This window comes from Streptomyces sp. B93 (assembly GCF_018070565.1).
GTDB lineage: Bacteria > Actinomycetota > Actinomycetes > Streptomycetales > Streptomycetaceae > Streptomyces.
In genome coordinates this window covers 57672-115342 of record NZ_JAGPXL010000011.1, presented here as the reverse complement: position 1 = coordinate 115342, position 57671 = coordinate 57672, and the positions used below count along the sequence as shown (strand labels likewise).

The 57671-nt window shown below is 72.8% G+C and carries 44 protein-coding genes and 1 riboswitch (2 of these 45 cut by a window edge); of the genes, 17 read left to right on the top strand and 27 right to left on the bottom strand.

The genetic code is table 11. The features are described from left to right. The 4 genes from KBY47_RS13760 to KBY47_RS13745 form a co-directional block, all read right to left on the bottom strand. Window positions 1-172 carry the beginning of a hypothetical protein gene (locus KBY47_RS13760; RefSeq protein WP_210921359.1) on the bottom strand. Its footprint begins 656 nt before the window's first position, so only the first 172 of its 828 coding nucleotides appear in the window; it begins with the start codon at window positions 170-172; the stop codon falls past the left edge of the window. 115 nt (window positions 173-287) lie between these two features. After that, the gene (locus tag KBY47_RS13755; RefSeq protein WP_210921358.1) at window positions 288-1466 is read right to left on the bottom strand and encodes a VWA domain-containing protein; all 1179 of its coding nucleotides are present in this window, start codon (window positions 1464-1466) and stop codon (window positions 288-290) included. Continuing rightward, window positions 1463-3964: a DUF5682 family protein gene (locus tag KBY47_RS13750; protein ID WP_374103075.1), complete on the bottom strand. Its 2502-nt coding sequence runs from the start codon at window positions 3962-3964 to the stop codon at window positions 1463-1465. Before KBY47_RS13750 ends, KBY47_RS13755 begins: the two co-directional genes overlap by 4 nt. A 21-nt stretch (window positions 3965-3985) precedes the next feature. After that, complete coding sequence (locus KBY47_RS13745) at window positions 3986-5131, bottom strand: AAA family ATPase (RefSeq protein WP_210921356.1); 1146 nt, start codon at window positions 5129-5131, stop codon at window positions 3986-3988. Window positions 5132-5263: 132 nt separating this feature from the next. On the opposite strand from KBY47_RS13745, the gene KBY47_RS13740 reads away from it, so the two are divergent. Together KBY47_RS13740 and KBY47_RS13735 are read left to right on the top strand one after the other, a co-directional pair. Continuing rightward, on the top strand, window positions 5264-6619 hold the full coding sequence (locus KBY47_RS13740) for an SWIM zinc finger family protein (RefSeq protein ID WP_210921355.1): 1356 nt from the start codon (window positions 5264-5266) through the stop codon (window positions 6617-6619). 261 nt (window positions 6620-6880) lie between these two features. Then, window positions 6881-8497, top strand: coding sequence for a DUF5691 domain-containing protein (locus KBY47_RS13735; protein WP_210921354.1), 1617 nt, complete (start codon window positions 6881-6883; stop codon window positions 8495-8497). Between the two features lie 71 nt (window positions 8498-8568). On the opposite strand, the gene KBY47_RS13730 is transcribed toward KBY47_RS13735, so the two are convergent. Further along, a complete protein-coding gene (locus KBY47_RS13730) occupies window positions 8569-8985 on the bottom strand; it encodes a cobalamin B12-binding domain-containing protein (protein WP_210921353.1) in 417 nt (138 codons plus the stop codon). 388 nt (window positions 8986-9373) lie between these two features. On the opposite strand from KBY47_RS13730, the gene KBY47_RS13725 reads away from it, so the two are divergent. Both KBY47_RS13725 and KBY47_RS13720 read left to right on the top strand, forming a co-directional pair. Next, on the top strand, window positions 9374-10273 hold the full coding sequence (locus KBY47_RS13725) for a triacylglycerol lipase (protein ID WP_210921352.1): 900 nt from the start codon (window positions 9374-9376) through the stop codon (window positions 10271-10273). A gap of 97 nt (window positions 10274-10370) precedes the next feature. Further along, window positions 10371-12074, top strand: a complete 1704-nt coding sequence (locus KBY47_RS13720) for a M23 family metallopeptidase (RefSeq protein WP_210921351.1) — start codon at window positions 10371-10373, stop codon at window positions 12072-12074. A gap of 74 nt (window positions 12075-12148) precedes the next feature. On the opposite strand, the gene pcrA is transcribed toward KBY47_RS13720, so the two are convergent. Then, the gene (pcrA, locus tag KBY47_RS13715) at window positions 12149-14620 is read right to left on the bottom strand and encodes a DNA helicase PcrA (protein ID WP_210921350.1); all 2472 of its coding nucleotides are present in this window, start codon (window positions 14618-14620) and stop codon (window positions 12149-12151) included. Window positions 14621-14934: 314 nt separating this feature from the next. After that, window positions 14935-15110: riboswitch (cyclic di-AMP (ydaO/yuaA leader) on the top strand. A gap of 7 nt (window positions 15111-15117) precedes the next feature. Between pcrA and KBY47_RS13710 the strand changes: the two genes are divergently transcribed. After that, complete coding sequence (locus KBY47_RS13710; RefSeq protein WP_210921349.1) at window positions 15118-16326, top strand: C40 family peptidase; 1209 nt, start codon at window positions 15118-15120, stop codon at window positions 16324-16326. Window positions 16327-16375: 49 nt separating this feature from the next. On the opposite strand, the gene KBY47_RS13705 is transcribed toward KBY47_RS13710, so the two are convergent. Continuing rightward, on the bottom strand, window positions 16376-16729 hold the full coding sequence (locus KBY47_RS13705) for a hypothetical protein (protein ID WP_210921348.1): 354 nt from the start codon (window positions 16727-16729) through the stop codon (window positions 16376-16378). A gap of 415 nt (window positions 16730-17144) precedes the next feature. Between KBY47_RS13705 and KBY47_RS13700 the strand changes: the two genes are divergently transcribed. Then, window positions 17145-18197 carry a C40 family peptidase gene (locus tag KBY47_RS13700; protein ID WP_210921347.1) on the top strand — a complete coding sequence of 351 codons (1053 nt, stop codon included), beginning with the start codon at window positions 17145-17147 and terminating at the stop codon, window positions 18195-18197. Window positions 18198-18225: 28 nt separating this feature from the next. Here the strand turns inward: KBY47_RS13700 and KBY47_RS13695 are convergent, their stop codons facing one another. Then, window positions 18226-18963: a response regulator transcription factor gene (locus tag KBY47_RS13695; protein WP_210921346.1), complete on the bottom strand. Its 738-nt coding sequence runs from the start codon at window positions 18961-18963 to the stop codon at window positions 18226-18228. Further along, window positions 18960-20252: an ATP-binding protein gene (locus tag KBY47_RS13690; protein WP_210921345.1), complete on the bottom strand. Its 1293-nt coding sequence runs from the start codon at window positions 20250-20252 to the stop codon at window positions 18960-18962. The genes KBY47_RS13695 and KBY47_RS13690 overlap by 4 nt, the downstream gene beginning before the upstream one ends. Before the next feature lie 189 nt (window positions 20253-20441). Here KBY47_RS13690 and KBY47_RS13685 point away from each other — a divergent pair, with 189 nt between their 5' ends. Continuing rightward, window positions 20442-21887, top strand: a complete 1446-nt coding sequence (locus KBY47_RS13685; protein ID WP_210921344.1) for a PspC domain-containing protein — start codon at window positions 20442-20444, stop codon at window positions 21885-21887. Continuing rightward, a complete protein-coding gene (locus tag KBY47_RS13680) occupies window positions 21874-22152 on the top strand; it encodes a hypothetical protein (protein ID WP_210921343.1) in 279 nt (92 codons plus the stop codon). The genes KBY47_RS13685 and KBY47_RS13680 overlap by 14 nt, the downstream gene beginning before the upstream one ends. Window positions 22153-22188: 36 nt before the next feature. Here KBY47_RS13680 and KBY47_RS13675 read toward each other — a convergent pair whose 3' ends face one another. Both KBY47_RS13675 and KBY47_RS13670 read right to left on the bottom strand, forming a co-directional pair. Next, a complete protein-coding gene (locus KBY47_RS13675) occupies window positions 22189-22719 on the bottom strand; it encodes a DoxX family membrane protein (RefSeq protein ID WP_210921342.1) in 531 nt (176 codons plus the stop codon). A gap of 139 nt (window positions 22720-22858) precedes the next feature. Beyond that, on the bottom strand, window positions 22859-24148 hold the full coding sequence (locus tag KBY47_RS13670; protein WP_210921341.1) for a hypothetical protein: 1290 nt from the start codon (window positions 24146-24148) through the stop codon (window positions 22859-22861). A gap of 169 nt (window positions 24149-24317) precedes the next feature. Here KBY47_RS13670 and KBY47_RS13665 point away from each other — a divergent pair, with 169 nt between their 5' ends. Beyond that, window positions 24318-25205: a DUF4429 domain-containing protein gene (locus KBY47_RS13665; RefSeq protein WP_210921340.1), complete on the top strand. Its 888-nt coding sequence runs from the start codon at window positions 24318-24320 to the stop codon at window positions 25203-25205. Between the two features lie 17 nt (window positions 25206-25222). Here KBY47_RS13665 and KBY47_RS13660 read toward each other — a convergent pair whose 3' ends face one another. After that, entirely contained in the window at window positions 25223-26017 is a 795-nt protein-coding gene (locus KBY47_RS13660) for a class II aldolase/adducin family protein (protein ID WP_210921440.1), read from the bottom strand. Window positions 26018-26166: 149 nt separating this feature from the next. Here KBY47_RS13660 and KBY47_RS13655 point away from each other — a divergent pair, with 149 nt between their 5' ends. Continuing rightward, window positions 26167-26640 carry a pyridoxamine 5'-phosphate oxidase family protein gene (locus tag KBY47_RS13655; RefSeq protein ID WP_210921339.1) on the top strand — a complete coding sequence of 158 codons (474 nt, stop codon included), beginning with the start codon at window positions 26167-26169 and terminating at the stop codon, window positions 26638-26640. Between the two features lie 3 nt (window positions 26641-26643). On the opposite strand, the gene guaA is transcribed toward KBY47_RS13655, so the two are convergent. After that, window positions 26644-28221, bottom strand: a complete 1578-nt coding sequence (guaA, locus tag KBY47_RS13650) for a glutamine-hydrolyzing GMP synthase (RefSeq protein ID WP_210921338.1) — start codon at window positions 28219-28221, stop codon at window positions 26644-26646. Between the two features lie 469 nt (window positions 28222-28690). Here guaA and KBY47_RS13645 point away from each other — a divergent pair, with 469 nt between their 5' ends. Then, window positions 28691-28981, top strand: a complete 291-nt coding sequence (locus KBY47_RS13645; RefSeq protein WP_210921337.1) for a chorismate mutase — start codon at window positions 28691-28693, stop codon at window positions 28979-28981. Window positions 28982-29627: 646 nt separating this feature from the next. Continuing rightward, window positions 29628-30665, top strand: coding sequence for an LAETG motif-containing sortase-dependent surface protein (locus tag KBY47_RS13640; RefSeq protein WP_210921336.1), 1038 nt, complete (start codon window positions 29628-29630; stop codon window positions 30663-30665). A gap of 137 nt (window positions 30666-30802) precedes the next feature. Here the strand turns inward: KBY47_RS13640 and KBY47_RS13635 are convergent, their stop codons facing one another. The 9 genes from KBY47_RS13635 to KBY47_RS13595 form a co-directional block, all read right to left on the bottom strand. Next, entirely contained in the window at window positions 30803-32593 is a 1791-nt protein-coding gene (locus KBY47_RS13635; protein ID WP_210921335.1) for a GMC family oxidoreductase N-terminal domain-containing protein, read from the bottom strand. 38 nt (window positions 32594-32631) lie between these two features. Further along, window positions 32632-34263, bottom strand: a complete 1632-nt coding sequence (locus KBY47_RS13630; RefSeq protein ID WP_210921334.1) for a succinic semialdehyde dehydrogenase — start codon at window positions 34261-34263, stop codon at window positions 32632-32634. Between the two features lie 137 nt (window positions 34264-34400). Further along, window positions 34401-35912, bottom strand: coding sequence for a serine/threonine-protein kinase (locus KBY47_RS13625; protein WP_210921333.1), 1512 nt, complete (start codon window positions 35910-35912; stop codon window positions 34401-34403). A gap of 3 nt (window positions 35913-35915) precedes the next feature. Continuing rightward, window positions 35916-37634 carry a serine/threonine-protein kinase gene (locus KBY47_RS13620; protein ID WP_210921332.1) on the bottom strand — a complete coding sequence of 573 codons (1719 nt, stop codon included), beginning with the start codon at window positions 37632-37634 and terminating at the stop codon, window positions 35916-35918. A gap of 81 nt (window positions 37635-37715) precedes the next feature. Beyond that, on the bottom strand, window positions 37716-38876 hold the full coding sequence (locus tag KBY47_RS13615; RefSeq protein ID WP_210921331.1) for a serine/threonine-protein kinase: 1161 nt from the start codon (window positions 38874-38876) through the stop codon (window positions 37716-37718). A 93-nt stretch (window positions 38877-38969) separates the two neighbouring features. Continuing rightward, window positions 38970-40661, bottom strand: a complete 1692-nt coding sequence (locus KBY47_RS13610) for a serine/threonine-protein kinase (RefSeq protein WP_210921439.1) — start codon at window positions 40659-40661, stop codon at window positions 38970-38972. A gap of 205 nt (window positions 40662-40866) precedes the next feature. Next, window positions 40867-43620: a protein kinase gene (locus KBY47_RS13605; RefSeq protein WP_210921330.1), complete on the bottom strand. Its 2754-nt coding sequence runs from the start codon at window positions 43618-43620 to the stop codon at window positions 40867-40869. 165 nt (window positions 43621-43785) lie between these two features. Next, window positions 43786-45747, bottom strand: a complete 1962-nt coding sequence (locus KBY47_RS13600; protein WP_210921438.1) for a serine/threonine-protein kinase — start codon at window positions 45745-45747, stop codon at window positions 43786-43788. A gap of 147 nt (window positions 45748-45894) precedes the next feature. Beyond that, entirely contained in the window at window positions 45895-47601 is a 1707-nt protein-coding gene (locus tag KBY47_RS13595) for a glycerol-3-phosphate dehydrogenase/oxidase (protein ID WP_210921329.1), read from the bottom strand. Window positions 47602-47861: 260 nt separating this feature from the next. Between KBY47_RS13595 and KBY47_RS13590 the strand changes: the two genes are divergently transcribed. Further along, complete coding sequence (locus KBY47_RS13590) at window positions 47862-49070, top strand: nucleotide sugar dehydrogenase (RefSeq protein WP_210921328.1); 1209 nt, start codon at window positions 47862-47864, stop codon at window positions 49068-49070. 71 nt (window positions 49071-49141) lie between these two features. Here the strand turns inward: KBY47_RS13590 and KBY47_RS13585 are convergent, their stop codons facing one another. The 4 genes from KBY47_RS13585 to KBY47_RS13570 all read right to left on the bottom strand — a co-directional run bounded on the left by KBY47_RS13585 (window position 49142) and on the right by KBY47_RS13570 (window position 53556). After that, entirely contained in the window at window positions 49142-50266 is a 1125-nt protein-coding gene (locus KBY47_RS13585) for a GuaB3 family IMP dehydrogenase-related protein (RefSeq protein WP_210921327.1), read from the bottom strand. A gap of 107 nt (window positions 50267-50373) precedes the next feature. Further along, the gene (gene guaB / locus KBY47_RS13580) at window positions 50374-51876 is read right to left on the bottom strand and encodes an IMP dehydrogenase (RefSeq protein WP_210921326.1); all 1503 of its coding nucleotides are present in this window, start codon (window positions 51874-51876) and stop codon (window positions 50374-50376) included. 141 nt (window positions 51877-52017) lie between these two features. After that, window positions 52018-52605: a sigma-70 family RNA polymerase sigma factor gene (locus tag KBY47_RS13575; RefSeq protein ID WP_210921325.1), complete on the bottom strand. Its 588-nt coding sequence runs from the start codon at window positions 52603-52605 to the stop codon at window positions 52018-52020. 339 nt (window positions 52606-52944) lie between these two features. Then, the gene (locus tag KBY47_RS13570) at window positions 52945-53556 is read right to left on the bottom strand and encodes a response regulator transcription factor (protein WP_003948568.1); all 612 of its coding nucleotides are present in this window, start codon (window positions 53554-53556) and stop codon (window positions 52945-52947) included. A gap of 379 nt (window positions 53557-53935) precedes the next feature. Between KBY47_RS13570 and KBY47_RS13565 the strand changes: the two genes are divergently transcribed. Then, complete coding sequence (locus tag KBY47_RS13565; RefSeq protein WP_210921324.1) at window positions 53936-54268, top strand: WhiB family transcriptional regulator; 333 nt, start codon at window positions 53936-53938, stop codon at window positions 54266-54268. Window positions 54269-54418: 150 nt separating this feature from the next. On the opposite strand, the gene KBY47_RS13560 is transcribed toward KBY47_RS13565, so the two are convergent. Next, entirely contained in the window at window positions 54419-55315 is an 897-nt protein-coding gene (locus tag KBY47_RS13560) for a LysR family transcriptional regulator (protein ID WP_210921323.1), read from the bottom strand. Between the two features lie 79 nt (window positions 55316-55394). Between KBY47_RS13560 and KBY47_RS13555 the strand changes: the two genes are divergently transcribed. From KBY47_RS13555 to KBY47_RS13545, 3 genes are all read left to right on the top strand, one after another. Then, on the top strand, window positions 55395-56063 hold the full coding sequence (locus KBY47_RS13555; protein WP_210921322.1) for an MOSC domain-containing protein: 669 nt from the start codon (window positions 55395-55397) through the stop codon (window positions 56061-56063). Window positions 56064-56179: 116 nt separating this feature from the next. Further along, entirely contained in the window at window positions 56180-56953 is a 774-nt protein-coding gene (locus KBY47_RS13550) for an SDR family oxidoreductase (protein WP_210921321.1), read from the top strand. Between the two features lie 74 nt (window positions 56954-57027). Continuing rightward, window positions 57028-57671, top strand: the 5' portion of a protein-coding gene (locus KBY47_RS13545; protein WP_210921320.1) for an ester cyclase. It continues 67 nt past the right edge of the window; only the first 644 of its 711 coding nucleotides appear in the window; the start codon lies at window positions 57028-57030; the stop codon falls past the right edge of the window.

Here is a 57671-nt window from a genome sequence, read left to right as displayed (position 1 = left end):
CCTCCGCCGCCCCCACCGCCTCCGCGGCCTTCGGGGCGACCACCGGCGTCCCCTCCGCCGCCTGCGCCTGCTCTCCCCAGAGCACCCCGAGCACGAACAACCCACCCACCAGCAGCGCGACCCGCAGCACGCGCACGGCGGCGGCGCGGGACAGAACTGCCGGACAGATCAAGGGGGAGCTTCCTCCGTGCGGGGAACGTGTCGCGCGCCGGTTCACAGCAAAGCGCGGCGTCGATCCTCGCACGGGACGCCCGAGGTAGCGCAAGCCCCCTGTTACCGATGGGTAGTCATGTGCTGGTTCCCCCGGCCATGTCGGGTATCGGAAGCGGACGCTTCTCGATCGCCGCCGCCATCACCTCCGGGAACAGGTCGGGCGTACAGGCGAAGGCCGGTGCGCCGAGCCCCGCGAGCGCGGCCGCGTGCTCACGGTCGTAGGCGGGCGCCCCCTCGTCGGAGAGCGCGAGCAGCGTCACGAACTGCACCCCGGACGCCTTCATCGCGGCGACCCGCTTCAGCATCTCGTTGCGTATGCCGCCCTCGTAGAGGTCGCTGATCAGCACGACGACCGTCTCGGTGGGGCGGGTGATCTGCGACTGGCAGTAGGCCAGCGCCCGGTTGATGTCCGTACCGCCGCCGAGCTGGGTGCCGAAGAGGACGTCGACCGGGTCGTCGAGCTGGTCGGTGAGGTCGACGACCGCCGTGTCGAAGACGACGAGCCGGGTGTTGATGGACCGCATCGACGTCAGCACCGCCCCGAACACCGACGCGTACACCACCGACGCCGCCATCGACCCCGACTGGTCGATGCAGAGGACGACTTCCTTCTTCACCGACTGGGACGCGCGCCCGTAGCCGATGAGCCGTTCGGGCACGATCGTGCGGTACTCGGGCAGGTAGTGCTTGAGGTTGGCCGCGATCGTGCGGTTCCAGTCGATGTCGTGGTGGCGGGGCCGGTTGACGCGGGCACTGCGGTCGAGGGCGCCGGTGAGCGTGGCCCGGGTGCGGGTGGCGAGCCGCTTCTCCAGGTCCTCGACGACCTTGCGCACCACGGCCCGTGCCGTCTCCTTGGTGGTCTCCGGCATCGCCTTGTTGAGGGAGAGCAGCGTGCCGACGAGGTGCACATCGGCCTCCACCGCCTCCAGCATCTCCGGCTCCAGCAACAGCGTGGACAGCCCGAGCCGGTCGATCGCGTCCCGCTGCATGACCTGTACGACGGACGACGGGAAGTACGTGCGGATGTCGCCGAGCCAGCGCGCCACCGACGGCGCCGACGCCCCCAGCCCCGCCGAACGGTCCTTCCCCGACTGGGCCTTGTCCCCCCTCCCGTACAGCGCGCCCAGCGCACCGTCCATCGCGGCGTCCGTCCCGGTCAGCTTGCAGCCGATGCCGTCCGCCGTGTCGCCCCCGAGCACCATCCGCCAGCGCCGCAGCCGCTCCCGCCCGGCGTCGCTCCCGTCGACCGTCATACCCCCGCCTCCACAAGCCCGTTGTCCTCGGCGCCCGCCGACCGTCCGTCCCCGTCCTCGTCCAGCCCGAGCAGCAGCCGCACCACCGGCAGTACGGCGTCCGCCCGCCCGGCGTCCAGCTCCGCGGCGAACCCGGGCGCCCCGCCGCCGGTGGCCGCGGCCCCCGCCCGCTGCCCCGGCCCGCGCCGCACCAGTTCGCCGAGTGTTCTTCGGACGCCCGGTTCGTACGCCGAGAAGGTGCGCCGCAGCAGCGGCAGCACGTCCGTGAACGCGTCCGCCGACACCCCGGTCAGCCAGCCGTCGATCAGTGCGAGCAGCCGCTCGTCGTGCACGAGCAGCATTCCGCCGCCGCCTCCTCCGACGAACCCCTCGATCCACGCGGCCGCGTCCGGCGGCGGCGTCCCCGGGGACAGCGCGAGCCCCATGAGCCGGGCCGCGTCGCCCTGTTCCAGCTCCCCGTCGTCGAGCAGCAGCCGCACGGCCCGCCCCTGGATCACCCCGGGCACGGTGTCCCGCGTGGACAGTACCCGCAGCACGCTGTGCCACCGTCCGCGCAGGCCCGCGTGGGCCGGCGCGGAGGCCTCGGGGGTGCCGCCCAGCAGCCCCACCGCGCCGTGCACCGCGTCCACATGGCGCCGCATCTCCTGGGCGGCGTCCGCGTCGAGCGCGGCACAGGCCGGGGGCAGCCCGACGAAGACCCGCTCGGCGAGGCCCGCGGCGACCTCAGCCAGCGCACCGGTGTCCGTGCCCCGCACATCGCCGTAGCGCAGGGAGCGCACCAGCGCGGGCAGGGCCTGCGCGAGGTGGGCCACGTCCGCGTCGAGGGCCGCCCGGTCGGCGAGAATCCGCATCACCTCGGGCAGCGCCCGCGCCAGGTCGGCCAGCAGACACAGCTCGGCGAGCGCGGTGACCTCGACGAGGCCCGGTGCCGTGGTGGCGTCGGACTCCACCTTCGCGGTCGCGGCGGCGAGCACGGTCGTCCCCCACACCCCGGCCTCCGCGACCCGCACCGACAGCTCGGGCTCCCAGCGCAGCCGCCAGGTCTCCCGGAACGTGCCCGTGCTGCCGCGCGAGGAGACCGGTTCGCCCCACCCGATGCCGAGCAGCCGCAGCCGGTGGAGCAGTCTGCTGCGCTCGGCGTCGGTCTCCCTGCGCAGGTCCAGCTCCAACTCCCGCTCCAGCGCCTCCGGCTTGAGCCGCAGCCTGCGCTGCCACCGGCTCAGGTCCCGCTGCAACGGCACCGCGGGCGCCGACTCCGGCACCTCCCCCAGCACGTCCCCGACCACCAGCCGGTCGTGCACCAGCGCCAGCGGGACGTCCGAGCCCTCGCACATCACCGCCCGCACGGCGTCCGTGGTCTCGCTCAGACCGGGCAGCGGACGGCCGCGCATCGCGGCGAGCGTCTCGGCCAGCCGCACCGCCTCGATGACATGCGCCGAGGAGACGATCCGGTCCTCCTCCCGGAGCAGCCCCGCCACCTTGGTCAGCCAGCGCTCGACGGGCCGGTCCGGGGCACCGAACAGATGCCCGTACCACCCCGGCGAGTCGATGCCCGCGCCGTAGCCACTGGCCCGCGCCAGCCTGCGGTACGTCCAGGGCACCCAGGTCATGTCCGCCTTGACCTTGGGCAGCCCCTTCAGCAGCGCCCGGTCGGCGCCGACGGTGGCCTTCCGGCGCAGCGCGGGCACATGCCAGGCCCCGCACACCACGGCCACGTCGTCACCGAACTCCCGCTGCGCCGCCCGCATCTGGAGCCGCATGTACGCCTCGCGCACCAGGTCCCGGTCGTCGCCCCCGCTGCCGTACGCCTCCCGCAGCGCCCCCATGGCCTCCTCGAGCGCCGTGAACGGGGCGAAGGCGTCCCCCGCGCCCACGCCCCGGTGCTCCACGACGTCCTCCCACCAGCGCTCCGGGTCGTCGTACCCGGCGGCGTCGGCGAGCACCGCGAGCGGGTCCACCCGGACGTCGGCGCCGGGCGCCCCGGTGTCCACGTCGGTACCTGGAGCGGAGTCGGTACCTGGAGCGGAGTCGGCGGGAGCGAGGTCGGCACCGGCCCCGGGGGTGTCGTCGCCCGTCCCCTCCTCGGGCGCGTCCCCCCTCCGCCAGGCCAGGCCGTGGGTCGCCGGAAGGTCGATGAAGCGGGCCGGGACGTCGTGGTCCAGGGCCCAGCGGATGGCCACCCACTCCGGGGAGAACTCGGCGAGCGGCCAGAAGGCCGAGCGGCCGGGTTCGTCGACGGCGTGGGCGAGCAGCGCGACCGGTGGCCGCATGTCGTCCTCGGCCGCCAGCGGGATCAGCGCGTCGGCCTCGGGCGGTCCCTCGATCAGCACCACCCGGGGCGCCGCCGCGTCCAGCGCGGCCCGCACCGCCCGCGCCGACCCCGGCCCGTGGTGCCGTACGCCGAGCAGCAGCGGCCGCGGCGCGGTGCCCGCGTGCCGGTCAGCTCCGTTCACACCGTCCCCCTCGGGGCTTGGGCCAGCCCAGGTCGTCGTCCTCATGTGCCGTGCGCGGCGCGCGGATCACGCGCTCACCTCCCGGCAGGCCCGGTAGAAGTCCTTCCAGCCGTCGCGCTCCCGGACGACCGCCTCCAGGTACTCCTGCCAGACCACCCGGTCGGCCGCCGGATCGCGGACGACGGCGCCGAGGATGCCCGCGGCCACGTCACCGGCCCGCAGCACGCCGTCCCCGAAGTGCGCGGCCAGCGCCAGTCCGTTGGTGACGACGGAGATGGCCTCGGCGGTGGACAGGGTGCCGCTCGGCGACTTCACCTTCGTACGGCCGTCCGCGGTGACCCCGTCGCGCAGCTCGCGGAAGACGGTGACGACGCGGCGGATCTCGTCGATGCCGTCGGGCACGGCGGGCAGTTCCAGCGAGCGGCCGATCTGGTCGACGCGCCGCGACACGATGTCGACCTCGGCCTCGACGCTCTCCGGCAGCGGCAGCACGACCGTGTTGAAGCGGCGGCGCAGGGCGCTGGACAGGTCGTTGACACCGCGGTCGCGGTCGTTGGCCGTGGCGATCAGGTTGAACCCGCGGACCGCCTGCACCTCCTGGCCCAGCTCCGGTATCGGCAGGGTCTTCTCCGACAGGATCGTGATGAGCGTGTCCTGGACGTCGGCCGGGATCCGGGTCAGCTCCTCGACGCGGGCGGTCATCCCCTGCGCCATGGCCCGCATCACCGGGCTGGGCACGAGGGCGTCCCGGCTGGGGCCGTGGGCCAGCAGCTGCGCGTAGTTCCAGCCGTAGCGGATGGCCTCCTCCGGTGTTCCGGCCGTGCCCTGCACCAGCAGGGTCGAGTCGCCGCTGACCGCTGCCGCCAGGTGCTCGGACACCCAGGTCTTCGCGGTGCCGGGGACGCCGAGCAGGAGCAGGGCGCGGTCGGTGGCGAGCGTGGTGACGGCGACCTCGACGATGCGGCGCGGGCCCACGTACTTCGGTGTGATCACCGTGCCGTCCGGCAGGGTGCCGCCGAGCAGATAGGTGGCCACCGCCCACGGCGACAGCTTCCAGCGGGCCGGGCGCGGACGGTCGTCCTGGGCGGCCAGCGCGGCGAGTTCGGACGCGAAGGCGTCCTCGGCGTGCGGCCGTAGCTCTTCGCCCGGTTCACTCTCCCGCGGTTGCGCGGACGTCGGTTCAGCAGACGTCGGGTCAAGGGTCACGGACATGGCTGACGCCCCCTCCAGCTCGGCCGGTTCGGATCTGGTGTCCACCGTGCACCATCCCACTGACAATTGCTCTGACCTGCGCAAACGCGCTCGCAGACCCGATTGTCAGTGGGGGGATCTACCTTCGATGGCATGACTCAGCAGGGGGTGCGCTGGACTGCGGACCAGGTGCTGGCACTGGCGCCTGACGCCGCGTCACGCAAGGCGGGCGGCAAACTCGGAGCGGCGGGGCCGTGGTCCGGGGCGGGGAGTTCCGACGAGGGGACGGTGTGGGGCCTGTGCAAGGGCAGTGGCAGCAAGCCGTATCAGACGGTCGTCGACATCGCGGACGCCTCCGGGCCCGCGTACAAGTGCAGTTGTCCGAGCCGCAAGTTCCCGTGCAAGCACGCGCTCGGGCTGCTGCTGCTCTGGGCGGGCGGTGATGTCGCGGTTTCCTCCGCCCAGCCGCCGGACTGGGCGGAGGAGTGGATAAAGGGGAGGAGGAAGCGTTCGGAGGAGAAGCGGTCCGCGGGGGCGGGGGGTGCCGCGTCGGGCGGCGGCGATCCGGAGGCGGCGCGGCGGCGTGCGGAGCGCCGGGCGGAGCGGGTCACCGCGGGCGCCACGGAGCTTGAGCAGCGCCTGGCCGACCTGCTGCGCGGCGGCCTGGCCGCGGCGGAGCACGCCGGGTACGGGCTGTGGGAGGAGACCGCCGCCCGCATGGTCGACGCGCAGGCGCCCGGGCTCGCCGCCCGGGTCCGGGAGCTGGGGGCGATACCCGGCTCCGGGGCGGGCTGGCCGGTGCGGCTGCTGGAGGAGTGCGCGCTGCTCCACCTCCTCGACCAGGGCTGGCTGCGCCGGGAGCGGCTGCCCGAGGACCTCGCGGCGACGGTGCGCTCCCGCGTCGGCCTGCCCGCGTCGGCGGACGGTCCGGCGGTACGCGACCGCTGGCTGGTCCTCGCCCAGTACGACACGGCGGACGCCAAGCTCACCACCCGCCGGATCTGGCTGCACGGCGCCGACTCCGGCCGCACCGCGCTGCTGCTCTCCTACGGCGCGGCGGGCCGCGCTCCGGAGCTGGCGCTGCCGGTGGGCCTGGCGCTGGACGCGGAGGTGGCGTCCTTCCCGGGCGCCGGGCAGGTCCGGGCGTCCCTGGGCGAGCAGTTCGCCCCGCCCGCCCCCGCGGCGATCCGGCCTCCGGGCCTTTCGACGTCGGAGGCCGCCGCCCGCTACGGCGAGGCGCTGCGCGGCGACCCCTGGCTGGACTCCGTCCCGGTGACGCTGGACCGCGTCATACCGACCCCGGACGGTGACTCCTGGCAGCTCGCGGACGCCGAAGCGGACACGGCGCTGCCGCTCACCCCCTCCGCGCTTTCCCGACCGGGCCTGTGGCGGCTGGTCGCCCTCTCCGGCGGCGCCCCGGTCAAGGTCTTCGGTGAGTGCGGCCACCGCGGCTTCACCCCACTGACGGCCTGGCCGGAGGGCGAGGGCACGGCGGTCCAGCTGTGCTGAGCGACGGCCGCGAGGTTCGGCCCCGACCGAACGGACCGCCAAGGCCCCACCCCGCCGGTGACCCGTCCGAGGACCAGGGCACGGCGGTCTCACCGCCGTGAACGACGGACACCAACGTCCGAAACCACCGGCCCGACGGACACCACTCGCCGCAGCTGCGGCCCGAGGAACACCACCACGCCGCAGCCACCGGCCCGGCGAACACCTCTACGCCGCAACCGGGCCCGACCGACCGAGCCCAACGGATTGGAAGGAGACCGCGTGACCAGGACCTCCGCCCCCAGGGACACGCCCGTGCCGGGCGCCTGGGAGGAACTCGTCACCACCGCGCTGCTCGGCACCGAGCGGCGTACCCCGCCCGACACCACGCCGGGCCGGGAGGCACCGGTGGCGCTGCTGGACGCGGCGGCCCTGGAGACCGTACGGCGTCGGGCGGGGCTGCGTCCCGCGCGGGCGGCACGGCGCCCCGATCCGGCGCCGGACGACACGCGGCGGGCCCTGCCCGACGCCGCGGCCCGCAGACTGGCGATGCTGCTCGCCGACCGTCCCGGCGCGGGTGGGGGCCGCCGGGGCACGGCACCCGATCTGATGGAGCTGCTGCCGCAGTGGCTGGCGGCGGCCAACGCCCGCGGCTACGCGGCCCCGCCGCAGGCGCTGCCCGCGCTGCTGGACGCGGCCCGGGGCCGTACGGACCTGCGTCCGGCGGCGCTGACGTTCGCCGGGCCGCGCGCCCTGTGGCTCGCCCGGCTCAACCCCGACTGGCGGTTCGCCCTGCGTTCCACCCCCGGCGGCGGCGCGACGCTGCCGCACCTGGCGGACACGGCACGGGTGGAGGAGGTGTGGCAGGAGGGCCTGTTCGCCGAGCGGGTCGCGCTGCTCACCGCGATCCGCGCCCAGGAGCCCGCCGCCGCGCGCGCACTGCTGGCGACGACCTGGGCGACGGAACGGGCCGAGGACCGGCTGATGTTCCTGGACTCGCTGCGCACCCGCCTCGGCCCCGACGACGAGCCGTTCCTGGAGGAGGCGCTCGCCGACCGCAGCCGCAATGTGCGCGCCACGGCCGCCGAGCTGCTGTCGGCGCTGCCGGGTTCGGCACTGGCCGCGCGGATGGCGGTCCGGGCGGGCGCGTGCGTGGCGCTCGACCACACGGCCGACACGCCGACCATCGCCGTGGAGGCGCCGCACGAGTGCGACGCGGGGATGGAGCGGGACGGCGTGGTCGCCAAGGCCCCGGCCGGACGCGGTGAACGATCCTGGTGGCTGGGCCAGTTGGTGGAGGCGGCCCCACTGGACGGCTGGTCCGGCCGGCTGGGCGGACGTACGCCCGGGGAGATCGTGGAGCTGCCGGTGGCGGACGACTGGCGGGGCGAACTGCACGCGGCCTGGTGCCGGGCGGCGGTCCGGCAGCGGAACGCCGAGTGGTCGCGGGCCCTGCTGGGCACTCCCGCGGCACCGGAGGCGGGCGGGCCGGGCGCGGTGTCCCTGGCCGAGCGCGCCAAGCTGCTGGGCACGCTCGACGCGGACGAACGGGCCGAGTGGGTGGCCGGGTTCATCGCCACGCACGGCCTGTCGGAGGCCTTCCAGCTGCTCGGCGTCTGCGCCGTGCCCTGGTCCGCGCCGCTCGGGCGGGCGGTGGTCGACGCCCTGAACATCGCGCGGGACGCGGGGAGCTATCCGTGGAGCTTCAGCGGCGTCATGGGCCTGGCCGAGCGCTGTCTGTCACCCTCCGAGGCCCCGCGCCTCGACGCCCTCCTGACCACGCCGGAGGAACCGGAGGACGCGTCACCGGGAGCCGGGGGCTATTGGACGGAGGCGTTCCAGCGCCTGGTCACGACCCTACGGCTGAGAGGGACGATGCTGGAGGAGCTGGGCGCGTAGGAAGCCTCCGCCGGTCCCCGGCCGGAGAACCGTTCTCCGGTGCCCGGTCGGACGCCGCGCCCAGCCCCGTCTCACGCCTCGGCGGGCTGGCGCACGTTCTCGCGGACCCACTCCACGATCGAGGCCGTGGTAGCGCCCGGCGTGAAGATCTCGGCGACACCCTTCTCCTTCAGCGGAGCGATGTCGGCCTCGGGAATGATCCCGCCGCCGAACACCAGGATGTCCGCCGCGTCCCGCTCCCTGAGCAGTTCGATCACCGCCGCGAACAGCGTGTTGTGCGCACCGGAGAGGATGGACAGACCGATCGCGTCGGCGTCCTCCTGGATCGCGGTGTCGACGATCTGCTCGGGAGTCTGGTGAAGGCCGGTGTAGATGACCTCCATACCGGCGTCCCGCAGCGCCCGTGCGATGACCTTGGCCCCGCGATCGTGGCCGTCGAGCCCCGGCTTGGCCACCACCACGCGGATCGGACCGGCTGCCACACCCATCACTGCCTCCATCAAGCGACTGCCTCCTCCGCCCCGCACCACACCGGACGGGGAAGTGAACGAACGTTATCGCCAGCATCCCGCAACGGGCAGTTTCGCGGCGCGCAGGGAGGGGGAAATCACACGGTGGGACACGTTCGCCGCGCACCGTCTTCGAGTCTTCGCGGCCCAGACGCCGCGCACCGCCGGGGCACCCGGGCCACGTCGGCGAGGGACATCCGCGCCACGGGAGCCGCTACGAGGTTGCCGCACCACCGCGCCGCAGGCCGCGCGCCGCGCTGGTGCGGCACCACAACACCCACCCGCCGTCGATCACCTCGGCCACGGCTTCCCTCAAGGGCACACGGGGGACAGCGCCGCCCTCCGGCGTGCCGACAGGAGGTCGGCCATGAAGGTCACCGGGCTGCTGCCGCCCTTTCCCGCACCGCCCTTTCCCCTGCCGTCGCTCCCTCCGCCGCAACTGCGTCTGCTGCCCGGCAGGCTGGCGGGGATCTCCGTGGCCCTGCTGAAGGCGACGGCACTGGAGCTGGCGATCCTCGCGGGCCATCTTCTCCTCTATCCCTCCGGCATCGTCCAGGAACGCCGCTCCGGTGATCCCGGCCCGTTGCCCGCGGACGGCGCGGCCCGGCTCCCCGCGGGGGCGAAGCCGCCGGTCGTGCTGCTGCACGGGTTCATCGACAACCGCTCGGTCTTCGTCCTGCTGCGCCGCGCCCTCGCCCAGCACGGCGGACGCCACCTGGAATCGCTCAACTACTCCCCGCTGACCTGCGACGTCCGTACCGCGGCCGCGCTGCTCGGGCGGCACGTAGAGGAGGTCTGCCGGCGCACGGGCAGCGACCGGGTCGATGTCGTGGGGCACAGCCTGGGCGGACTGATCGCGCGCTACTACGTGCAGCGCCTCGGCGGCGACACGCGCGTGCGCGTCCTCGTCACCCTCGGCACTCCGCACTCCGGCACACGCGTCGTACCACTGGCGAACGCGCACCCCATTGTGCGCCAGATGCGCCCCGGGTCCACGCTGATGGCGGAGCTGTCCGCGCCCGCGCCGGGCTGCCGTACGCGGTTCGTCAGCTTCTGGAGCGATCTGGACCATCTGATGGACCCGCCGGAGGCCGCACGGCTCGATCATCCTGATCTGTCCGTGGTGAACGTGCAGGTCACCGGCATCGGACATCTCGCCCTGCCGGTGCACCCGGCCGTGGCGGCCCGGATAAGGCAGGCCCTCGACGACGCGCCCGGGACGACCGGGGACGGCGCCGCACCCGCCGACGGTCTCACGGTGGCGTAGCGCCGGCCGCCGGAGTGCTCCGCACGGCGGCCATCAGTCGAACAGTCTTCGAACACAAGGCCAAGCCTGCGTCCGCCGACCGCCGAAACACGGCCGAATGCCCGTTTCCTGCGCGCGTGAAACCTGCCGAAGATTGTCGTGCCCGCGTACCGCCGGGTACAGTCGCCGCACTGCTCTGGCAGCCCCTGTTGTCGAGGCGAAAGAGAAGTTGGTGAACGACCGTCACCCGTCGGGGATCATGACCTCCCCGGCCTCGGCTTCCGAAGCCGCCTCCGCGCACTACGCGCCCTACGGCGGCCAGGACGCCCAGTACGGTGACTTCACCACGTACAGCGACCACAACGCCACTGGTTTTGACGCCGGTTACGGCGCCACCGGCCATGTGACCGCGACCTTCTCGGCCGACCCCCTCTTCGGCACGCTCCCGGACCACACCCAGGCCACCGGCGCGTACGACGCCACCCAGTGGGCCACCGGCAGCCACCAGACGCTGAACTACGACCCGTACGCGGCCCAGCACCACGCCGCCTACGACACCGGCGCCTACGAGACCACCGCCTGGACGTCCGACTACGAGCAGCTCGGCGCGATCCCGCACCAGACGACGGGCCCCGAGAGCAGCGGCCAGTGGGACGCGAGCACCTGGCTCCAGCCCGAGCAGCCCGGCACCCCGGCCGCCGACCAGACCCAGCAGTGGGACTGGAACCAGCAGCAGGCCTACGACACCGGCGCGTACGACGCCACGCAGTGGAACTCCGACGGCACCGCCCCCGAGACCACGCGGAGCACCGAGGCCTACGACGGCCACGAGACGTACGAGGGTCACGAGGACCACGAGTCCGGCTACCAGCACGACTACGTGCAGCAGGCCGCCGACCACGAGGGCTTCCCTGATACCGGGGCGCCCGCCGCCCACCAGGAACACCCCGCAGACGACGACTCCGAGTTGAGCCGCACCGGCGAACTGCCCGCCGTAGAACCTCTCGTGGACCACGAGTCCGAGCCGCTCCTCGATGACCAGGAAGAACACGTCCCGGCCCCCGCCTCCCGCGCCGCCGCCCGCGCGGGCCGGTCCCGGCGCCGTACCCCCGCCAAACGCTCCGCGCTGCTGACCGTCGCCGTGCCATCGGCGTGTGTCATGGGCGTGGCGGGCATCGCCGCCGCCTCGGTCGGCACCTTCGCCGAGGACGAGCCGGAGGCGCCCGCGACCGCGGCGGAGACGCCGGTCAAGAAGACCGTGGCCAACGACAAACTGGCCGCCCAGCTGGAGGGCGTCACCGCCGACGCCAACGACTTCGGCGACCGGGTCAGCCGCACCCAGGAACGCATCGACCTCAAGGCCGAGCAGGAGGCCGAGCAGAAGCGGGCGGCGGCGGAGGCGGCCCGCAAGGAGCGGCTGCGCCCCAAGTTCGCCCTGCCGGTCGCCAACCACGGACTCAGCGCCTACTTCGGCCAGTCCGGCATCAACTGGATGTCCGTGCACACCGGCATCGACTTCCCCGTCGCCTACGGCACGACCGTGATGGCCGCGACCGACGGCACCGTGCGCACCGAGTACAACAGCGCCTACGGCAACATGATGATCGTGACCGCGATGGACGGCACCGAGACGTGGTACTGCCACCTCTCCAGCTACCAGGTCCTGTCCGGTACGACGGTCAAGGCCGGTGACGCGATCGCGTACTCCGGCAACTCGGGCAACTCGACCGGCCCGCACCTGCACTTCGAGGTCCGCCCCGGCGGCGGCTCCGCGATCGACCCGCTGGCCTGGCTGCGCAGTCACGGCCTGAACCCGTCGTAACGCCCCCGCCGTAACGTTCCCCTTGAGAAGCCCCCGCCCGTCGGCAGGGGCCTCCCCTCACACATCGGACGCGGCTAGAGCTTCTCCACCGGCGCGTACCGCAGCAGCAGTCGCTTGGGCTTGGTGTCGCCGAAGTCGATCGTCGCCTCGGCGTTCGCCCCCGTGCCCTTCACGGCGACCACCGTGCCGAGGCCGAACTGGTCGTGGGTCACGCGGTCCCCGACGGCCAGCGAGACCACCGGCTTCTCCGCGGTCCTGCGGGTGGCGAACCCGGACGCCCCCGACGCCGACGAGCGGGAACGGGACGACGACAGCGAAGCGGCGACACCGGAGACCGGGCCCGCCGGGGCCGCGGTGGCGCCGGTGCGCTTCCAGTCGACGTGCCGGCCGGGGATCTCCTCCAGGAAGCGGGACGGCGGGTTGTACTGCGGCTGGCCCCAGGCGCTGCGCATCGCGGACCGGGTGAGGTAGAGCCGCTCGCGCGCGCGGGTGATACCGACGTAGGCGAGGCGCCGCTCCTCCTCCAGTTCCTTGGTCTGGCCGAGGGCGCGCATGTGCGGGAAGACGCCGTCCTCCATGCCGGTCAGGAAGACCACCGGGAACTCCAGGCCCTTGGCCGTGTGCAGGGTCATCAGGGTGATGACGCCGTCGCCGTCCTCCTCGTCGGGGATCTGGTCGGAGTCGGCGACCAGCGCGACCTGCTCCAGGAAGTCGGCCAGCGTGCCGGACTCCCCTTCGCCGCGCTCCTGCTCGAACTCCATCGCCACGGCGGCGAGTTCCTGGAGGTTCTCGATCCGGGTCTCGTCCTGCGGGTCGGTGGACGCCTGCAACTCGGCCAGGTAGCCGGTGCGTTCGAGCACCGCCTCCAGGATGGTCGCGGGGCCGGCGCCCGACTCGACGATCGTACGGAGGTCCTCCATCAGCGTGTTGAACCGCTTGACGGCGTTGGTGGACCGCGCGGCCATGCCGTAGGCCTCGTCGACGCGGCGCAGCGCCTGCGGGAAGCTGATCTTCTCGCGCTGCGAGAGCGCGTCGATCATGGCCTCGGCCCGGTCGCCGATGCCGCGCTTGGGCACGTTGAGAATGCGGCGCAGCGGGACGGAGTCCTCCGGGTTGGCGAGCACCCGCAGATAGGCGAGGACGTCCCGGACCTCCTTGCGCTCGTAGAAGCGGACGCCGCCGACGACCTTGTAGGGCAGGCCGACGCGGATGAACACCTCTTCGAAGACACGGGACTGGGCGTTCGTACGGTAGAAGACGGCGACGTCCCCGGCCTTCGCCTCGCCCGCGTCGGTGAGGCGGTCTATCTCGTCGGCGACGAACTGCGCCTCGTCGTGCTCGGTGTCGGCGACGTAGCCGGTGATGCGGGCGCCCGCGCCCGCGTTGGTCCACAGGTTCTTGGGGCGGCGGGACTCGTTGCGCTCGATGACGGCGTTGGCGGCGGTGAGGATGGTCTGGGTGGAGCGGTAGTTCTGCTCCAGCAGGATCGTCGTCGCGTCCGGGTAGTCCTCCTCGAACTGGAGGATGTTGCGGATGGTCGCGCCGCGGAAGGCGTAGATCGACTGGTCGGCGTCACCGACCACGCACAGCTCGGCGGGCGGGATCTCGGCTTCGGGCGGCACGTCGACGGGGTGCTCCACGGTGCCGACCAGCTCACGGACCAGGGCGTACTGGGCGTGGTTGGTGTCCTGGTACTCGTCGACCAGGACGTGCCGGAAGCGGCGGCGGTAGTGCTCGGCGACGTCCGGGAAGGCGCGCAGCAGGTTGACCGTCGTCATGATCAGGTCGTCGAAGTCGAGGGCGTTGGCCTCGCGCAGACGCGACTGGTACAGGGCGTAGGCCTGGGCGAGGGTCTTCTCGAAACCGTCGGTGGCCTGGGCGGCGAAGTCCTCCTCGTCGATCAGCTCGTTCTTCAGGTTGCTGATCTTGGCGCTGAAGGACTTGGGCGGGAAGCGCTTGGGGTCGAGGTCCAGGTCACGGCAGACCAGGGCCATCAGGCGCTTGGAGTCGGCGGCGTCGTAGATCGAGAAGGACGAGGTGAAGCCGAGCCGCTTGCTCTCGCGGCGCAGGATGCGCACACAGGCACTGTGGAAGGTCATCACCCACATCGCGCCCGCGCGCGGGCCGACGAGCTGCTCGACGCGCTCCTTCATCTCGCCCGCGGCCTTGTTGGTGAAGGTGATCGCGAGGATCTGTCCGGGGTGCACGTCCCGCTCGGCGAGCAGATAGGCGATGCGGTGGGTGAGCACCCGGGTCTTGCCGGAACCGGCTCCGGCGACGATGAGCAGGGGGGAACCGGCGTGCACGACAGCGGCCCGCTGGTTGTCGTTCAGCCCCTCCAGGAGTGTGGTGGAGTCCAGGACGGGGCGCGGGGCGCCGTCGCGGTAGTAGGCCTCCCGGTCCGGGGGCGCGTCGAACTTCCCGCCGAACAGATCGTCCGGGATCGGTTCCGGAACATGATCGTCCTCGGGCGGCGGGGGTTCGTCCAGGGGGCCGCGCTGGGCCTGGAGGTCCGCCAGGAAGCTGTCGTCAAAGAGGCTGCTCATCGCTCTCCGAGTCTAGGGCGCCGCACTGACAACCGGTGGCCGGATGCCGGTCACGGATCCGCCCGCTTCCCCACACCCTCCGTGTCACCGCTGACACCGCTGACACCGCTGACACCGCTGACACCCCCGCAACGGACGGGACCTGGCCGGAGTTCCGTCACGGATCACTCAGCAGCGGACACGGTGAGCGACGTTCCGGATAAGGTCACGAAAATGTATCGGGCATATCACCCACCAACCTTCACAGCCGCCACACGAGTTGGCTACCGTGCCGAGCGGGCCGCACGACCCCCACCGGCGAACGTCGCCGGGCCGCGCGGCCTCCGCCGAGTCCGGCGTGCCCGAGCGGCAGCGGCCGGAGCCGGGGACCCACAGATCCCCCGGGGTGAATCGGCCCACTCCTTCCCCGAGGAGCGGCCGTAGGGCAACCCTTCCGAGCCACCCGCCCGAACCCGACAGCTAACCCGGTAGGCGGCCGATGGAAGGAGTCGCCTCCCTTGGCGTCGCACCGCAAGTCTCGTCCCGCGGGCAGCCGCGTGGCGGGCATACGGACCCCCGCGCTGGCCACCGCTGCCCTCACCTCGGTCGCGCTGCTCTCGCAGACGGCCAACGCCTCCCCCTCGGACGACGACCGCCCGAGCCTGGAGGAGGTCGAGAAGAAGGTCGACGACCTGTACCGTCAGGCCGAGTCGGCGACCGAGAAGTACAACGCGGCCAAGGAGAAGACCGCGAAGCAGCGCAAGCAGGTCGACACCCTCCTCGACGACGTCGCCAAGCGCACCCAGAAGCTCAACGACGCGCGTGAGGAACTCGGCTCCTACGCCGCCGCCCAGTACCGCACCGGCGCCGCCGCCCCGGACACCGCCACCTTCCTGCTCGCGGACTCACCGCAGGACTACTTCGACCAGACCCAGCTGATGAACCGGCTCACCGGCAGCCAGAAGGCGGCGGTCGACGACTACTTCGCCGAGCAGACGGCGACGATGGAGAAGCGGCAGGAGGCCACCGAGAGCCTCGCCACGCTCACCGAGTCGCAGAGCGACCTCCAGACGGCCAAGACCACCGTGCAGAAGAAGCTCGCCGACGCGCGCGAGCTGCTGTCGGAGCTGACCGCCGAGGAGAAGGCCCGCCTCGCGGCCATCGAGAAGAAGAAGCAGGAGGAGGCCGAGCGCAAGGCGGCGGAGCTGGCCCGTCAGCAGGCGGAGGAGCAGCAGCGCCAGGAGGAGGCCGCGGCGGCCCAGCAGGCCGAGGAGCAGGAGACCGGCACCTCCGGCTCGACGGGCTCCACCGGCTCGACCGACACCTCCACGGGCACCTCGACCGGTTCCTCGACCGACTCCACGTACACCACCAAGGCCGAGAAGGCGCTCGCCTTCGCCCGCGCCCAGATCGGCAAGCCGTACGTCTGGGGCGCCACCGGCCCCGACTCCTACGACTGCTCGGGCCTCACCCAGGCCGCCTGGAACGCCGCCGGGATCTCCCTGCCGCGCACCACCTACGACCAGGTCAACGCCGGAACGACGGTCCCCGTCTCCAGCGCCCAGCCCGGTGACCTGGTCTTCTTCTACGACGATGTCACCCACGTCGGCATCTACATCGGCAACGGCATGATGATCCACGCCCCGAAGCCCGGCACCTACGTCCGCGAGGAGTCGATCTACTACGACGGCGAGTCGTCGATCCACAGCGTGGTGCGGCCCGCCTGACGACGGCGCTCCAGGGGCCCGGCACGGACAGGGCCCCTGGACCGGGACGTCAGGTCCAGAGCACGGCGATGAAGATGTTCGCCGTGGTCAGCAGGCCGACCAGGCCGAACAGGCCCTTGTCCACCTTCTCGTCGTCGCGCTTCACATAGACGAGGCCGAGGATCACGATCAGCAGGGCCAGCTTCACGCCGATCTTGATGTTGTCCACGGTCCGGTCGTCGGCCTGGTTCAGACCGACCAGGACCACCCCCGTGACCAGCATCGTCAGGGCGCCGTGCAGCATCGCGGGGACGAAGCGGGCGGTGCCCTGCCCCATCGCCTTCATCTGGGTGAGGAAGCCGCCGAGCAGCGCGGCGATACCGATGATGTGCAGACCGACGAAGAGGTGGATGAGTACGTCCATGGGGCCGGAGCCTAATCACGGCCCCGGCGCCGTCCGACACCGGCCCTCCCTCTCCGCCCGCCCTCGGCGCCCCTTGCATATATGCGCCCATAGCAGCCGCCGGGCCGTCCGGGCCCCGGATGCCGCACTTCGGTCACCGCGCTGCGCGAAGTCGACGGCCCGCTCCGGGCCGCCCGGTCATCTCCGGTCACCCCGCGGTCCGCTCCCGTCACTTCCGTACAACGTGTCACCGGGCCGACGCACCCGGGATTAGCGTCCTCGACCAGGTGACCGGCTCCCCAACGCCGTCCGGACCAGGGGCGGCAGTCGGCCACCCCCGCCGAGAAGGTCCGGCGGCGGCCCGCTCCCCCCTGTGCGGGCCGCCGCCGGACGCGCCCCCCGCCCTCACGGCCGTAGGAAAGGATGTGCAGCCCAGGTGGCAGCGCACCGCAAGCTCCGACAACGTCCCGCGGGCGGCGGTACGGCCCGCACCGCCGCCACCCTCGCCCTCGCGGGCGCGGCCACCGCGACGGGCTTCGACGGCACCGGGCACGCCGAGCCGGATCTCACCCCCGCGCAGATCAAGGCCAGGGTGGACAAGCTCTACCAGGAGGCGGAGGTCGCCACCGAGAAGTACAACGGCGCCAAGGAGAAGGCCGAGGCCGCCGAGGACCGGCTCGCGGAACTGCGCGACGAGGCGGCCCGCAAGGAGGACCGGCTCAACTCGGCACGGGCCTCGCTCGGTTCGGCCGCCGCCGCCCAGTACCGCACCGGCGGGCTCGATCCCGCGCTCCAACTCGCCCTCTCCGACGACCCCGACCGGTATCTGGAGGGCGCCGCCTTCGCCGAACGCGCCGGACACCGGCAGGCCTCCACCGTCACCCGGGTCGGCAGACAGCTGCACGAGATCGAGCGCCTCCGCGGCGCCGCCCGCGTCGAACTGGCCTCGCTGAGGTCACGCCAGACCGAACTGAAACGCCACCGCAGGACCATCACCGGCAAACTGGACTCGGCGCGACAACTGCTCGACCGGCTGACCGCCGACCAGCGCGCCCGCCTCACCCCCCGCGGCGCCCCGGACCGCGCCTCCCGCGGCCCGGCCCCGCGAGACGGCCTCCAGGCCCCCGTGGCCGCCCCCAACTCCCGTGCGGCTGCCGCCGTCTCCTACGCCTACCAGGCCCTCGGCAGCCCCTACGTCTGGGGCGCCACCGGTCCCGACGCCTTCGACTGCTCCGGCCTCACCCAGGCCGCCTACCGCTCCGCCGGTGTCTCCCTGCCCCGCACCACCTACGCCCAGATCGACGCCGGACGCCGCGTCGCCCGCTCCGAACTCCTCCCCGGCGACCTGGTCTTCTTCTACTCCGGCATCAGCCACGTCGGCCTCTACGTCGGCGGCGGCCAGATGATCCACGCCCCGAACCCGTCGTCCCCGGTACGGCTGGCACCGATCAGCCAGATGCCGTTCGCGGGGGCGACGCGGGTGGTGTGAGCGCCCCCGGGCGCGAGGCCGGGCCGGGTCAGACCAGCCGCCGTGCCGTAGCCCACCGCGTCAGCTCGTGGCGGTTCGACAGCTGGAGCTTGCGCAGGACCGCCGAGACATGGGACTCCACCGTCTTCACGGAGATGTACAGCTGCTTGGCGATCTCCTTGTAGGCGTAGCCGCGGGCGATGAGGCGCAGCACCTCGCGCTCGCGCTGGGTGAGACGGTCCAGGTCCTCGTCGACCGGCGGGGCGTCGGTGGAGGCGAAGGCGTCCAGGACGAACCCGGCGAGCCGGGGGGAGAACACCGCGTCGCCCTCCTGGACCCGGAAGACCGAGTCGACCAGGTCGGTGCCGGTGATCGTCTTGGTGACATAGCCGCGGGCGCCGCCCCGGATCACTCCGATGACGTCCTCCGCGGCGTCCGACACGGACAGCGCGAGGAAGCGGACGGGCTGCTCGCTGTCCGCCATCAACGCGGCGCACCGGCGCAGCACTTCGACCCCGCCGCCACCCGGCAGGTGCACATCGAGGAGGACCACCTCGGGGCGGGTGGCCGTGATCACCGTGACCGCCTGGTCGACATCGGCGGCCTCGCCGACCACCTCGACGCCGGTCTGCTCGGTCTGCCCGATCTCGGCCTGGACGCCGGTGCGGAACATGCGGTGGTCGTCGACGAGGACCACCCGCACCCGGCGCCCGGGCGCACCGCCGCCCGCGGGCTGTGCGGACCCGGCCGTCTCCGCCGTGCCGTTCGTCTCGGAAGGGTCGCTCATGACGTCTTCTCCGCCCTCTCCATCTCCAGCTCGACCTCCGTGCCGCCGTCCGGCACCGCGCGCAGCCGCGCCGTGCCGCCGTTGCGCTCCATGCGGCCGATGATCGATTCTCTAACGCCCATGCGGTCGGCGGGTATGGAGTCGAGGTCGAAGCCGGGGCCGCGGTCCCTGACGGACACGAAGACCGTCTTCCCCTCGACCTCGGCGTAGACCTGGACGGCTCCGCCCTCGCCACCGTACTTGGCGGCGTTCACCATCGCCTCGCGTGCGGCCTGCATCTGGGCGGCGATCCTCTCGTCGAGGGGGCAGTCGCCCACCACGACGACCTCCAGCGGGACGCCGTGCTTGTCCTCCACCTCCGCGGCGTTGCGCCGGACCGCGTCGGCGAGGGTGGTGGGCTCGTCGGCCTCGTCCTTGCCGGTGCCCTCCGGCTTGTACAGCCAGGTGCGCAGGTCGCGCTCCTGGGCGCGGGCGAGACGGCGCACCTCGCCCGGGTTGTCGGCGTTGCGCTGGATCAGGGTCAGGGTGTGCAGCACCGAGTCATGGACATGGGCGGCGACCTCGGCGCGCTCCTGGGCGCGGATGCGCATCAGACGCTCCTCGGAGAGGTCCTGGGTCATACGGACCAGATAGGGACCGGCGAGGAGCGTTATCCCGACGAGGACGGCGAGGGCGGCCTGGAGGACCGAGCCCAGGTGGGCCGCGGACCCCTTCAGCACGAAGATGCCGGTGACACCGGCCGTGACCAGCAGGACACCGGCGCCCGCGCGCAGCAGCGTCAGCGTACGGCGACGGCGGCCGACCTCGACCCAGCGGGCCCGGCGGGCGTTGTCGGCCTGCCGCCAGACCAGGGCGACGCCCGCGCCGACGAGCACGGTGGGCCAGAGATAGGCCTGCGCTCCGCTGCCGAGGTTCACATTGCCCACGAAGACCATGGCCACGACGACCATGAGGAGCAGGGCGACCATCTGGCCCCGGTCCGGCTTGCGGGCGACGATCCTGCGCCGTCCGTCGGGGGAGGTCTCCGTGTGGACGAGGGAGGGGGGCCGCTGGGCCTCGACGCCGCCCACGCCCAGCGGGACGAAGAACCAGAACGCGGCGTAGAGCAGCGCGCCGAGGCCGTCGGCCATGAACAGGCCGACGAAGACCAGGCGCACCCAGATCACGGGCAGCCCGAGATGCCCGGCGAGCCCCCGCGCCACGCCACCGAGCCAGCGTCCGTCGCTGCTGCGGTAGAGCTTGCGCGGCGGCCGCGGTGACATGACTGGCGCTGCTGCGGCTTCCGGCATGCCAACGATGGTCACACGCCGGGCGGGCCCGGGCATCAGGGTCCGTCCCCGAGACGCCCCTGATCTTCGCGGGCGGTCGGCGGCGCCGGGCCTCGAACGCTTCCCCCGCGTCGGCTCAGGGGCGATTTCAGGGTTCGGCCAGGGTCGATCCGACTGCCGCTGCGGCGGCTCGCCCGTCACCATGGACTCATGACTGATCACCAGCACGCCGCGGACGCCGTGCCCGAGGCGGGGCCCCCGTCCGACGCGGCAGCCGCGGCCGCCGCAGGTGAGGAACCGCGCGCGCACGAGCGGGCGCGGGAACGCGCGCACGAAGAAGCGGCACCGCCGGACCCGGCCGCCGAGACCGACATGATCGAGGCGTTCCGCAGGTTCCGCCGCGACCGGCGGCACAAGATGCTGGCGGGGGTCTGCTCGGGCCTCGGGCGGCGCTGCCACATGGACCCGGTGATCTTCCGGATCACGCTCGCCGTGCTCTCCGCGACCGGCGGCATCGGCCTCATCTTCTACGGCTTCGCCTGGCTCTTCGTCCCGTACGAGGACGACGAGGAGAACGAGGTCCGCAAGCTCCTCACCGGCCGCGTGGACGGCCAGGCGCTCGCGGCCGTGCTGTTCGCGCTGGTCGGCTGCGGGGTCTTCCTGTCGATGCTGCACAACGGCGGTGTGCTGACCTTCGCCGTCGTCCTCTCCCTGCTCCTGGCCGGCGCGGGGTACTGGTCGCAGCACCGCGACGCCCCGGACCCCGATCCCCTGGCCGCGCAGGCCGCCGCCGACGCCCCGCCGGAGGCGCAGGCGCCGCCGGTCCCCGCTGCCTACCCCTCCTGGTGGCGCGACCCGATCGTCAAGGACGGCAAGCATGTCGGCGGCACCGGCTATCTGTGGGGACCGCCGGACTCCCAGGACCGGGACATAGCGGCGGCCGTCAACATCGGCCGGGGCGTCGGCCGCGGTGCCGCGGCGCCCCCGGGCACCTGGCGCGGGCAGCCGCCGAAGCCGCGCGGCCCGCGCCGCACGGGCGGGTGGGTCGTCCTGCTCGCCCTGCTCGCGGGCAGCCTCGGCACCGCCCTGACCTGGGAGCACCAGCCGCTCGGCACCAGCCTCCAGACCGGTCTGTCCGCCATGCTCGTGGTGCTCGGCCTGGGCATCGCGGTCAGCGCCTTCCTGGGGCGCACGGGGGTGGGGTCGATCTTCGTCGCGGTCATCACGGCGGGCCTCCTCGCCTCCTCGGCGGCTGTACCGAAGGACATCAGCACCCACTGGATACGCACGACCTGGGAGCCCACGGCGGTGTCGGAGGTCCGGCCGAAGTACGAGCTGGGCACCGGCGTCGGCACGCTGGACCTGTCCGGGCTGGACCTCGCCGAGGACCGGACCGTGACCACCAGCGCCGAGGTGGGCCTCGGGCGGCTGCGGGTGATCGTCCCCCGGGACGCGACCGTCAAGGTGACCATGGAGGTCGGAGTGGGCGACATCCAGCTGCCCGGCGAGAAGCGGCAGGACGTGGATGTGCAGCCGGGCAGGTATCAGGAGACGACCCTGAACCCGCCCAAGGGAGCGGGGGACGCGGGCGGCACGCTCGACCTCGATCTCGAAGTCGGCATCGGACAGGTGGAGGTGAGCCGTGCTACGTCATGAGTTCCAGCCCGGACGGCTGGTCGCCGGTTTCTTCCTGATCGCCGCGGGCGTCGTCTACGCCGGTGACGCGGGCGGCGCCTGGGAAGCACCGTGGTTCGTGGCCGTCCCGCTCGTCATGGGCGGCCTCTGCCTGGCGGGCGCCGTGGGCGGGCTGGCCCGCGGCATCCGCCGCAACCGCCGGTCGGGCCGCACGGACACCCCCGGCTCCGGGCCGACGCCGGGCTCTCACATACCCGCCGCCACACCACACCAGCACGGCAGCTGACCGCCCTCCGCCGTGCCCGGGCGCGGGCCCGTCGCCTCAGGCGTACTCGCTCCCCCGCCGCTGCCGCCGCGCCCGCCACGCCGCGTCCAGCGACAGCATCGGCGCACCGGCGAGGACGAGGGGCAGCCAGGCCATCAGATAGGCGAGATCGTTGCCGTAGTAGTAGGGGTCGGAGGCCCAGCTGACGGTGAGCCACAGGCTGAGGGAGATCAGCGCTCCGCCGAGGGCGGCGAGGCGGGCGAGCAGACCGAGGAGGGTGCCGATGCCGACGGCGAGTTCACCGAAGGCGATGGCGTAGCCGAAGCCGACGGGGCTCTCCAGGGCGAGGTCGACCAGGGCGGGGATGGCGGAGGAGTCGCGGACGCCGCGCATCAGGTCGCCGATCGAGCCCGCGCCGGAGTCCTGCATGAAGGCGCTGTCGGTGAGCTTGTCGAGTCCGGCGTAGACGAAGGTGACGCCGAGGAAGATCCGCAAGGGAAGGAGGGCATAGCGGGTGGCGGTGTCCCGCCACCCGCCGCCACCGTCGAGAGGGGGAGTGCGCGTGTCCGGGGGGAACCCATGTGCCATCGCTACCGCCGCCTCTCCGCCGAAGACCGTACACACGACCGTGCACATGACCGTACGCACGACCATACGCACGCCGGGGAGATACCGCTCAACCTTCAACCACCGAAAATCGCCGCGCCCGGACCGCCGCGACGCGCACTCACTCCGTCACATCGATCACATACGCCCCGGTCTCCACCCCGGCCGCCGTCACCACCCGCACCTCCACCTTCCCCGGCTCGACATCCACCGGTACGGGGACGGTGAGCAGGTTGTCCGTGGGGTTGCTGAAGCCACCGGAGACGGGGACGAGGGGGACATGGACATGGACGGCGCCGACCCGGACGACCATGCGGGACAGCCGGTCGGCGGTCCCGGCGCCGGGCGGTACAAAACCGGCGCCGCGGATCTCGATGTCCTCGCCGGTGCGGATCGGGGCGTCCAGGTCGCCCGCCTCCCGGGCCCGCACCACGGAGAGGATGACGGGACGCCCGCCCTCGGCGTACTTCCCGGCGAAGTAGGTCGCGGCGGACACCAGCACCACCACGGCGAGCCCCCAGGGCAGGTCGGGCAGCTGATCGGGGCGGCGGGCCAGCCGTACCGCCGCGAACAGCAGGGCGACGGCGCTGATGACGACGTACTGGATGTCGCCGAAGGTGCCCCGGCCGGAGTCGTCGGTCAGCAGGTCGGCGGCACGAGGGCGGTGCGCGCGCACCTTCTGGAGCCGCTGCCCGAGCACCCGTACCCCGACCACCCGCCGCACCAGCACCGCGATCGCGCACACCACCGCGAGCACGGTCACCACGCCCGCGCCGCGGGCGAGTTCGAGCCCGTCGATCAGCGCGTCGCGCTCGGCGGACCCGGAGGCCGCGGCCAGCCGTCCCACCAGCACCAGAACGGAGTAGGCCACGAACAGCACCCAGACGGCGGCCACCGCGCGGGACGTGGACAGGCGGTTGTCGTCACCGATGACGGGGGCCAGCGCACCGCCGCGCGCCCGGTGGTACCAGGAGGCCGCGGTGAGCGCGGCGGCCAGCAGCAGCGCGGCGGCGAGACCGGCGGTGCGGGCGGCCGTCCAGCCGGTGCCGATCGCGGTGAGCGCCTGGACGAGCAGCAGCAGGACGACGCCCGCCCACACCGCACAGGCGGTGCGCCGCCACAGTCCGGCCAGCCAGGCGCCGCCCTCGGCACGGCCGCGTTCGGCGACGAGCTGGGCGGACTGGGTCAGCTCGTCCGAGACCCACTGGCGGGAGGCTCCGGCCGAGTGGGCCACCGCGGCGGGCAGCCCCTGCCCGGCGGCGAACTCGTCGCGTCGCAGCAGGAACGCGGCGACCGCCCGCCGGTGCCCCTCCCGCGCCCCGTGCGGACAGTCCCCGCACGTACAGCCGCCGCCGTGGGCAGCCCCGCGCGCGTCCGCGTCCGCGCCCTGTCTCGCCTCCTGCACCGCCACGCCCCGCAACCGCCTTCCCCACCGGCCGAATCACACCGCAACTCCCATATGACGTCTGCGAATTGTGCCCTATGCCACGTGCGGCACGCCCGGCAGGTCGGGGGTCGTCGGGGACTCATGAGGGTGAAGGAGCGGTCGCCGTGTTGACCCCCCTGCGAGAATCTGACGTATGGCCGAGATCATCCAGCGTGACGGGACCTGGGCCTTCGACGGCACGACGATCAGGATCACGCCGGGACTCCACCGCTCCGTACCGCTATTCCGGCAGTCGTACGGGGAGATCGCGGTGCCGCTGGACGCCGTGTCCGGTGTCGTCTTCGAACCCGAACGCAGGCGCGGACGGCTCCGGCTCCGGCTGCGCGAGGGCGCCGACCCGTTGCTCCAGGCGACCGGTGGGCGGCTGCCCGACCCTGCCGACCCCTACCGGCTGACGGTGCACCTGGACCGGGCCGGGGTCGCCGAGTACGTGGCGGAGGAGATCCATCGGGCGCTCCTCCTGGACCGGGTTCCCAAGGAACCCACCACGTCCTTCCTGCTGCCCGGTCCTCCGGTCCCGGTGTCGGTGCGGTCCTCCGACGGCACGGTCTCCTTCGACGGCAGCCAGGTGCGGATCGACTGGAGCGACACCTCCGACCGGGTCAAACGCGCGACCGGCCCGCGGATCCTCGGCCTAAGTGATCTGGTGCAGGTCGAGTGGCTGCCCAACACCGGCTACGAGAACGGCTTCCTGCGTTTCGTGACCCGGGAGACGGCCTACTCCAAGCTGCCGCCCGAGAAGGACCCGCACGCCCTGGACCTGTGGGGCAGCGCCCGCCGCGACCTGCTCACCGCGCTGGTCGCCACCGCCGTCACCGCCCGGCTGCCGCACCCCTCCACCCGTGCCGGCCGCCCTCTCGCCCGCCTTCCCCACCAGCCGACGGCCGCGCTGCCGCCCCCGGCCGACCGTCACGACGTACTGCTGCGCCGTCTGCGGGAACTGGGCGAGCTGCACCGGGACGGGGTGCTCACCGACGAGGAGTTCGCGCGCACGAAGGCGGCGGTGCTGCGGGACTTCTGAGCGCGCCCGGGGCGGGCTCAGCTCAGCAGGTCCGGTTCACTGCGGCTGATCTCCTGCCACAGCGGCTGGTAGTTGATCCACGCCACCAGGTCGCCGCCGAGCTGTTCCCGGGTGGCGACCGCCAGCTTGTGGTCGATGAGGACGGGGCGGCCCGCCGCGCGGGCGGTGAGCTGCACCTGGCAGGAGCGTTCCATGGACAGGAACCACCAGGCCGCCGCGTCCACCGAGCCGCCGACCGTCAGCAGTCCGTGGTTGCGCAGCACCAGCGCCTTGCCCGAGCCGAGCGCGGCGGCGATCCGGCGGCCCTCCCCGGTGTCGACGGTGACGCCGCTGTAGGAGTCGTACAGGGCGTGGTCCTCGTAGAAGGCGCAGCTCTCCTGGGTGATCGGGTCGAGCAGCTCGCCGAGGGCGGACAGGGCGCGGCCGTGCACGGAGTGGCAGTGGGCGACGGCGACGACGTCGGGGCGGGCGGCGTGCACCTGGGCGTGCACGGTGAAGGCGGCCTGGTTGACGTGGTACTTGCCGTCGACGACCTGGCCGTCCTGGTTGGCGAGGACCAGGTCGCTGACGGTGACATGGTTGAACGACAGCCCGAACGGGTTGACCCAGAAGCAGTCGGAGAACTCCGGGTCGCGCGCGGTGATGTGCCCGGACACCCCGTCCTCCAGGCCGTACCGCCCGAAGATCCTGAGCGCGCCCGCGAGGCGTTCCTTGCGGTGCTGCCGCTCGTCCTCGACCGAGTCGTACATCGGCGGCATGGCGAACCGCAGTTGGTCGGTGGGCAGGGGGCGTGGGGGGTTGGGCCCGAGCATGGGTCCTCCGGCGCTGGGTTCCGTCACGGGCGGGAAGGTACCGTCGGTCAGCCGAGGATGACAGGGCAACGCGGGCTTTGGCGCGCGTCCGCGACACGGGTACCCGATACGTGACAGGGGATGTCCGGTATCGGCGGGACACTGCTGCCATGGCTACGAACTGGGCGGCGTTCGCCGCGGCCGAACCCGAGCTGGCCCGCACGGTAGAGGAGCGCTTCGGCGCGTACACGCACCATGTCCTGGCGACCCTGCGCAAGGACGGCTCCCCGCGCACAACGGGCCTGGAGGTGCGCTTCCTCCACGGCGAGCTGTGGCTCGGCATGATGCCCGACTCGCTGAAGGCGCTGGACCTGCGCCGCGACGGGCGCTTCGCGCTCCAGGCCAACCCGGGCGAGGGCACCGGCATGGGCGGCGGGGACGTACGGATCGCCGGGCGGGCGGTGGAGGTGACGGATCCGCGGGAGAAGGCCGGGTACGGCGAAGAGGTGGAACCGCCGGAGCCGTTCCACCTCTTCCGCGTCGAGCTGACGGAGGCCGTGCGGACCTATGTCGAGGACGACAAGTACCTGGTCGTGCAGGCCTGGCGGCCCGACCGCGCCCTACGCACCCTCAGGCGCACGTAGGGACTACTCCCACTCGATCGTCCCCGGCGGCTTGCTGGTGACGTCGAGGACGACGCGGTTGACGTCCTTGACCTCGTTGGTGATCCGGGTGGAGATCTTCGCGAGGACGTCGTACGGCAGCCGGGACCAGTCGGCGGTCATGGCGTCCTCGGAGGAGACCGGGCGCAGCACGATCGGGTGGCCGTAGGTGCGGCCGTCGCCCTGGACGCCAACACTGCGGACGTCGGCGAGCAGTACCACCGGGCACTGCCAGATGTCCCGGTCGAGCCCGGCCGCGGTCAGTTCCTCGCGGGCGATGGCGTCGGCCTCGCGGAGCAGGTCGAGCCGCTCCTTGGTGACCTCGCCGACGATACGGATGCCCAGGCCCGGCCCCGGGAACGGCTGGCGCTGGACGATCTCGTCGGGCAGGCCCAGCTCCTGGCCGACCATGCGGACCTCGTCCTTGAACAGCTTGCGCAGCGGTTCGATCAGCTGGAACTCCAGGTCCTCGGGGAGTCCGCCGACGTTGTGGTGGGACTTGATGTTGGCGGTGCCGGTGCCGCCGCCGGACTCGACGACGTCCGGGTAGAGCGTGCCCTGGACGAGGAACTCGACCGCCGGGCCCTCGTCGGCGATGATCTCGGCCTGCGCCTGCTCGAAGACGCGGATGAACTCCCGGCCGATGATCTTCCGCTTCTCCTCGGGGTCACTGACCCCGGCCAGCGCCTTCAGGAACCGCTCCTCGGCGTCCACGACCTTCAGCTGTACGCCGGTCGCGGCCACGAAGTCCTTCTCGACCTGCTCGGTCTCGCCCTTGCGCATCAGGCCGTGGTCGACGTACACGCAGGTCAGCTGGGAGCCGATGGCCTTCTGGACGAGGGCGGCGGCGACCGCGGAGTCCACACCGCCGGACAGTCCGCAGATCGCCCGCTTGTCGCCGACCTGGGCGCGGATCGCCTCGACCTGCTCGTCGATGACGTTGCCGGTGGTCCAGTTGGGCTTGAGGCCCGCGCCGCGGTACAGGAAGTGCTCCAGCACCTGCTGGCCATGCGTGGAGTGCATGACCTCGGGGTGGTACTGGACGCCGTACAGCTTCTGGGTGTCGTTCTCGAAGGCGGCGACCGGGACGACGTCCGTGGACGCGGTGACGGTGAAGCCCTCGGGGGCGGCGGAGCAGGCGTCGCCGTGGGACATCCACACGGACTGCTCGTCCGGGGTGCCCTCGAAGAGGGTGGACGACGCCTTGGAGACGTGCAGCGGCGTACGGCCGTACTCGCGGGCGCCGGTGTTGTCGACGGTGCCGCCGAGGGTCTGGGCCATCAGCTGGAAGCCGTAGCACATGCCGAAGACGGGGACGCCGGACTCGAAGATCTCGCGGTCCAGGCGCGGGGCGCTCTCCGCGTACACCGACGAGGGGCCGCCGGAGAGGATGATCGCCGCCGGGTTCTTGGCGAGCATCTCCGCCACCGGCATGGTGCTCGGCACGATCTCGCTGTAGACCCGCGCCTCGCGGACGCGTCGGGCGATGAGCTGGGCGTACTGCGCGCCGAAGTCGACGACCAGGACGGTGTCGGGGGCGGCGGCGGGGGTCGCTGGTGACACGGGTTGCCTTCCGGCGGCTTGAAAAGGGCTGTGCCACCGATTCTACGGGGCGGCCACAGCTGGCTCCCCGCTTCCGGGAACAGCCGCCGGTGACCCCTGTCTCAGGTCCACGGGTCAGCCGCCGGTGACCGGCGTCCCAGGTCCACGGGTCAGCCGCCGGTGCCCCCGCCCAGGACCACGGATCAACCGGCCCGGCGGCCCCGCCCAGGACCACGGATCAACGGGCCCGGCGGCCCCCGTCTCAGGATGCGAACCGGCTTGGACGTCCCCGCGGGGCGCGGCATACTTGGCTCATGCTCACGCACCAGACCTCCGTCTTTACCTATGGCAACCGGCCCGCCGGCTGCCATGGACGTGCTGCTTGAGCAACTGACAAGCCACTCACCAGGCGCCCCGGGCCAACAAGGTCCGGGGCGCCTGGCGTTCTCCGGGCCGTGCCGGTCCGGGGCCCCTCCCCCGAGGAGCCCTCATGACCACCCCGACCGACCTCGACATCACCGGCGCCCGCACGGCCGACGCCGCCGATGTGATCACCGGCGCCCGGGAGCGCATCGACGCGCTCGACGACCGGATCATCGGTCTGATCCAGGAACGGATGGCGGTCTCCGCCGTCATCCAGGACGCCCGGATCTCCTCCGGCGGCCGTCGGGTGAACCTCTCCCGCGAGATGGAGGTCCTCGCCCACTACCGCGAGGCGCTCGGCAAGCCCGGCACGGCCCTGGCGATGACGCTCCTCGAACTGTGCCGGGGCAGGATCTGACCCCCTTCCCCGGCCTGACCCCCTTCCCCGGCCTGAGCCCCCTCCCGGCCTGAGCCCCCTCCCGGCCTGAATCCGCGTTCCGGGCACAGACGTACGCATCCCCTCTCACCCGTACGGCGCGTGACGCGCTCCTTGCGGCTTCGTTGTTCCCGGTGTCCGTGCCAGCCAGGGGCGGGCCCGAAGAGAACCACGCGTGGCTCGCTGGAGCGATGAGGCGTACGGCTCGTGCCGTGCGCCGTGGGACCTCGCTCCAGGAAGTGACCGGACGGCAGGGGACAGCAGCCCGGTCACCCAAGAGAACGGTCGGCTCCGGGGACGCCCGGGGCCGGCCGGCGGAAGCCGACGACACGGCGGCCGGGCAGCCCGGCGATCCGCCCAGGACAACCGAGACCAGCGGCGCGACCCCCCGGCGCCGCTCCCGCGCACCGGCGAGCCCTGACGCCGGTGCCGACGGAGAAGGGCCCCGCGGCCGAGCACCGCGGGGCCCTTCGCTGTGCCGCGGAAGCGGAGGACGATCCCCCGCAGGGCTTTTGCGTGTGACGCAAGCCACATGAGAATTCTGTGAATCCCGGGACAACCATTACCGCACGTCGCGGATCAAACCTGCTGAACCAAGGGCCACACCAACATCCCGATCGAGGTCTTCATGAAGCTTCGCCGTGCCATCGCCGTGGCGGCCGCCACGGCCGCGATAGCCCCGATGGCGCTGCTCTCGGCACCGGCGGCGTACGCGGACGGCGAGTCGTCCTCGACCCCGACCGCGAGCGTGTCGGTCACGGAGTCCCCGTCCGACGACGCCTCCGACTCCGCCCCGCCGTCCACCACCGAGTCCGCCCCGGACACCTCGACGTCGCAGTCCCCGGACGAGACCGAGTCGGATTCTGCCGCCCCCACTCCCTCCGACTCCGCGTCCCAGTCGGTGACCGCCAGCCCGACGGAGTCGGCCACCGACACCGCCTCTCCCACCGCGAGCGCCTCGGAGTCGCCCGGTACGGAGAAGCCCGACTTCTGCGCCGACCCCGAGGGCTCGGCGGGCCTGAGCACCGACCTGCGCAGCGGCCTGTCCGGGCTGCCGGAGACGATCGTCGCGGGCAGCGGCTGGACGTCGTTCGGCTTCAGCGTCTCCAACAAGAGCGACGACGAGATCAAGGACATCGTGCCGCTGATCGGTGTCGCAGCGATCGGCTGGGAGGACGAGACGGACTACTCCGGCCAGATCCGCGTCCAGGTCCTCGACAAGGCCACCGGCTCCTGGAACACCCTCGCGGGTGCCGCCGGTGAGGGCGCGGCGTTCCCCGCCTTCTCGCTCGACGCGGGCAAGTCGACCTCGTTCCAGCTGCGCCTCAGCGTCAGCGGCAAGGTGCCGGACGCCATCGGTCTGACCGGTGGCCTCGCGCAGTACTCGGACGACGAGGGCTGCTGGATCGCCGACGACCCGAACGGCTGGATCTACTTCTTCGACATCCTGGCCGCCGGTTCCGACGCCGGGAACCCGAACGACTCCAAGCCGCAGGGCGGTATGGGCGACCTCGACGAGGTCGGCCGGGTGCAGGCCACCGGCAGCCTCGCCGAGACCGGCTCCAGCTCCGCGCTGCCGCTGATCGGCCTCGTCGGCGGTGCCGCCGTGGTCGCCGGTGCGGGCGCGGTGTTCGCGGTGCGGCGGCGCAAGGCGGTCGGCGCCTGACCGGTGCCGACGGGTGCCCGGCACCCCTGAGCCGGCACCACGCATGGACAGAGGGACCTGCGCTCGGAGGGGGGCGCAGGTCCTTCTTGCTTCCCGCTTCCCCTTCTGTGCTTCCCGCCGCTCCTGTTGCCTGCTTCCTACTTCTCCTTCTTCCGCGGCACCGCCGGTACCGGAAGCACCGGCAGCCGCAGCGCGCCGAACGCGTCCGCCGGGACGACCGGTGCCTTCGGCTCGACCGGCCGCAGCCGCTCGTAGGCGACGCCCGGTTCGGGGCGCGGGTCGGCCTCGCCCTTGTTGGGCCAGTACGACATCGCGCGCTCGGCCTGCGCGGTGATGGTGAGGGACGGGTTGACGCCCAGGTTCGCGGAGACCGCGGCGCCGTCGACGACGGAGATGCCGGGGTGGCCGTAGAGGCGGTGGTAGGGGTCGATGACCCCGGTCTCCGGGGAGTCCCCGATGGGGCAGCCGCCGAGGAAGTGCGCGGTGAGCGGGGTGCCCATGAGTTCGCCGACGTTGGAGCCGGCGAAGCCGTTGATCTCGGTGGCGATCGCGGACGCCGCCTCGGTGGCGGCCCTGATCTGCTTGGGGTTGGGGGCGCCGTGGCCCTGCCGGGCGGTGAGCAGCCCCTTGCCGACGCCGTTCGGCTTGAGGTACGTCGTCAGGGAGTTGTCCAGCGACTGCATGACGAGGCCGATGATGGTCCGCTCCGACCAGCGTCGGTTGGACAGCGAGCGCAGCACCAGCAGCGGGTGGCGGCCGGCGTTGCGCAGCCAGGCCAGCGCGCGGGACGAGCCCTCGGCGTACGGCACCTGGAGGATGGACAGGCCGCCCATCGAGTTGGAGCCCTTGCCGTAGCGGACGGGTTCGATGTGGGTGCTGGCGTCCGGGTGGATGGAGGACGTGATGGCGACGCCGCGGGTGAAGTCGGCCTTGGGCCGGCCGGTGGCCTTGCGGTAGCGGCGGTCACTGGTCTGCGCGCCGACCAGCGCCTCTGAGTTGGTACGGGTCAGCTCGCCGAGCCGGTCGGATATGTACGGCAGTTGCCCGCCCGCCTTCATCCGGTGCAGCAGGGTCTGGGTGCCGTAGGTCCCGGCGGCGAGGACGACACGGGGGGCCGTGTAGACGCGGCCCTTGCCCTTCCTCCTGTTGTCGGTGGGCAGGGTGGTGACGGCGTAGCCGCCGCGGGAGTCGTCCGTGAGGGAGACGACCGTGGTCATGGGGTGGATGACGGCGCCCGCCTTCTCGGCGAGGTGGAGGTAGTTCTCGGTGAGGTTGTTCTTCGATCCGTGGCGGCAGCCGGTCATGCACTCGCCGCACTCGTTGCAGGCGGTGCGGTCGGGGCCCACGCCGCCGAAGTACGGGTCGGCCACCTTCTCGCCCGGCTTGGCCCTGGCCGCTCCGTCGGCGTCCTTGCCGTCGCCGTAGAACACGCCGACCGGGGCGAGGTGGAAGGTGTCGCCGCAGCCCATCCGTTCCGCCGCCGCCTTCAGATGGACGTCGGAGGGGGTCATGGTGGGGTTGAGCCGCACCCCGAGCATGCGCTGGGCCTGGTCGTAGTACGGCTTCAGCTCGTCCTGCCAGTCGGTGATGTCCCGCCACTGGGGGTCGTCGAAGAACGCCTTGGGCGGTACGTAGAGGGTGTTGGCGTAGTTGAGGGAGCCGCCGCCCACGCCCGCGCCTGCCAGGACCATGACATTTCCGAGGAGATGGATGCGCTGGAGGCCGTACATGCCCAGCTTGGGGGCCCACAGGTAGTTCCTCAGATCCCAGGAGTTCTTCGGGAGCGTCTCGCGGGTGAAGCGGCGCCCGGCCTCCAGGACGCCGACGCGGTAGCCCTTCTCCGTCAGGCGCAGCGCGGTCACCGAGCCGCCGAAGCCTGAGCCGACGACGATGACGTCATAGTCGTGGTCATGGGTGTCCTGGGGCACGGTCGCTCCTCGTTGAGTACGTGCGGGAGTGGGCGCGGTTAGCGGAAGCGGAACGCCTTCATCAGGCGCAGGCTGCGGCTCATGAAGGCCGCGTACGTCTCGTCGTCCATGCCGAGCGCGGGAGCCATCGGCAGCAGCCGCTGGTGGGCGACCGTCTGGGCCTCGGTGTACTTGAGGATGCCCTCGGCGCCGTGGCGGCGGCCGAGCCCGGAGTCCTTCATGCCGCCCATCGGGGACTGGACGCTGCCGTAGGCGGAGGCGTATCCCTCGTTGAGGTTGACGGTGCCGGTGCGCAGCCGGGCGGCGAGGGCGTGGCCCCGGCGGGCGTCCTTGGTCCAGATCGAGGAGTTGAGGCCGTACGGCGTGGAGTTGGCGCGTTCCACGGCCTCGTCGTCGGTCGTGAAGCGGTAGACGGAGACGACCGGCCCGAAGGTCTCGTCGGAGCACACGGTCATGGACTCGGTGACCCCGTCGAGGATGGTCGGCTCGTAGAAGTACGGCCCGATGTCGGGGCGTGCGGTGCCGCCCGCGACGATCGTGGCCCCCTGGGCCACGGCCTCGTCCACGTGCTGGATGACCGTCTCCAACTGGCCCGCCCCGGCCAGCGATCCCATGTCGGCGCCGTAGGCCAGGGAGGTGCCGAGCCGCATCGCCCGGGTGCGGGCGGCGAAGCGCTCCAGGAAGGCGTCGGCGACGGACTCGTGGACGTACAGCCGCTCCACCGAGATGCAGAGCTGGCCCGCGGAGGAGAAGCAGGCGCGGACGGCTCCGGCGGCGGCCTTGTCGAGGTCCGCGTCGTCGAGGACCAGCATGGCGTTCTTGCCGCCGAGTTCGAGGGAGGCGCCGACCAGCCGGGCGGCGGCGCCCTGGGCGACCTCGCGGCCGGTGCGGGTGGAGCCGGTGAAGGAGACGTAGTCGGCGTGCCGGACGACCTCGGGGCCGACGACCGGGCCGTCTCCGATGACGACCTGCCAGACGTCGGCGGGCAGTCCGGCCTCGACGAGCAGGTCCCGCGCCCACAGCGCCGTCAGACAGGTCTCCGTGTCCGGCTTCATCACCACCGCGTTGCCCGCGACGAAGGCGGGCAGCGCGTCGCCGACCGACAGCTCCAGCGGGTAGTTCCAGGGCGCGATCTGTCCTACGACGCCACGCGGGTGGCGCAGTTCGGTGACCCGGGTCAGCGCGGGCACGGCACCGGCGTGCCGCTTCGGCTTCAGATAGGCGGCGGCGCGGCGGCCGTAGTGCCGGGCGGCGACGGCGACGGCCTGCACCTCCTCGTGGGCGTGCAGCCGGGCCTTGCCGGTCTCCAGCTGGATCAGGTCGAGGACCTCGGCCTGGCGTTCGAGGATCAGGTCGTGGAAGCGGAGCAGCACGGCGGCCCGCTGCCGCAGCGGCACCTGCGCCCACACGGCCTGTGCGGCGCGCGCCGTCTCGAAGGCGCTCGCGACGTCCTCGGGCGTGGACTCGGGCAGATCGGCCAGCTTCTCGCCGGTGAACGGTGTGTGGTTGGCGGTCCGTCCGGAGCCCGGCACGCCCTTGGTGAGCCGGGCGACCAGCGCCGGGGTGACCACGTCGGCGGCACCGCGGGTGCCCGCCGGGGCGGGGGCGAGGGGGTTGGTGCCGGGTCGGCCGGTCTGTCCGGTCTCTGCCAGGGCCTGCGCGTCCGTCATGAGGCGCAGAGTATGCCGGGGCGCGGGGTTTGTGTACCCGTCGGTAATGGGGATTCACCGACTGCACACAGCACGCCAGTGAACGCTGGCAACAAACGCCCTGATCAGGGCGTAGTTCGGAGCGGAACGGAGGTCGGTCAGTCGTTTCCGATCTCCAGGCGGTCACGCGCGCCCTCGAACACCGCGGCGCCCTGCCGCTCGTGTGCCCCGCTCCGGGGCATGTCGACGCGCAGGCTGTACATGCGCCCGTCGTCGGTGCGGACCAGCAGCTCCAGCGCGCGGGCCGGGGAGCCGTCCCCGCGCCGGTACGTGGTGTCGGCGACGACCGCCTCATGGCCCTGGACGGTGGTGCGGGCGTAACGCGTGCGCTCGCCGTCCCACCCCTCGCGCGCCTGCCGCGCCCGGCTCATCGGGGAGCCCGGAGCGGTGTCCCACTGCGTGAAGCGGACCCGCACCGACGCGTCGGCGTCCGCGTCCGCGTAGACCACGACCCGCGGCGGATCGGCGGCACCGCCACGCCGCTCGGACACCTCGTAGCGGGCCGGGAGGACGAGGACGGCGTGCATGCCCTCCTCGCGATGCCGCGCCCAGCCGTCCGGGGTGCCGGCGGTGGCGTCGGGCAGCAGGACGACACCGAGGCAGAGGGCGGTGAGGAGAAGGGTGCCGAGGAAGGCGAGGGCGGCGGGGCGGTGGAGGAGGTGACGGGGTGGGTGCGGGGGGCGCGGGTGGGACAGCGGGGCCGCGGGCCCGGGTGGCGTGCCCGCCTCGGCGTTCCCTGTGCCACCCGCGCCCTCGGACACGGCTTCCGGCCCGGAACCCCGGACAGCCTCCGGCACGGCATCCCGGACGACGTCCGGCGCGGAATTGCGTACGGCCTCCGCCACCGAACCCCGTACGACCGCCTCCCCGGCCACCGCCCCCAACTCCCCCGCGGCCTCCGCCGCCCCCGGCCGCCGCTCCGGGTCCGGGTCCAGCAGCCGAGTGATCAGCGCGTCCAGCGGCCCCCCGTCCTCGACCGCCGCGCGCAGCAGCGCCCCCAGGGACCACAGGTCGGACGCCGGGCCCGCGCCGCGCCCGGACATCCGCTCGGGGGCGACGAACCGGGCGTCGGCGTCCCGGCCGCCCGTGATGCCGAAGTCGGTGAGGACGACCCGGCCGGTGCCGGACTCGACCAGGACGTTGGCGGGCCTGAGGTCGCGGTGGACGATGCCCACGGAGTGCGCGGCGCGCAGCGCGCCCAGTACGGCGAGGCCGATCCGGGCGGCTTCGGGCGGGTCGAGCGGGCCGCGTGCGACCAGTGCGCGCAGGGGCTCGCCCCGCACCAGCTCCATGACGATCCAGGGGAGCCCGTCCGCCCCGTCCCCCTCCTCCACCACCACGTCGTGGACGGACACGGCCGAGGGATGGTCGACGCGGGCGGCGGCACGGGCCTCGCGGTAGAGCCGGTGGGCGGCGCGCCGGTACTCGTCGTCCTCGGGGTTCCCGGGATCGCCGGGTAACCGGGGCTCCTTCACGGCGACCTCACGGTCCGTCCGCTCGTCGTACGCGCGCCAGACGGTGCCCGCGGCGCCGGTGCCGAGGGGTTCGGCCAGCCGGTAGCGACCGCCGACCAGCCGTCCGTCGCTCTGGTGTGTTCGACCGTCAGTCATGGGCTAGAGGTTCTTGACGTCCCAGTTCTCGAGTACCGTCCGCGCGATCTCACGGCCCTCGGCGGCGAAGTGACCGGTGGCGGGGCCGTCGATCGAGAGCCGGTACAGGTCGCCGTTGCCCGCCACGTAGTAGTAGATGCGGTATTCGCGCTCGCGGGGGTTGTTGGTGTCGTTGGTCGTGTAGACGATCGTGTTCTCGGCGGCCTTCTTCTCCTGGTACGTCGTCTCCTTGGGCTCGCCCTTCGGGGCGGGCTCGGCGGCGATGTTCCAGCCGTACTCGCCGTCCTTGAGCGTCTCCCAGTCCGCGTACGCCTGGTCGAGGGCCCGGGTGGGAAGCTTGCCGTCCGCGTCGTCCTTCTTGATGTCCCGGTCGGCGACGACCGTCATCAGCCCGCTCGGGTCGGCGAACGACACGACCGTCCCGTCCGAGTCCTCAGCGGGCGGCAGCTTCTCGAACCCCTCGGGCAGGGCGAGACTGACGGCCACCTTCTCGCCGAGGTCGTCGTGCCGCTTCCACCCGTCGGGCAGCGGCCCCGCGAACGGATCGGCGATCACCAGATACGCCGTCACCGCCGCCGCGGCCACCACCGCGCCGAGCCCGAGCAGGGTCTTGCGGCCGATCCGGACACCGGAGGGCCGGGAGCCACCGGCACCGGGCTCGGCGAGGGTGACGACCCGCGTCGGCGCGGGCGCCGGAGGGTTCGCGGTGGTCTCCAGCAGGGCCCGCACCTGGGCCGCGTTGGGGCGGCGCGCCGGGTCCTTCTGGAGCAGGCCGTTGATGGCGTCGGCGAGCGGGCCCCGCGCGGACGCGGGCGGCGCGGGTGTGGCGTTGAGGACGGACTGGAGGGTGGCGGGCGTGTTGCTGCGCCGGAACGGCGACACGCCCTCCGTCGCCGCGTAGAGGACGACGCCCAGCGACCACAGGTCGGAGGCGGGTCCGGGGCGCTGGCCGAGGACGCGTTCCGGGGCGATGTACTCGGGCGAGCCGACGAAGCCGCCGGTGTCGGTGAGGTTGGTCTCGCCCTCGATCTGGGCGATGCCGAAGTCGGTGAGGACGACGCGGTCGTGCCGTCCGAGCAGCACGTTGTCCGGCTTGACGTCACGGTGCAGGATGCCCGCTGCGTGCGCGGCCTCCAGCGCGCCGAGCACTTCGAGGCCGATGCGGGCGGCCTCGCGGGCGTCGAGCGTGCCCTCTTGGAGGGCGGCGCCGAGGGAACGTCCCTGCACCAGCTCCATGACGATCCACGGCTGGCCGTCCACGACCGCGACGTCATGCACGTTGACCACGGCCGGGTGGTCGAGCCGGGCCGCGGCGCGGGCCTCGCGGCGCATGCGCTCGAAGGCGTTGGCCCGTTCACGCTCGGGAAGATGGTCCGGAACACGCGGCTCCTTGACCGCGACCTCCCGGTCCACCGTCTCGTCCTTGGCGCGCCAGACCGTGCCCATGCCGCCGTGTCCGAGCTTGGCGAGGAGCCGGTAGCGACCGGCGATGAGCCGCCCGGCACCGGGATCGGCGGCGGGCGCGGCGGGCGCGGCGGATGCGACTGGGGCGGCTGGAGCGGCTGGGGCGCCGCTTCCCGGCTGCGGCGGCACGACCTGGGTGGGCGCCGCGTAGGGGTTGTCGGGGTGGGGCTGGGCCGCCCCCGCGGGCGGGTTCGGCGGTTGCAGACCGAAACTCGTCGGCTCGTCGGCCCCGTAGCGGGCTCCCCCGTGGCTGTTCATGGGTTCATGCATATCGCGCCGGGTGGCACCGTAGCCACTTCGAACGCTTTGCGGTCACAGACCCGTGACTCAGCCTGCCACTTATCTCCCATTTATGCCCGTAGCGCTGTCGGTCGGGGAGGCGGAGGACGGCGAAGACGGCACGGACACCGAGGGGACCGAGGGCGCCCGGGACGAGGGCGCCGACGTCTTCGTCACGGTCGTCACCGTCCCGGGCGGTGTCGGCCCCACCGGCGTCCCGCCCCCGCCGACCAGCAGCGCGACCGCCGACACGCCAGCCACCGCGACCGCCGCCACCAGCACCACCGCCGCCAGCACACTGCGACGCGCCCGCCCCTCCCGCCCCGCGTCGCCATCACCCGCCCCCGGCCCCGGAGGAGGCGCCAGCCCCGGCCCCGGCCACGCCGCCCGCCCCGTCTCCCGGAACTCCCGCAGCAGCCGCTCCGCCTGCCCCGCGTCCAGCCGCCGCTCCGGGTCCCGCTCCAACAGTCCCTGTACGACGGGCAGCAGCGGCCCGGCCTGCACGGGCGGCCGGATCTCGTCGGACACCACGGCGTGCAGCACACCGCCCAACGAGTCCCGGTGGAACGGCGACCGCCCGCTCAGCACCGCGCACAGCAGCGCGCCCAGCGACCACAGGTCGGCGGCGGGAGTGGTGCCGCCCCCGGACATCCGCTCGGGCGCGGTGTACTCGGGTGAGCCGACGAAGGTGCCGCTCTCGGTGAGCGTGGTGGCGCCGGGGATCTGGGCGACCCCGAAGTCGGTGAGGACGACCCGCTCGGTGCCGTTCTCGACCAGGACGTTGGCGGGCTTGAGGTCGCGGTGCAGGATCCCGGCGGCGTGCGCGGTGCGCAGCGCGCCGAGCAGGCCGATGCCGATCCGGGCGGCCTCGGCCGCGTCGACCGGCCCGCGTGCGGCGACCCGGTCGGCGAGGGACACGCCGTCCACGAACTCCATGACCATGTAGAGGCCTTCGTCGTGCTCCACGACGTCGTGGACGACGATGACGTGCGGGTGGCGCAGCCGGGCCACGGCACGCGCCTCGCGCAGGGTGCGCTCCCGCTGCCGCCGGGCCTCGTCGGCCGTGAGGGAGGGGTCGACGAACAGTTCCTTGACCGCGACCCGGCGGCCGAGCAGCCGGTCGGTGGCCCGCCAGACGACGCCCATGCCGCCGCGCCCGAGCGTGCCCTCCAGCCGGTAACGGCCCGCTATGACACGCCCGTCCGACCCCTCGGTCACCATGCGCCTCATCATGCCGCAGCCCAGGTCACCGGTTCCGGGGCGCGCGGCCGGGGTTGGCCGACAACCGACGCCCGTCGCCGGCTCCGGTCGGGACTACGACACGCCCGGCCGCCACCCCTGCAACACGCTGGTGAACCACTCGCGTGTCGTCGCCCAGTCCTCCTCCGCCGAGGACATGTAGATCGCGTACTCGGTGCCGTCCCGGCCGAAGTAGATCTGTTCGATGGCGTGCCGCGGCCCGGGGAACGGCGTGTCCTTGGCCAGCGCGGTCCAGGTCCACTCCCACAGCGCGCCGGGCCGGTCCCGGTAGACGTTCTCCTCCAGGGTCACCCGCTGGTAGGCGACGAGCCGCTGGAGCTGCTCCTCCAGGTCGAGCTGGTGCTCGTAGGCGCTGCTGAAGTCCGGGCTGGCGTCGACGGCGATCCGGATGAACGTCCGGCCGCCGTCGGGCGTGTAGTCGACCTGGAGGGCGTCGACCTCCACCCGCTGCCACTCCGGCCCGGGCAGCGCCAGACTGAACCCCCGCGGGTCCTCCTTGCGCACCCAGCCGTCCGGCAGCGGCCCCTGGTTGCCCTCGGAGGCGCTGGGGTCCGGCGACGGCGAACCCGTCGCGGACGACGTGGGCGAGGGCGAGGCCGTGGGCGACACGGACGCCCTCGTGTCCCCGCCCTGCCGCCGGTCCTGGTCCCACGCCATGATCCCGACCGCCGTACCCCCGCCGACCAGCGCGGCGAGTACGACGACCAGGGTGAGCGTGCGCAGCCGCGGCCGCCGGGACCGCTCGGGCGGCGGGGCCCCGGGCGTCGTCGACATCGTGTGGGCCCGCGTGTCGGGGACGTACGGGGTCCCGGTGGTGCCGGTCGGGTGGACGGTCCCCGCGGTCTGCGGGAAGGCCGCGGCGCCCGGCGGGAAGGTCGCGGTCGGCGGCACGGCGTGGCCGGTGGGCACGTACCCCTGCGCCTCGCGCGGCTGCCGCCCCTCCGCCGCCTCGGCCAGCATCCGCTCGGCGGCGGCCGAGTCGGGCCGTTCGGCCGGATCCTTGCGCAGCAGCGCGGTGATGACGGGCCCGAGCGGACCGGCGTGGTGCGCCGCGGCTGCGTCCTCCTCGACGACGGCCTGCATGGTGGACAGCGGCGAGGTGCGCCGGAACGGCGACCTGCCCTCCACCGCGGTGTAGAGCGTCGCGCCGAGCGCCCACAGGTCGGAGGCGGGGCCGGGATCGTGGCCGCGGATCCGCTCGGGGGCCAGGTAGTCGACCGAGCCGACGACCTCCCCGGTGCGGGTGATGGTGTTGTCGCCCTCGATCTGCGCGATGCCGAAGTCGGTGAGCAGGACGCGGCCGTCACGGGCCAGCAGGACGTTGCCGGGCTTGATGTCGCGGTGCAGGACACCGGCGGCGTGCGCGGCGCGCAGGGCGCGCAGCACCCACAGGCCGATCCGGGCGGCCTCGGCCGGTTCCATCCGGCCGTCGTCCTTGACGGCGTCGGCCAGCGAGCGGCCCTCGACCAGTTCCATCACGAGCCACGGGCGGCCGTCGTGGTCGAGCACGTCGTGCACGGTGACGACGGCGGAGTGGTTGATCCGCGCGGCGGCGCGCGCCTCCGCGCGGGTGCGGGCGAGCAGGCGCTCCTGGTCGCTCTCCGACACATAGAGCGCGGCCGTCAGCTCCTTGATGGCGACGGCACGGTGCAGCACCTCGTCGTGGGCGCGCCACACGCGGCCCATGCCGCCGCTGCCGATGATGTCGGCCAGCCGGTAGCGGCCCGCGACGAGCGGGCCCTGCATCTGATCCACGTTTCCCCGCAATGTTCTTGACAGGTTCAGGTTAGGGACCCTCCCCGGCCCGGGGAACCTGCGCGCGGCCATGGAGACCGCACTGTGACGGTTGTCGCTTTCCGTGACGGACGGGAACCAAAACGGGAGTTGACCGCAGGTGTACCGGGGATGTTCGGTCAGTGACCCGAAGGGGCGGCCGGAGCCCTGACGACGGTCAGCCGGTGACCTGATAGGTGGCCGACGCCTGCTCGAACAGCCGCGTCACCTCGTCCCGTTCGGTCTCCGGGCCGCGCACCTGCACCACGTGGTAGCGGTCGCCGACGAGGATCGCGAGGTTGCGCACGTACACCTCGGCGCCCTCACCGTCACTCCAGGTGAACTGCCCCTCGGCCATGGACCGCTCGCCCACCTCGATCGACTTCATCCCGGAGGCGGTGGCCCAGCTGGACTCCCGGTACGGCTGCAACTCCCGCTCGCGCTCGCGCTGGTACGTCATCGGGTCGGTGCCGTACTCGCCCGTCCCGTCCCGCCCGGGGACGACGATCAGCCGGAAGGCGCCGCGTGAGTAGACGACCTGCCCGTCACCGTTCTTCGGGGCGCGCTGCCAGCCCTTCGCGACGGCGATCCGGAAGCCCTCCACGTCCGAGCGCAGTTCGAAGCCCTCGGCGACATCGGGGCCGGTGGTCTGCGTCTGGCCCGCCGACCCGTCGGGGTCCCCGCTGGCGGCGGGCGGCGCCGTCTGGTCGGGCCTGGGCTCACTGCTGGCCTCCGGGGTGGGATCGACGGGCGCCTGGCTCACCTCGCCCGCCACGCCGGTCCGCTCGGTCCCGCCCGCGCCGCTGTCCGCCTTCGGCATGAACAGCATGGCGTACGCGATCGCCCCGGCCAGCGCCAGCAGGACCAGCACCAGCAGCGTCCGGCCGAGGGCGCGCGGCGAGCGGGACTTCTGCTTGCCCCGCTTGTGCCGCCCGTGCGTCGCGGGCAGCCCGGCACGCCGTCGGCGCACCAGCTCGCCCCGGCGGCGTACGACGGGCAGACGGCTCGTCTCCACCGGCGGCGCGGCGACGACGTTCAGCCCGGCGTCCGGCTCCGGCGCCGACCGCACCAGCGACCGCAGCCAGCCCCGCAGCTCCTCGAAGTCGAGCCGCTCGGTGGGGTCCTGACGCAGCAGCGACTCCACGACCGGCCGCAGCGGACCGCACTCCTCGGCGAAGGCGGGCGGCTCGGCGCACACCATCTGCACCAGTTCGGCCGTCGACTCCTCCGGATACGGCGCATGCCCCTGTACGGCCCTGAAGAGCAGCGCGCCGAGCGCCCACAGGTCGGTCTGGGGGCCGATCGGCGGGGCCAGCTGCCAGTTCTCGTGCACGGGTCCGGCCTGCTCGGGCGCCCACCGCTCGGTGACCGGCCCGACGACCGCCATCCGCGCCTGCCGGGCCCGCTCGGCGTCCAGCGCGGTGGCGGGCCCGCGCCGCACGGGCGCCCCGGCGACCAGGTCGTCCCAGCGGCTCGACGTCCCGGCCCCACCCGCGGCGGCCCCCGAGGGCAGCGCGGTGCGCCCCTGCACGGGCCCGAGCGCGGGCTGACCCGGCACTTGACCCGGCGCTTGACGTGACGCTTGGCCCGGTGACTGGCCCGGCACATGCCCCGGCGCCAAGGGACCCTGAGGCGCCTGCGGCACCTGGGGAACGGGCGGGACGGGCGGCACCTGGGTCAGCCCGTTGCCCTGCCCGTTGCCCTGCCCGTTGTGGTACCCGAAGCTCTGCCCGTTGTGCTGGCCCGTGTGCTGGCCGGTGTTCTGCCCGTTGTGCTGGCCGGCGCTCTGCCCGGTGTTCTGCGTCGGGAAGCCCGGCACGCCCTCCGGTGCCGTACGGCGCGGCGCGGCCCCGTGCCAGGACGTCGCACCGACGCCGTAGGGGTCGGCGATCTGCCCCGGCGGCGAGGCGACCTCGGGCTCGGCACCCGCGGTGTACGAAGGTGCCGCCGGGCCGCCCTCGGACGCGGGCCGGGCACCCGGCAGCGCCGCGCGTCCGTTCTGCGCCTCCTGCACCCGGGCGGCCGCCCGCGCGCCCGCCCGGTACGCGGCGATCGCCCCGGCCCGCGCGGCCCGGATGTCGCCGCCGCCGCTGCCGCTCTCCGGCGTCCGGCGCGCCACCGCGGCCGAGGCACCCGCACCGCTCCCGCCACCGGCGCCCTCCGCACCGGCCACCGGCAGCCGCCCGGCCGCCCGCGCCTCGATCGCGGCCCGCCGCGCCGCCTCGGGGTCCGCACCGGGCGAACCGGCGGGCCCGGGGGCACCCGCGACCGGACCAGGCGCCTCGACGCCCCCTGCCGGGCCGTCGTCCTCCGGAGGCACCGGGTCGTACCCGCACAGCGCCTCCTCCGCCGCCCCGGCCGCCAGACCGGTCAGCATGACCCGCCCGTCGTCGCAGACGAGGACCGTGCGCGCGGTGACGTTGCGGTGCACCCAGCCGTGGGCGTGCAGCACCCGCAGGGCCATCAGCACGTCGGACGCCACCTCGGCCGCCCGGTACGGAGTCAGCGGCTTCTCGGCGAGCAGCGCGGCCAGCGGCCGGGCCGCGACCAGTTCGCTGACGATCCACAGCGAACCGCCCTCGGCGAACACGTCGAAGACCTGGTCGAGCCGGGGGTGGTCGGGTATCCGGGCCGCGGCCTGCGCCGCCTCCATCGCCCGGCGCACGACCGGATCGGTGGGCCTGCGCGTGCCGCCGCGCGCCGCGGGCCGACGGGCCGCCGGGCCCCTGTCACGCCGGGTGAAACCGTCGGGCAGCCCCTCGGCGTCGAGCACCTCGGCCTCGACGACCTCGGGCAACGGCACCTGACGGACCAGCACCTCCTGTCCGCTGTAGGTGTCGAAGGCCCGGCTCTCGGTGAGTTCGTACTCGTCGGAGGGCGGCAGCGGCAGGCGGTAGCGGTCGGCGAGTACCCGGCCCGCATAGTCGTCCACGTTGGCCTCCCCCGGCCGCCCGGCTGGTCAATTCCGTTCGTCTGGCGCCCCGTTCCGGAGTCTTTCCGGATGCGTACGGTTCGCAACCACTCACGATACGTGCCGGAGGCAACCCGCAATGAGGGGATGCGAGATCTCAGGCCTCAAACCTGGTGTTCGCCCCGTTCAGGACTTCGGTTCGAAGGACTTCGTGAGTGTCCGCCATGTACTCCTTCGCAACTCGCTGCCCCATTCAGCGGCCTGGGCGGTGTACATCAGCGCGTAGCCCTGTGTGTCGTTGACGACGAAACCACGGTCGATCGTCCGGTACTTCGTCCCACCGTCGACGTAGGTGAACTCCCAGTCGGCGGTGTTCCAGCCGCGGTAGTCCACCTCCTCTATCCGGATCCGGTCGTACTGCGAGCGCGTCATGTAGCGCTCCTGGCTCTCCCAGTCCGCGACCGGGTCACCCTTGGGCGTGGACGTCCAGGCCACCAGCAGCTTCTGTCCGTCCGGTCCGGTGAAGCGGTCCCCGGCCGCGTCGGACGACCGGTACTTCCACCCGTCGGGAAGCCCGATCGAGTACCCCTGACCGCCCCGGTACGTCGACTTGGCGCCGTCGTCGGCGTCGTCGTCCTTGGAGCTGCCGGAGTCGTCCGAGCCGGAGTCGTCGGAGTCGTCCGACTTCCCGGAGTCGTCCGAGGAGTCCTCTGAGTCCGCCGTACCGCCCGGCGCGTCGGCGTCCCCGGTCGGCGACTCGGCGCCGTCCGTGCCGACCCCGCCGACCGCGTCGTCCTCGTCGCCCTTGGTGTCACCGCTGGCCCCGGCGCTGGCGACCGCGCCCCCGCCCCCACGGGACTGCTTCTCGTCGTCGCCGCCGAGCGTGAGCGCCAGGACGGTGCCGAGCACGGCGAGCACCACGGCCACCACGATGATCACCAGCGTCCGCCGCGGCACCACATCGGTCAGCGACGCCTTGGGCACCGGCCGGGGCGCCACATCCGGCGGCGGCGTCATCACGGGCCACCCGGAACTGCGCCCACCGGACCCCGCGGCCGAGGCCGGAGAAACCCCCGCCTCCGGGGAGGTCGTCGTCGAGGCCGCCGCACCCGTCGCCACGGCGGCCTTGCGCGTCCCACGCAGTGCCCCCCGCAGCCGCTCGCCCGCCTCCTGGGCCCGCCGCCCACCGCGGCCCCCCGAACTCCCGCCGCCCGCGGGCCCGTCCGGCTGCGGCGGCAGCGGTACGACCTTGGTGGCGTCCACGGGCACGGCCGCCGCCGGTTCGGGGGCGTGGATGACGGCGTTGAGCAGCGCGCGGGCGCCCGCGTCGTCGAGCCGTTCCGCCGGGTCCTTGTTGAGCAGGCCGTAGATGACGTCCCGCAGCGGGCCCGCGTTCCTCGGCTCCTCCAGCGGCTCGGTCATCACCGCGGTGAGCGTGGCGATGGCGGAGCCCTTGTCGTACGGCGGGGTGCCCTCCACGGCGGCGTACAGCAGTCCGCCGAGCGACCAGAGGTCGGCGGCCGGGCCGGGCTTGTGGCCGCGGGCGCGCTCCGGGGAGATGTAGGACGGGGCGCCGACGAGCATGCCGGTGGAGGTGATGGAGGGGTCGCCCTCGACCTGGGCGATGCCGAAGTCGGTGAGCACCACCCGGCCGTCGTCCGCGATCAGCACGTTGGACGGCTTCACGTCGCGGTGCAGGATGCCCTCGCGGTGCGCCGAGCGCAGCACGTCGAGGACGGCGAGGCCCACCTCGGCGGCCCGCCGGGGTTCCAGCAGTCCGTCCTCCCGGATGACCTCGGCGAGCGACTTGCCCTCGACGAGTTCCATCACGATCCAGGGCCGGTCGTCCTCCTGGACGACGTCGAAGACCGTCACCGCGCTGTTGTTGCGGATCCGCGCGATGGCCTTGGCCTCGCGCAGGGTCCGGGTGATCAGCCGGCGCTTCTCCTCCTCGTCGATGTTCGACGGGAACCGCAGCTCCTTGACGGCGACCGTGCGGCCGAGGGTTTCGTCCTCCGCCCGCCACACCGTGCCCATACCGCCGCGGCCGAGCACTTTGCCCAGCCGGTACCGCCCGGCGAGGAGACGCTCGTGGTTGTCCTGACGAGTCTCCTGACGGGATGTCCCCGCCCGCTCCGCCTCCGACATGCGTCCCCTCATGCAACCCGCCCTGACAGAGCCTCCATTGTCCCCTACCCGACAAGTGCTCGACGCCCAGGGTGGCCCTCGGGCCCCACCCGCCCCAGGACTCCTCCAAGGCGCCCGGAATCACCCGCTCCGGGGGCGGCTTCACGCCTACAGCGGGACGATGTCCGGCGCCCCCAGCCGCGCCGCGTCCGCCGTCAGGTCGTCGGGCTGGCGCTGGGACTCGCGCTCGGCCTCCACCCGCTTGTCGTAGTGCTCTATCTCCCGCTCGATGTGGTCCTTGTCCCAGCCCAGCACCGGCGCCATCAGCTCCGCCGCCTCCCGGGCGCACCGGGTGCCCCGGTCGAAGGTCTCGATGGAGATGCGGGTGCGCCGGGTGAGGACGTCGTCCAGGTGCCGGGCGCCCTCGTGCGAGGCGGCGTACACCACCTCGGCGCGCAGGTAGTCGTCGGCCGATTTCAGCGGTTCGCCCAGCGAGGGTTCGGCGGCGATGAGTTGGAGGACCTCCTCGGCCAGCGAACCGTAGCGGTTGAGCAGGTGTTCCACGCGCACCACGTGCAGGCCGGTGCGGGCGGCGGTGCGCGCCCGCGCGTTCCACAGCGCCCGGTACCCCTCGGCGCCCAGCAGCGGCACGTCCTCCGTGACGCACTCGGCGACCCGCAGGTCGAGCCCGTGCACGGCCTCGTCGACGGCGTCCTTGGCCATCACCCGGTACGTCGTGTACTTGCCGCCCGCGACGACCACCAGACCCGGCACCGGGTGGGCGACGGTGTGCTCGCGGGAGAGCTTGCTGGTGGCGTCGGACTCACCGGCGAGCAGGGGGCGCAGTCCGGCGTAGACGCCCTGGACGTCGTCGCGGGTGAGCGGCACCGCGAGCACGGAGTTGACATGCTCCAGCAGGTAGTCGATGTCGGCGCTGGAGGCGGCGGGGTGGGCCTTGTCGAGGTCCCAGTCGGTGTCGGTGGTGCCGATGATCCAGTGCCGTCCCCAGGGGATGACGAACAGCACGGACTTCTCGGTGCGCAGGATCAGCCCGGTGGTGGAGTGGATGCGGTCCTTGGGCACGACCAGGTGGATGCCCTTGGAGGCGCGGACGTGGAACTGCCCCCGCTCGCCCACCATGGCCTGGGTGTCGTCGGTCCACACGCCGGTGGCATTGACGACCTGTTTGGCGCGGATCTCGTACTCGCCGCCCGCCTCGGCGTCCTGGACCCGGGCGCCCACGACCCGCTCGCCCTCGCGCAGGAACCCGGTGACCCGGGCCCGGTTGGCGGCCTTGGCGCCGTACGCCGCGGCGGTGCGCACCAGGGTGGCCACGAAGCGGGCGTCGTCCATCTGGGCGTCGTAGTACTGGAGCGCCCCGACCAGCGCGTCCTTCTTCAAGGCGGGCGCCACCCGCAGGGCGTGACGCCGGCTCAGGTGGCGGTGCACGGGCAGCCCCCGGCCATGCCCGCGGGCCATCGACATGGCGTCGTAGAGGGCGACGCCCGAGCCCGCGTACAGCCGCTCCCAGCCCTTGTGCTGGAGGGGGTAGAGGAAGGGCACCGGTTTCACCAGGTGCGGGGCGAGCCGCTCCAGCAGCAGGCCGCGCTCCTTGAGCGCCTCGCGGACGAGCGCGAAGTCGAGCATCTCCAGATAGCGCAGGCCGCCGTGGATCAGCTTGCTGGACCTGCTGGAGGTGCCCGACGCCCAGTCACGCGCCTCCACCAGACCGGTGGACAGGCCGCGGGTGACGGCGTCGAGCGCGGTGCCCGCACCGACCACGCCCGCGCCCACGACCAGTACGTCCAGCTCGCGCTCGGCCATGGCCGCGAGTGACTCGGCGCGCTGCGCCGGTCCCAGTGTCCCTGTCCTCACCGCTGCCTCCCGCTCTCGGTCGCGTCGGCCACACCCGTGCGGCGGGGCCCGGTCCGATCTCCCTGCCCCAAATTCTGACCGGCTTGCCCGACTTCAGCCACCAGTCACCCCCAGCCTGTGGATAACCCCGACGGAAACACGCCCACCCAATCCCGCAAATCGGTCATATTTACTCCTAGTGTGACATTGCGCTAGCTCGTTCTGTCCACACGGCTTGCGCACCTGTCCCGCTTCGGCTACTGGGAAGGACGGCCCACTCCATGCCCGCAGATCTCGCCGTCATCGGACTCGGCCCCCTCGGCCTGCCGCTGGCACAGGCCGCGGTCGCCGCCGGCATCCCCACCGTCGGCTACCGCACCGGGCCCGAGGCCGGATCGCTCAGCCCCGCCGAACTGCGCCGGATGCTCTCGGGGGGCTTCCGGCACGCCGTGGGACCGGCCGAGCTGGGCCGGGTGCGCACCGCCGTCATCTGCGCCCCCACCCCGCGCGGCACCGACGGCGACCTCGACCTCGCCCAGGTGGAGGCCGCCGCCCGCACCCTCGCCGCCCGGCTGCGCCCGCACACCACCGTGATCCTGGAGTCCCCGGTACCGCCCGGCACCACGGAGGACTTCCTGCGCCCCCTCCTCGAAGAGGGCTCCGGGCTGTGCGCGGGCCGCGACTTCCACCTCGCCTACTCGCCCAGCCGCATCGCCCCCGGCAACCGCGACTTCAGTCCGGCCAGCACCCCCAGGGTCATCGGCGGCCTCACCCCCGCCTGCACCGAGTCGGCCGCCGCCTTCTACGGACGGCTCACCGACAAGGTGGTACGCGCGCGTGGCCTGCGCGAGGCCGAGACCGTGCAGGTCCTGGAGACCAACTACCGGCACGTCAACATCGCCCTGGTCAACGAGATGGCCGTCCTCTGCCACGACCTGGGCGTCGACCTGTGGGACGTCATCCGCTGCGCCGAGACAAGGCCCTTCGGCTACCAGGCCTTCCGCCCCGGCCCCGGCGTCGGCGGCCACACCGTCCCGCAGGACCTCGGCGGCCACGCCAGCCGCCCCCTGCGCATGGTGGAACTCGCCGAACAGGTCAACAGCCAGATGCCCCGCTACGTCGTCCAGCGCGCCGCCACCCTCCTCAACGAGCACGGCAAGTCCGCCCGCGGCGCCCGCGTCCTCCTGCTCGGCGTCACCTACAAGCCCGACCTCGCCGACCAGCAGTCCACCCCCGCCCGCGAGATCGCGCTGCGCCTCATGGACCTGGGCGCCTCGGTCAGCTACCACGACCCCCACGTCCCCGCCTGGAGCGTCACCGACCGCCCCATCCCCCGCGTCGACTCCCTCTACGAGGCCGCCGCCGACGCCGACCTCACGATCCTCCTCCAGCAGCACCGCACGTACGACCTCCAGGGCCTGTCCGTGAAGGCTCAACTACTGCTGGACACCCGGGGAGCCACGCCCACCGGGGCGGCACACCGGCTCTGAAGGGGACACGGAAAAGGGCCGGTCACCCCACCCGGGGCAACCGGCCCTTCCCGGCCGCAGAGCCGTAACGGCTACCGCTTGTGCTGCGAGTCCGCGACCGTCACCTCGACCCGCTGGAACTCCTTCAGCTCGCTGTACCCGGTCGTGGCCATCGCCCGCCGCAGCGCGCCGAAGAAGTTCATCGAACCGTCGGGCGTGTGGGACGGCCCGGTGAGGATCTCCTCGATGGTGCCGACCGTGCCGAGGTCGACCTTCTTGCCGCGGGGCAGCTCCTCGTTGACCGCCTCCATGCCCCAGTGGTGGCCCTGGCCCGGCGCGTCGACCGCACGCGCGAGCGGGGAGCCCATCATCACCGAGTCGGCGCCGCAGGCGATCGCCTTGGGCAGGTCGCCGGACCAGCCGACGCCTCCGTCCGCGATCACGTGGACGTACCGGCCGCCGGACTCGTCCATGTAGTCCCGGCGCGCGGCGGCAACGTCGGCGACCGCGGTGGCCATCGGGACCTGGATGCCGAGGACGTTGCGCGTGGTGTGCGCGGCGCCGCCGCCGAAGCCGACCAGGACGCCCGCGGCGCCGGTGCGCATCAGGTGCAGGGCGGCGGTGTAGGTGGCGCAGCCGCCGACGATCACCGGTACGTCGAGTTCGTAGATGAACTGCTTCAGGTTCAGCGGCTCGGCCGCGCCGGACACGTGCTCCGCGGAGACCGTGGTGCCGCGGATGACGAAGATGTCCACGCCCGCGTCGACGACGGCCTTGGAGAACTGGGCCGTGCGCTGCGGGGAGAGCGCGGCGGCGGTGACGACACCGGAGTCGCGCACCTCCTTCAGGCGCTGCCCGATCAGCTCCTCCTTGATCGGCGCGGCGTAGATCTCCTGGAGGCGCCGGGTCGCGGCCTCGACCGGCAGCCCCACGATCTCGTCGAGCAGCGGCTGCGGGTCCTCGTACCTCGTCCACAGGCCCTCGAGGTTCAGCACACCCAGGCCGCCCAGCTCGCCGATGCGGATGGCGGTGGCCGGGGAGACGACCGAGTCCATGGGGGCGGCCAGGAAGGGCAGCTCGAAGCGGTAGGCGTCGATCTGCCAGGCGATCGAGACCTCCTTCGGGTCCCGCGTACGACGGCTCGGGACGACGGCGATGTCGTCGAAGGCGTACGCCCGGCGGCCGCGCTTGCCGCGCCCGATCTCGATCTCAGTCACTGTCTGTGGCCTTTCCCTGATGCGTTGCAGCGCCTTCCAGTATCCCCGACGGGTACGACGAAGGCGGCCCCGGAACCCTCCGGGACCGCCTCACGCGCGTGTCGTGCCTACTTGTTGCTGTAGTTCGGCGCCTCGACCGTCATCTGGATGTCGTGCGGGTGGCTCTCCTTCAGGCCCGCCGCGGTGATCCGGACGAAGCGGCCCTTGGACTCCATCTCGCCGATGGTGGCGGCGCCCACATAGCCCATGGTCTGGCGCAGACCGCCCACCAGCTGGTGCAGGACGTTGGCGAGCGGACCGCGGTAGGGCACCTGGCCCTCGACGCCCTCGGGGACCAGCTTGTCGTCGGAGGCGACCTCCGCCTGGAAGTAGCGGTCCTTGGAGTACGACCGGCCCTGGCCGCGCGACTGCATGGCGCCCAGCGAGCCCATGCCGCGGTAGGACTTGAACTGCTTGCCGTTGATGAACAGCAGCTCGCCCGGCGACTCCTCGCAGCCCGCCAGCAGACTGCCCAGCATCACCGTGTCGGCGCCGGCGGCCAGCGCCTTGCCGATGTCGCCGGAGTACTGGAGGCCGCCGTCACCGATCACCGGGATGCCCGCGGGCCGGGCCGCGAGGGACGCCTCGTAGATCGCGGTGACCTGCGGGACACCGATGCCGGCGACCACGCGGGTGGTGCAGATCGAGCCGGGGCCGACGCCGACCTTGATGCCGTCCACACCGGCGTCGATCAGGGCCTGGGCGCCGTCACGGGTGGCGATGTTGCCGCCGATCACGTCGACGTTCACGCTCGACTTGATCTTCGACATCCAGCTCAGGGCGTTGCTGTTGTGGCCGTGGGAGGTGTCGACGACCAGGAAGTCCACCCCGGCCGCGGCGAGCGCCTGGGCGCGCTCCAGGGCCTCCGGGCTCGCGCCCACGGCGGCGCCGACGAGCAGCCGTCCCTCGGCGTCCTTGGCGGCGTTGGGGTACTTCTCCGCCTTGACGAAGTCCTTGACCGTGATCAGGCCCTTGAGGACGCCCTCGTCGTCGACGAGCGGCAGCTTCTCGATCTTGTGGCGCCGCAGCAGCTCCATGGCGTCCTGCCCGGAGATGCCGACCTTGCCGGTGACCAGCGGCATCGGCGTCATGACCTCGCGCACCTGACGGCTGCGGTCGCTTTCGAAGGCCATGTCGCGGTTGGTGACGATGCCGAGCAGCTTGCCCGCCGCGTCGGTGACCGGGACACCGCTGATGCGGAACTTGGCGCACAGCGCGTCGGCCTCGGCGAGCGTGGCCTCCGGGTGCACAGTGATCGGGTCGGTGACCATGCCCGACTCGGAGCGCTTCACCAGGTCGACCTGGTTGACCTGGTCCTCGATGGACAGGTTGCGGTGCAGTACGCCGACACCGCCGAGGCGGGCCATCGCGATCGCCATGCGCGACTCGGTGACCTTGTCCATGGCGGCGGACAGCAGCGGGATGTTGACCCGCACGTTGCGGGAGATGTGGGACGAGGTGTCGACCGCGCCCGGGAGCACTTCGGATGCGCCCGGCAGCAGCAGCACGTCGTCGTAGGTCAGCCCGAGTGTCGCGAATTTACCGGGCACTCCGTCGACGTTGGCAGTCATGACACCTTCCCCAAATGGCCTTGATCGGTGCGGATGTCCATGCTAACGGGAACAAGGGGTGTCTCATTCCACGGCCGGGACGCCCTCTGGGCTTCGTATGTTCGTACGGAAACGGCTCACCGCCTGTTCACCGAAGGGGCATCACTGCTCGGCCAGCGCCCGCAGCCGGCTCAGCGCCCGGTGCTGTGCAACGCGCACGGCGCCCGGTGACATTCCCAACATCTGGCCGGTTTCCTCCGCCGTGAGGCCCACCGCGATCCGCAGCAGCAGCAGCTCGCGCTGGTTCTCCGGGAGGTTGGCCAGCAGTTTCTTGGCCCACTCGGCGTCGCTGCTGAGCAGGGCGCGCTCCTCGGGCCCGAGGGAGTCGTCGGGGCGCTCCGGCATCTCGTCGGACGGCACGGCCGTGGAGCCGGGGTGGCGCATCGCGGCCCGCTGGAGGTCGGCGACCTTGTGGGAGGCGATGGCGAAGACGAACGCCTCGAAGGGGCGCCCGGTGTCCCGGTAGCGCGGCAGCGCGAGCAGGACGGCGACACAGACCTCCTGGGCGAGGTCCTCGACGAAGTGCCGGGCGTCGCCCGGGAGCCGGGAGAGCCGCGTCCGGCAGTAGCGCAGCGCGAGGGGGTGGACGTGGGCCAGCAGGTCGTGGGTGGCCTGCTCGTCCCCGTCGACCGCACGATGCACGAGCCCACCGATCGCCCCTGGCGCCTGGGCAGCCTCGTCGTCGCGCATCGGTCCATGGTGCCTTGCGGCCGACCGGTCCGCGGCACCGCCTTCGTCGTTGTGCACCGAAGCGTTATGAGCAGGTGCGCCGGAACTCATCTCCTGCGCCCTCCCCTTCCGCTCGACCGAATCGTCCCCGAGGAACTCCACACCTCAAGGATGCGGCATCCGCGGCGAAACGAGCAGCGGGCCTCCGAGGGGCGGTCCCCGCCGCGCCCCTCAGGGGCGCGGGGCAGCATCGGAACGCGGCTCCGCCGCAGGGCGCCACCAGCCCGGAACGGTCCGCACGAGACCCCTCCCGGACGACGGCGGACGAGTGGCGACCGGCCACTCGTCGCACCGGAGCACTCAGCGAACGAGCCCCCACCGGAAACCGAGCGCCACGGCATGGGCCCGGTCGGACGCCCCGAGCTTCTTGAACAGTCGCCGGGCGTGCGTCTTGACCGTGTCCTCGGAGAGGAACAGCTCCCGGCCGATCTCCGCGTTGGACCGGCCGTGGCTCATGCCCTCCAGGACCTGGATCTCACGCGCGGTGAGCGTCGGGGCGGCGCCCATTTCGGCGGACCGCAGCCGCCGGGGCGCGAGCCGCCAGGTGGGGTCGGCGAGCGCCTGGGTCACCGTGGCCCGCAGTTCCGCGCGGGAGGCGTCCTTGTGCAGATAGCCGCGGGCACCGGCGGCGACCGCGAGGGCCACGCCGTCCAGGTCCTCGGCGACGGTGAGCATGATGATGCGCGCACCGGGGTCGGCGGACAGCAGCCGCCGCACGGTCTCGACGCCGCCCAGACCGGGCATGCGTACGTCCATCAGAATCAGGTCCGAGCGGTCGGCGCCCCAGCGGCGGAGGACTTCCTCGCCGTTGGCCGCGGTCGTCACGCGCTCTACGCCGGGCACGGTCGCGACCGCGCGGCGCAGCGCCTCTCGGGCAAGCGGGGAGTCGTCGCAGACGAGGACGGATGTCATGGCCGTCCTCCGCAGCTGATGCGCGTCACCTTGAGCCTCCAGGCTGGTACGAATCGTCACCTGTGCGGTCGACCGTCTCGGACGCCTGCCCGAGCGCTTGTGTTTTCAACCGCCTCCGCTCTCTCAACGACGGTCACTCGAAAGAGTTACGGGGCTGTGTGCCGTCTTCGGCACTCTACGTGAGGGGACGGACACGGCGCAGACACGCGCGGTAGACCCTCAAGCTTTCATCACAACCATGCCCCATTTAGCCGTATTTCTTCCCATCAGCTGGTGTCTGAGGCTAGATTCGCAATGAGTCATATTTTCATCTCCTTAGATCGTAGTTGTACGGTCGTGGGCACCGTATCCGCCCAGAACGGCTACAAGGGGTCACGCAATGGCAGATTTCTCCCGCCTTCCCGGACCGAACGCGGACCTGTGGGACTGGCAGCTGCTCGCCGCCTGTCGCGGGGTGGACAGCTCGCTCTTCTTTCATCCGGAGGGCGAGCGCGGGGCGGCACGGAGCGCTCGAGAGAACTCGGCCAAAGAGGTCTGCATGAGGTGCCCGGTCCGCGCGCAGTGCGCGGCGCACGCGCTGGCGGTCCGTGAACCGTACGGCGTGTGGGGCGGGTTGACCGAGGACGAGCGCGAGGAGTTGATGGGGCGGGCCCGGCACCGGCTGGTGTCGGCGTCGGCGACCGGTGGACAGGCCGGGGCCTCGAACAACTGAAGGAACGTTTCCGCACCCATCGACACCGACATCGACACCGACATTCGACATGCCGAGAACAACCAGGAACCACCGGGAACGACCGGGAGGAGAGGGCACGCGCACGTGCCCTCTCCTCTTTTCTTCTTCGCCCTGCGCCTGCGTCCTTCGCTAGCGCGCCGCCGCGCGGGTCAACTGGTCAAGCGTCGCCGCCACCGCGGGCACCTGCGCCAGGTCGGGCAGCGTGAGCGCGACGATCTCCCGCCGCACCGCCGGCTCCAGCGTCACCGCGCGGGCCCCCCGCGGCCGTACCGACTCGATGGCCAGCTGGGGCAGGACGGCGACGCCCAGACCGGCGCCCACCAGACCGACCACCGCCGGGTAGTCGTCGGTCGCGAAGTCGATGCGCGGGGTGAAGCCCGCTCCCTCGCAGACCTCCACCAACTGACCGCGGCAGCGCGGGCACCCGGCGATCCACGGCTCCTCGGCGAGTTCGCCGATGGCGACGGACTCCGCGCGCGCCAGCCGGTGCCGCTCGGGGACCAGCGCCACCAGCCGGTCGGTCAGCAGCGGCCGTACCACCAGGTCGTCCCACTCCTCGGCGCCCGCCGCGGCCTCGTAGCGGAAGGCGAGCGCGAGGTCGCAGTCACCCTCGCGCAGCAGCTCCACGGAGTTCGGCGGCTCGGCCTCCTCCAGCGAGACCCGGGTGCCCGGGTGCTCGGCGCGCAGGGCCGCGAGCGCCGTCGGTACGAGCGTGGAACTGCCGCTGGGGAAGGAGACCAGCCGGACCCGCCCGGCGCGCAGCCCGGCGATCGCGGCGACCTCCTCCTCGGCGGCGGTCAGCCCGGCGATGATCCCCGCCGCGTGCCGCACCAGCGCCTCGCCCGCCTGGGTCAGCCGCATCTCCCGGCCGCTGCGCACCAGCAGCGGGGTGCCCACGGACGCCTCCAGCGCCTTCATCTGCTGGCTGACGGCGGGCTGGGTGCAGCCCAGTTCCCGGCCGGCCGCCGAGAAGGAGCCGGTGGTGGCCACCGCGCGCAGCACTCGGAGATGACGGGCCTCGATCACACCAGGAGCATAAGCCAGCCTTGGGTACGGTGACGAATATTGCGTCGACACTTTGGCACCGGTCGCCTACCGTGCCGACATGAAGCTTCTCTCGGTGAACCTCGGCCGGGCCACCGCCGTGCCCTACACGGACCAGCCGGACGGCCTGACCGGCATCGACAAACGCCCGGCGGACGGGCCGATCAGGGTGGCGGCGCCCGGCCCCAAGGGCGTCGGAGGAAGCGGCCTCGCCGGGGACGCCATCTGCCACACCCGGCACCACGGCGGCGACGACCAGGCGGTGTACGCGGTCGCCCGCGAGGACCTCGACGACTGGGAGCGCGAGCTGGGCCGGTCGCTGGCCAACGGCGCCTTCGGCGAGAACCTCACCACCCGCGGCCTCGACGTCTCCGGCGCGCTGATCGGCGAGCGGTGGCGCGTCGGGCCCGAGGTGGTGCTGGAGGTCACCAGCGGCCGGATACCCTGCCGGACCTTCCAGGGCCACATGGGTGAGAAGGGCTGGGTGCGGCGGTTCACGCGGAGGGCGGCGCCGGGCGCGTACCTGCGGGTGATCACGCCGGGTGAGGTCCAGGCGGGCGACCCGGTGGAGATCGTGCACCGGCCGTACCACGACGTGACCGTCGCCCTGTCGTTCCGCGCCGCCACCACCGAGCGGGAGCTGCTGCCGCGGCTGCTCGCCGCGGGCGAGGCGTTGCACCCGGAGGAACTGGCGGCGGCGCGCAGGTACGTCGAGAAGCACGGCGGCTGAACGCGCCGGGTGACTGCCCGTCAAGTACGCCCGGCCCGCTCGCCGTTGTCCGGAAGCGGCCCTCGGCGGCCCGCCGGGCAGCGGACGAGGGCGGTCCGGGTAACTACCCTTGGGCCATGACAACGGCTCTGATTACGGGATCGACCGCGGGGATCGGCGCCGCGTTCGCGCGGCGACTGGCGGCTGACGGGCACAACCTGGTGCTGGTGGCCCGGGACACCAAACGGCTGCGGGAGCAGGCGACCGAGCTGCACGACCGGCACGGCATCGAGGCCGAGGTGGTCACGGCCGACCTGTCGACGGACAAGGGCATCGAGACGGTGGCGGACCGGCTGGGCGACCGCAGGAACCCGGTCGACCTGCTGATCAACAACGCCGGTTTCGGCAACAAGGGCCGCTTCCTCGACGTGTCGATGGCCGACGAGCTGACGATGCTCAAGGTGCACTGCGAGGCGGTGCTGCGGCTGACGTCGGCGGCCGTCGAGGGGATGCGGGAGCGCGGGCGCGGCGGGGTCGTCAACGTGGCGTCGATGGCGGCGTTCGTGCCGCGCGGCACCTACGGGGCGTCCAAGGCGTGGGTCGTGCAGTTCACGCAGGGCGTGGCGCGGGACCTGGGGGACAGCGGGGTGCGGCTGATGGCGCTGTGCCCGGGGTTCGTGCGCACCGAGTTCCACGAGCGGGCCGGGATGGGCACGGACAACATCCCCGGCTGGATGTGGCTGGACGCCGACAAGCTGGTCGCGGCGGCCCTCGCCGACCTGGCCCGCGGCAAGACGGTGTCCATCCCCGACGCCCGGTACAAGACGCTGGCCGGGGTCGTGAAGGTGGTGCCGCGCGGGCTGCTGGGCGGGATCACCTCGAAGACGGGCCGGAAGTACGGGCCGCGGTAGCGGATGCCTCCCCCGGTGGGAAAATGGCTGTGACGAATCAAGGCAAACCGGACCCCGGGCCGGGAGGTGGCGCCATGACCTTCGTACAGCTCATCGACTGTAGGACGAGCCGGTTCGACGAGATGGACCGGCTGATGGACAGGTGGGTCGAGCAGACCAAGGGGAAGCGGACCGCGACGCACGACATGATCGGCAAGGACCGGTCCGACGGGTCCCACTTCGTCGAGATCGTGGAGTTCCCGTCGTACGAGGAGGCGATGGAGAACTCCCGGCTGCCCGAGACGGACCGCATCTTCCAGGAGATGGTGGCCCTCTGCGACGAGCCCCCGACCTTCACGGACCTCGACGTGGTGCGGGACGAGCAGCTCTACAAGGCGACCGCGCGCCGCTTCTTCGACCTGCTGGCGGCGGACACGGCCGAACTGCCGCCGATGGACGAGGTGATGGCCGAGAACTACCACGACCACGACCCGGCCAACGTCGAGGACAACATCGGCATGGACCACATCCGCCGCGAGATGGAGATGTGGCGCGACGCCTTCGACTTCACCTTCGAACTCCACGACCAGATCGCCGACGGCGACCGCGTCTGCAACCGCTTCACCTGGCGGGGCACCCACAAGGGCGACTTCATGGGCATCGCCCCCACCGGCAAGCAGGCGGCCATGACCGGGACGACCATCTTCCGCTTCGGCGAGCACGGAAAGATCGTCGAGGG

What these genes read in the sequence shown, in the direction of transcription:
- KBY47_RS13550 (WP_210921321.1), top strand. Translation starts at nt 56,180, where the DNA reads ATGACAACGGCTCTGATTACGGGATCGACCGCGGGGATCGGCGCCGCG.
- KBY47_RS13630 (WP_210921334.1), bottom strand. Translation starts at nt 34,263, where the DNA reads ATGACGGACGCGCAGGCCCTGGCAGAGACCGGACAGACCGGCCGACCC.
- KBY47_RS13725 (WP_210921352.1), top strand. Translation starts at nt 9,374, where the DNA reads ATGAAGGTCACCGGGCTGCTGCCGCCCTTTCCCGCACCGCCCTTTCCC.
- KBY47_RS13645 (WP_210921337.1), top strand. Translation starts at nt 28,691, where the DNA reads ATGACCACCCCGACCGACCTCGACATCACCGGCGCCCGCACGGCCGAC.
- pcrA (WP_210921350.1), bottom strand. Translation starts at nt 14,620, where the DNA reads ATGAGCAGCCTCTTTGACGACAGCTTCCTGGCGGACCTCCAGGCCCAG.
- KBY47_RS13615 (WP_210921331.1), bottom strand. Translation starts at nt 38,876, where the DNA reads ATGGTGACCGAGGGGTCGGACGGGCGTGTCATAGCGGGCCGTTACCGG.
- KBY47_RS13570 (WP_003948568.1), bottom strand. Translation starts at nt 53,556, where the DNA reads ATGACATCCGTCCTCGTCTGCGACGACTCCCCGCTTGCCCGAGAGGCG.
- KBY47_RS13730 (WP_210921353.1), bottom strand. Translation starts at nt 8,985, where the DNA reads ATGGGTGTGGCAGCCGGTCCGATCCGCGTGGTGGTGGCCAAGCCGGGG.
- KBY47_RS13750 (WP_374103075.1), bottom strand. Translation starts at nt 3,964, where the DNA reads ATGAGGACGACGACCTGGGCTGGCCCAAGCCCCGAGGGGGACGGTGTG.
- KBY47_RS13600 (WP_210921438.1), bottom strand. Translation starts at nt 45,747, where the DNA reads ATGTCGGAGGCGGAGCGGGCGGGGACATCCCGTCAGGAGACTCGTCAG.
- KBY47_RS13660 (WP_210921440.1), bottom strand. Translation starts at nt 26,017, where the DNA reads ATGCTCGGGCCCAACCCCCCACGCCCCCTGCCCACCGACCAACTGCGG.
- KBY47_RS13745 (WP_210921356.1), bottom strand. Translation starts at nt 5,131, where the DNA reads ATGTCCGTGACCCTTGACCCGACGTCTGCTGAACCGACGTCCGCGCAA.
- guaB (WP_210921326.1), bottom strand. Translation starts at nt 51,876, where the DNA reads ATGACTGCCAACGTCGACGGAGTGCCCGGTAAATTCGCGACACTCGGG.
- KBY47_RS13590 (WP_210921328.1), top strand. Translation starts at nt 47,862, where the DNA reads ATGCCCGCAGATCTCGCCGTCATCGGACTCGGCCCCCTCGGCCTGCCG.
- KBY47_RS13690 (WP_210921345.1), bottom strand. Translation starts at nt 20,252, where the DNA reads ATGCCGGAAGCCGCAGCAGCGCCAGTCATGTCACCGCGGCCGCCGCGC.
- KBY47_RS13695 (WP_210921346.1), bottom strand. Translation starts at nt 18,963, where the DNA reads ATGAGCGACCCTTCCGAGACGAACGGCACGGCGGAGACGGCCGGGTCC.
- KBY47_RS13740 (WP_210921355.1), top strand. Translation starts at nt 5,264, where the DNA reads ATGACTCAGCAGGGGGTGCGCTGGACTGCGGACCAGGTGCTGGCACTG.
- KBY47_RS13665 (WP_210921340.1), top strand. Translation starts at nt 24,318, where the DNA reads ATGGCCGAGATCATCCAGCGTGACGGGACCTGGGCCTTCGACGGCACG.
- KBY47_RS13755 (WP_210921358.1), bottom strand. Translation starts at nt 1,466, where the DNA reads ATGACGGTCGACGGGAGCGACGCCGGGCGGGAGCGGCTGCGGCGCTGG.
- KBY47_RS13640 (WP_210921336.1), top strand. Translation starts at nt 29,628, where the DNA reads ATGAAGCTTCGCCGTGCCATCGCCGTGGCGGCCGCCACGGCCGCGATA.
- KBY47_RS13575 (WP_210921325.1), bottom strand. Translation starts at nt 52,605, where the DNA reads ATGCGCGACGACGAGGCTGCCCAGGCGCCAGGGGCGATCGGTGGGCTC.
- KBY47_RS13675 (WP_210921342.1), bottom strand. Translation starts at nt 22,719, where the DNA reads ATGGCACATGGGTTCCCCCCGGACACGCGCACTCCCCCTCTCGACGGT.
- KBY47_RS13720 (WP_210921351.1), top strand. Translation starts at nt 10,371, where the DNA reads ATGCCCGTTTCCTGCGCGCGTGAAACCTGCCGAAGATTGTCGTGCCCG.
- KBY47_RS13555 (WP_210921322.1), top strand. Translation starts at nt 55,395, where the DNA reads ATGAAGCTTCTCTCGGTGAACCTCGGCCGGGCCACCGCCGTGCCCTAC.
- KBY47_RS13705 (WP_210921348.1), bottom strand. Translation starts at nt 16,729, where the DNA reads ATGGACGTACTCATCCACCTCTTCGTCGGTCTGCACATCATCGGTATC.
- KBY47_RS13620 (WP_210921332.1), bottom strand. Translation starts at nt 37,634, where the DNA reads ATGAACAGCCACGGGGGAGCCCGCTACGGGGCCGACGAGCCGACGAGT.
- KBY47_RS13655 (WP_210921339.1), top strand. Translation starts at nt 26,167, where the DNA reads ATGGCTACGAACTGGGCGGCGTTCGCCGCGGCCGAACCCGAGCTGGCC.
- KBY47_RS13610 (WP_210921439.1), bottom strand. Translation starts at nt 40,661, where the DNA reads ATGCAGGGCCCGCTCGTCGCGGGCCGCTACCGGCTGGCCGACATCATC.
- KBY47_RS13625 (WP_210921333.1), bottom strand. Translation starts at nt 35,912, where the DNA reads ATGACTGACGGTCGAACACACCAGAGCGACGGACGGCTGGTCGGCGGT.
- KBY47_RS13565 (WP_210921324.1), top strand. Translation starts at nt 53,936, where the DNA reads ATGGCAGATTTCTCCCGCCTTCCCGGACCGAACGCGGACCTGTGGGAC.
- KBY47_RS13685 (WP_210921344.1), top strand. Translation starts at nt 20,442, where the DNA reads ATGACTGATCACCAGCACGCCGCGGACGCCGTGCCCGAGGCGGGGCCC.